The following is a 57,671-nucleotide window of genomic DNA, read 5'->3' as shown; positions in this document are numbered from 1 at the left end:
ACCATCTTAGAAATATGTCTGCCGATGGTATTGTAAGTCAGTGTCGGTGAATCTGCAGTCTGTCCTACGATCTCGCCATAAGGAACCAGTCCCAGTTTGATCAGAGCCTGGAATCCGTTACAGATACCAAGTGCCAGACCATCTCTCTCATTCAACAATTTTGTTACGGCTTCTTTGATCTTCGCATTCTGAAAAGCAGTTGCAAAGAATTTTGCAGAACCATCCGGTTCATCACCGGCGGAGAATCCGCCTGGGAACATGATGATCTGTGCCTGATTGATTGCTTCCTCGAAGATTGCTACAGAATCACGGATATCTTCCGCCGTCAGATTCTTGAATACTCTTGTGATCACGTCCGCACCGGCACGTTCAAATGCTTTCGCACTGTCGTACTCACAGTTGGTACCCGGGAATACCGGGATAAATACGGTCGGACGTGCTACTTTATGTTTGCACACATGGATGCTGTCTGCTTTGTAAAGCGGGCTTTCCACTTTCTCCATGTTATCGGTTCCTTTGGTCTTGAAGACTTTCTCCAGAGTTCCGGTCCATGCATCCAGTGCTTCTTTCATGGAGATTTCCATTCCATCTTTGTATGTGAATTTTGCATCGTCTGTCACTTCACCGATAACAGTATACGTTACAGACAGTTCTCCGACTTTGTCAGCCGGTACTTCGCAGATGATATCACCAAATCCCGGTGCAAACAGATCTCTCTCGTCCAGATTGTGTTCAATCTTCACACCCAGCTGATTACCGAATGCCATCTTGCTGACTGCTGCTGCGATACCATGACGATCCAGTGCGTAAGCGGAAAGCACTTTACCATCCAGGATATCCTGATGCAGTTTTCCGTACTGATCCATAGTTGCTGCATAATCCGGCAGATCATAGCTGTCTTTCGGCAGACGGATCCATACCAGTTTGCTTCCTGCCTTTTTCAGTTCCGGTGTGATAATATCCTGTTTCTTAGCCACATCTACCGCAAATGAAACCAGTGTCGGCGGAACATCAATATCGTTGAAGGTTCCGGACATACTGTCCTTTCCACCGATAGATGGAAGGCCAAATCCCATCTGTGCCGCATATGCACCGAGCAACGCTGCAAATGGCTGACTCCAACGTTCCGGATCCTCTGTCATTCGGCGGAAGTATTCCTGGAAGGTGAAACGGATCTTGGAGTAATCTCCGCCGTTCGCTACGATGCGTGCAATAGATTCTACAACTGCATAAACTGCACCGTGATATGGGCTCCAGCTGGATACATATGGATCAAATCCGTAGCTCATCATAGTCACAGTATCTGTTTTTCCGTTCATTACCGGAACCTTAGCGACCATAGCCTGAGTTTCTGTCAGCTGATATTTACCACCATATGGCATAAATACACTTCCTGCCCCGATGGATCCGTCGAACATCTCTACCAGCCCTTTCTGAGAACAGGTATTCAGATCAGCCAGCATAGATAACCATACCGCTTTGGTATCTGCAGGAGCTTTTTCTTCACGCTCCAGAACATTTCCCTCTTTATTCGGAATATCTACCAGAACTTCTGTCTCCTGATGCGCACCGTTGGTATCCAGGAAAGCACGGGAAATATTAACAACTTCTTTTCCTCTCCAGTTCAGTACCAGACGCGGTTCTTCGGTAACAACAGCTACTACAACAGCTTCCAGGTTTTCTTCGTTGGCATATTTCATGAATTCGTCAACGTCTTTCGGATCTACAACAACAGCCATACGTTCCTGCGACTCGGAAATAGCAATTTCTGTTCCATCCAGACCGGCATATTTTTTCGGTACCTTATCCAGATTGATCTGCAGTCCCGGTGCCAGTTCTCCGATTGCTACAGATACACCGCCTGCACCAAAGTCATTACATTTTTTGATCAGTTTGCTGACTTCTTCTCTACGGAACATACGCTGGATCTTACGTTCTGTCGGAGCGTTACCTTTCTGTACCTCGGCACCACAAACTTCGATAGAAGCTTCTGTATGTACTTTGGAAGAACCGGTTGCACCACCGATACCGTCACGGCCGGTACGTCCACCTAACAGGATGATGATATCGCCCGGATCAGAATTCTCTCTCTTGACAGCACGTCTCGGAGCCGCACCCATGACAGCACCGATCTCCATACGTTTTGCCACATAATTCGGATGATAGATTTCTTTTACATAACCGGTAGCCAGACCGATCTGGTTACCATAGGAGCTGTAGCCATGGGCTGCACCACGAACCAGTTTCTTCTGTGGCAGTTTTCCTTTCAGAGTCTCTTTTACAGAAACTGTAGGATCTGCAGCACCGGTCACACGCATTGCCTGATATACATAAGTACGTCCTGACAGCGGATCACGGATCGCACCACCCAGACAGGTAGCAGCACCACCGAAAGGTTCGATCTCGGTCGGATGGTTATGTGTTTCATTCTTAAAGTTGATAAGCCATTCTTCTTCTTTTCCGTCTACATCCACCGGAACCACGATGGAGCAGGCATTGATCTCATCGGATTCTTCCTGATCCTGCAGTTTTCCTTCGGATTTCAGCTTTTTCATAGCAAGAAGCGCCAGGTCCATCAGACAGATAAATTTGTCATCTCTTCCTTTGTAGAGAACTTCTCTGTCTGCCAGATACTGTTCATAAGTTTTCACGATCGGCTCTTTGTAATCGCCATCTTTGAATGTTACATTTTTCAGTTCTGTGGAGAAGGTAGTATGACGGCAGTGATCGGACCAGTAAGTATCCAGCACACGAATCTCTGTCATGGATGGATTTCTTTTCTCTTCGTTTTTAAAATAATTCTGGATATGCTGGAAATCCTTAAATGTCATAGCCAGATTCAAAGAAGCGTACAGTTCTTTCAGAGCTGCTTCTTCCATATCGATAAAACCATCAAAGATTTTAACATCTTCCGGTTCTTCAAATTTTGTTACCAGAGTCTCCGGTTTTACCATTCCTGTCTCGCGGGAATCCACCGGGTTGATACAGTGATTTTTGATTGCTTCGAATTCTTCGTCCGTGATATTTCCTTCAATCACATATGTGGTTGCTGATTTAATGATCGGCTGCTCATCTTCTTTCAGGAACTGTACACACTGCACTGCAGAATCTGCTCTCTGGTCAAACTGACCCGGCAGGTATTCCACGGAAAATACTCTTGCTCCTTCTGCCATCGGAATCTGCTCTTTATACAGTACATCTACCGGTGGCTCTGAGAATACACATGTACATGCTTTCTCAAACACTTCCTCTGAAATATTTTCCACATCGTAACGAATATATACATGAACTGCTGTCACAGTCTTAATCCCAAGGTAGCTGCTGATCTCATGCTTTAATTCTTTTGCCTGTACCGCAAAATCAGGTTTCTTTTCTACATAAACACGTCTTACACTGCTCATCCTTCACCCTGTCCTTTCTGTGCACTCCTGTTTATAACTTTTGCAGAAATGCTCTTCGCGATACCAGAATCAATATCTGGCATTTTCTTCGGTCTTATTTCCTTTTAAGGCCACTGGATCGCATCTCTCAGAGATCCAGTGTACTGTCATTATAAAAATACCACAGGATGCATTATTAGTAAAATTAATATATTTAATCTTTTTAATAAGTTTTGCTTATTATTTGTTTATTTTTGTGAAAATACTGGATGCACCCACAAGATTTTGTTATACTGAAAGCAGTTATAAGGAGGACTTATCAAAAATGATGGATATAAACTACGAATTGTATAAAGTATTTTACTATGTGGCAATCTCCCTGAGCTTTTCGGACGCTTCCAAACAACTGTTTATCTCCCAGTCAGCTGTCAGCCAGTCTGTCAAAGTACTGGAAAAAAAACTGGGAATCACTCTGTTTATCCGAAGCACCAAACGGGTACAGCTGACGCCTGAAGGAGAAACACTGCTTCGCCACATCGAACCGGCAATGAATCTGATCAAACGCGGAGAAGCGCAGATCATGGAAGCCAGTAACCTGGGGGGAGGTCAGCTTCGTATCGGCGCAAGCGATACCATCTGCCGGTATTATCTTGTTCCGTTCCTGAACAAATTTCATAAAACCTACCCGAATGTCCACATCAAAGTCACGAATCAGACTTCCACCAAATGTGTGGATCTTCTGGAAATGGGACAGGTAGACCTGATTGTCACCAACTATCCGAACTCCCGGTTAAGTCACGGGGATCATATCCGGACGATCCACTCCTTCAGGGACTGCTTCATTGCAAGCTCAACTCACTACACAGAACTGATGGATAAAAAACTGCACCTGAAAGATCTCCTGGACTACCCGATCATGATGCTCGACCGGAAAAGCACCACCAGCGAATTCCTGCACCACCTCTTCCAGCAACACCAGCTGGATCTGGTCCCGGAGATCGAACTGGGCAGTAACGACCTCCTGATTGATCTTGCCCGCATCGGCCTCGGCATCGCCTTTGTCCCGGACTACTGCATACCCGACGATGGTGAACTCTTCCCCCTGGATATCCAGGAAGAACTCCCCGGCCGAACCCTCGTCATCGCCCACAACCCACAGCTGCCGCTGACCAAAGCAGCGAAGGAATTCCTGAACATTCTCTAACTCAAAAAGGAGCATCCGTTTTCCAACCGATGCTCCCAACTTTTTTCTTTCTCCACAACAAACTTTACTTTTACCCCTCGTCCTCCACAATCAGAACACAGCCGCAGGCGCCTGTTCGTCCCCTTCATCCACCGCAGTCCCTGCCATTACCTCTCGTCCTGAACCCACTCCACCTCCCCTTTGCTAAAGCACAGCCGCGGGCGACAAAGCCTGGGCGGACAACACTTTGTGGGCGGTTAGAGCAAGCTTTAAGATCCGACGCTTACGTAGGCTTTCGCGAGGGTCAGCTGACCCTTGTGAATCATAGCCGAAGTTATCGGCTAGCTCAAAGTTGCTCTGCCCACGTTGTCCGCCCAGGCTTTGTTGCCCGCGGCGTCCCTTTCGCCACACTCTCCCCCCTATCTCCCCCAAAACTCTTCCAGAACCTTCCCAACTCCCCTCCGGTCACAAACCACATACTCCTCCCATTCCCGTGGAAAAAGCCCCGTATAATCCGGCAAACAAAACCTCTCATCCAGAAGTAAAATCACTCCCCGGTCTTCTTTCGTTCGAATCACCCTTCCTGCAGACTGCAGCACCTTATTCATTCCCGGAAATCGGTATGCATAATCAAACCCATTCTCCTTCTTTCTGTCATAAAACTGCTTCAGAATCTCTCTCTCATAACTCACCTGTGGAAGCCCAGTTCCCACGATCACTGCTCCAACAAGCCGCTCTCCAATGAGGTCGATTCCTTCCGCAAAAATTCCTCCCATCACGCAAAATCCAAGCAGCGTCTCTGTATTTTCACTCTCAAATCGTTCCAGAAAATCCTCCCGTTCTTTCTCCTGCATCGACGGACTTTGCTGTAGAATCTCCACCCCATCCGTCCCATACAGTTCCATGTACCGTTCCAGAATATCATCCAACATTCGATACGACGGGAAGAAAATCATATAGTTTCCGGTATGAGAACACACTACCGCATGAATATACTCTGCAATCTTCCCATACTCTTCAGGTCCCCTCCTTGTATACCGGCTGCTCACATCCCGGCCGAGGATCAGACACTTCTGTTCTTTGGCAAAGGGTGTCTGTGCATAGATCGCATAATCATCACTTCGTCCGCTTAAAAGCTCCCGGTAATACATCACCGGAAGTAATGTAGCCGAAAAGAAAACAGTGCTTCTCCCTTTATCCATACAGTTTTGCAGGTTCTGTGCCGGATTCACACAAAACAGTTTAACACGAAATCTTCCATCCTCATCATGTTGTGTATAAATTACATAATTTTCATCGATGAGATCACTGATATACAGGAAACTCCGCACCTCAAAATAAAAATCCAGAAGTTCTTTTCGAAGTTCTCCATCACCAAGTTCCTCCAGATAGTTTTCCGTTTCACCCATCACAGAAAGCAATGCCAGCGAAAAATTCCCAATGGACGGAAGAACCCGGCAGGTCTCACATTCCCGTTTCCACTCAAGCATCAGCCGGTTACACCGCTCCAGTGCTTTTTCCAGCTTTTTCCTGTATGGCTTCACCAGCTTTTTCATTCTCAGGATATCCTCCTTGTACAAAACCGCACTGTACATCTCCCGTCCTCGTTCCACCAGATTGTGAGCCTCATCGATCAAAAATACGTAATCTCCTTTAACACCTTCCGCAAAAAAACGGCGAAGATATACCTGTGGATCAAACGCATAATTATAATCACAGATCACTCCATCCACCCAGACGGCGAGATCCAGACTCATCTCATACGGGCAGACCTGATACCTTTCCGCATAAGAAAGCAACTTCTCCCGGTCATATATTTCCTCTTTCTCCAAAAGCTCAAACACCGCATCATTTACCCGGTCAAAATGTCCCTTTGCCCTTGCACAGGCTGCCGGATTACACTCCATGCTGTCACACACACACAATTTTTCTTTTGCAGTCAAAAGCAGAGACTTCCAGCGAAGTCCATGCTTTTTCAGGATTTCAAAAGCTTCCCCTGCAACCGTACGGGTAATCGTTTTTGCAGTCAGATAAAAGATTCTTTCTGAGATTCCTTCTCCAACGGAGCGCACAGCCGGATATAGACATGACATCGTTTTGCCCACACCGGTAGGTGCCTGGATAAACAGCTGCTTTTCCCGCAAAATGGTCCGGTAAACACCATGTACCAGTTCCCGCTGTCCCTCCCGGTAAGGAAAAGGAAATTCCAGTCCGATCATGGATGCATTCCTCACTTTTTTCCACTCCTGATGCCAGTGGGCCCAGATATAGTAGGTATCGGCAAGTTTCTGAAACCATGTTTTCAGTTCCTGCGCATCGAACATATAGGAGAACCTGCGAATCTCTTCCGTTTCCATGTTGCAGTATGTCATCTGTACTTCCATCTGTTCCAGCTGATTCTGTTCTGCATAGATCGCCGCATAACACCTGGCCTGTGCAAGATGTACCGGAACCGGTTCTTCCACAAACCTGAGTTCCCGGTGTACGCCTTTGATCTCATCAACCATCACATGATCTTCTTTTTCCTCTATTCCATCCGCCCGGCCTTCCACGAGCAAATCTAGATCTTCATAGCAGAAGCGGCAGTTGAGCGGCACCTCGGCCTGATAAGCAGCTCCCATCTGTCTCTGAACCTTTTTGTGGATTCTGGTTCCCTTTGCCAGCGACTCTTTATCTGCCCATCCGCCTCTCCTGTTGTCTATATCACCGGAACGCAGGATAAACTCCACCAGCTCCCTGACCGAAATCTTTACTTCTTCTTTTTCCATCCGCCCACCACCTTTCACTTTGCTTATTATAACTCATCCACCAGCCTTTGCCTATATTTCCGTAAATCAAAAGAAAAATCTTCCGCAGGAACCATTTGGCTTCACCACGGAAGATTTTTCTTTTTTCGCATATCAAATCATTTTCAGATACCTTTATGAAATTGCAAATTTTTGAATTGCTTTGTCGAATTCTTTGTCTTCTCCATAACACTGAACGGTAAGTTCCTGTGTCAGATCCATACTCATGATTCCGAGAATAGATTTTGCATCAATAATTACACGATTGTAGAAGATGTCAATATCAAAGTCACATTTTCCAGCCGCCTTCACAAATTCTTCCACTTCACTCGCCTCATTTAATTTGATTTTGCTTGTTTTCATATCCTGCATTATATCAATCCTTTCTGGAACTCGCGGTAACAAAATCTGTGTACCGGTGTAGAATATCGGTACTCCCTTTTCCAACTGGTAGTACCACATATTTCGAGAATTGATTATCGCATCTGATGCGAAATTTGTCAACTTTTTAATCTTCTCTGTTTTATGTTGGTGTTGCACTATTTTTAGTGCTTTCTTTTACATTTTTCACCTGTTTTTTTGCTATTTGCACAGCATTCTCTCCGCATTGAAATCGTTTACAATTCAAAGCGGGCAATATTCTCTTGAAAATCAGCTTCTCTTTTTCAAATTTCGTCAAAAACAACATAAAAATTAAGGTAACTGTTCAGTACCCTCACAGTTACGAGTCAAAATCCATGAAAAATCGCCTTCGGCGATGGGATTTTGACTTGCATGTCTCGGGATTTTGGCATATTCATGCCAAAACACCTCGCGGAATAACGGTGTGCTGAATAGTTACAAATTAAGGAACAGCATTTTCACACTGTTCCTCTGAAGGATTATCCAACGATTTTTTCTACTGCTTTATCCAGATATTCATTTTCTACCGCATGGAAAGCTCCCTTGTCGGCTGCTTCCGCATACAGTGGATTGATCGGCATCTTGCCGAGCACTTCTGTTCCCAGCTCTGCCACTATCTCATCAATATGACTCTCACCGAATACAGAAATATGTTTTCCGCAGTCCGGGCATACCAGATAGCTGTAGTTTTCCACAACACCCAGCACATTGATTTTCATCATCTGTGCCATCTTATAAGCTTTACGTACAATCATCTTTACCAGATCCTGCGGGGAAGATACGATCACGATACCTTCTACCGGCAGAGACTGGAAGACTGTCAGCGGTACATCACCGGTTCCAGGCGGCATATCTACGAACAGATAGTCCAGATCTCCCCAGATCACATCGGTCCAGAACTGTTTTACCATATTTGCCAGAATCGGTCCTCTCCAGATGACCGGTTCGTCTTCTCTCGGAAGCAGCAGGTTTACAGACATTACCTTAATGCCGTTTTTTGCCTCGATCGGATAGATACCGGCATCTACTGCCTGTGCCGGGCCCTTGACACCATACATCTTCGGGATGGAGGGTCCTGTGATATCCGCATCCAGGATACCTACTTTGTAACCTTTCTGTGCCATTCTATTTGCCAGAGATGCGGTAACGAAGGATTTACCAACGCCGCCTTTTCCGCTGACGATGCCAATCACATGTTTTACGTTGGACTGGCTGTTCATCTCTTCCAGCATACTCTTGGGCTGTTTGCTTGGACATCCTTCACAGCTTTCTTTGCTGCAGGATGTGTTGCTACATTCTTTTGCCATTGTCTTTCCTCTTTTCTCTTTTTATTTCATAAAGCGATCGATTGCTTTGTTCAGTTCTTCCAGTGCTTCCATATCCCCATCCTTAACTGCATCCACAATACAATGCTGTATGTGATCCTGTAAAATCACTTTTCCGGTATTATTAATTGCCGATTTGACTGCCGAAAGCTGGATCAGCACTTCCGAGCAGTCTCTGCCTTCTTCCACCATCCGACGGATCGATTCCAGATGACCGATAGCTCTTGACAACCGGTTAATTACCGCTTTTGTGTTTTCATGGGTATGGGTATGACTGTGCTTGACAACCGTTCCATCTTCCAGTACATGTACATGCTCTCCCATCTTTTTCCTCCCATTCATACATTCCCCGATCAGATCTCGGAAAATGTATATCGCTGATGCATCCCGGAAAAATAGACGTCAAATACTATACTGCCATCTTTCTGAATGCTTTTTTCGTAAGTTTCTTTCCGGCCTCCGCATCGTTCCCGGATATAGATTTCCGGATCTTCACACTGGATTTCCTCAAAAAACTGATCTCTGGAATGATTCAGCGGACACTGGTTTATAATTTCTCTGATGACTTCATATTGTTTCATCTATCGTCCCTCCCACACCGTTTTTATTATAACAATCTTTTGTAAAAAGGACAACACATCCGTAAGAAAAAGTGAGAAAACTGTTGCCTTTCCAACCGTAAGGTTGTATCATGGCATACAAGAAATTAAAATACATTTAAGGTGATTTTAAATGCATTTTGACTCGTAACTGTGAAGGTACTGAACATTTACGAAAGAAAAATAAATGAGTGATAAACAGCAGGAGGAGAAAGCACATGCAGCTTTTAGAAGAACGTATCTTAAAAGACGGAATTGTCAAACCGGGAAATGTTTTAAAAGTAGACAGTTTCTTAAATCACCAGATGGACATTGCATTCATCAATGAACTGGGAAAAGAATTCCAACGCCGGTTCGCCGATGCACCGATCACAAAGATTCTTACTATCGAAGCTTCCGGTATCGGTATTGCCTGTCTGGTAGCACAGTATTTCCATGTTCCGGTTGTTTTCGCAAAGAAAGCACAGAGCCTGAATCTGGACGGAGAGATGTTTACCTCCAAAGTAGAATCCTTTACACACAAGAAAGTATATGATGTCATCCTTTCCAAGAAGTTCCTCGGACCGGAAGATCATGTACTCTTGATTGACGATTTTCTGGCAAACGGCTGCGCACTGATGGGTCTGATCGACATTGTAAACAAATCAGGTGCCACTCTGGAAGGTGCTGGTATAGTTATCGAAAAGGGCTTCCAGGAAGGTGGAAAGAAAATCCGTGAGATGGGTGTTCGCCTGGAGTCTCTGGCTATCGTAGAGTCCATGACCGACGATTCACTCACTTTCCGTCCGAATAATTAATCAGTCCCGGATCCTCTGAATCACCCGGGCAACCATTATATCTTGCAGATTTTAAAAAAAGAACATTCCGTTTTATTTGGAATGTTCTTTTTATTTTCTGTGTCTTTTGATGAATCACCGGTATCAGTTCCCGATATCCTCCTCATCAAATTCCACCACCGTATAATATCCCCGGTCTGTTTCTTTAATATCTTTTACAATCCCTTTTCGTGACTGCAGTCTTTCATAACCGGGATAGTTTTTACTCATGGCAATCATTGGCTGTATCGTATAATAATATGACGTTGGCAGAGCACTTTCTGTCACATCCACTTCCTGTCCCACTGTCAGAAGTCCCTGACGTTCCATCTTAAACTCCATATTTCGCATGATAGGTCCTCCTTCCCTGTATGTCTGTTCCCATCTGTTTTTCTTCATAATCTTCCTTTCACTGTTTATCCGGTTCCGATACCTGTATTTTTCCGGTGTTATGTAACAGTGAAGGTACTGAACAGTTACGCTTTTATTATAGATTTCCCGTGAAAAAATACAAGACCATCTCTCCGGTTTTTCTTCCATTTTCAGTATTTTTTCAAAATACCGGAGGAAAATTGTGCAAAATTTTGTCTTGCGAAACAGGAATCACCATTATATAATGGGGTACGTGATTTGAAATGCGGTTTCCGGAAGCAGTTGTTTTCGGAAGCTACATCCAACCAAACATTCATAGAACAAAGGAGAACAAATATGGGTGGAATTTTTGGAGTTGCATCAAAAAGCAATTGTGTGTCTGATTTATTTTTTGGAACTGACTATCATTCCCATCTTGGTACACGCCGGGGTGGCATGGCAGTCTACGGCAAAGAAGGCGGATTCAACCGGGCGATCCACAATATCCAGAACGCTCCCTTCCGTACAAAATTTGAACGGGACGTGCAGGAATTAGAGGGTACTCTCGGTATCGGCTGTATCTCTGATACAGAACCGCAACCGCTTTTAGTTCAGTCTCATCTGGGAAGTTTTGCGATCACAACTGTTGGTAAGATTAATAATATGGACGAACTGGTAAAACGTTCTTTCGCCAACGGCTGCACACATTTTCTCGAAATGAGCGGTGGAGATATTAACGCTACAGAGATGGTGGCATCTCTCATCAATCAGAAATCTTCTCTGATCGAAGGCATTCGCTACGCGCAGGATGTTATTGAAGGATCTATGACCATGCTGGTTATGACTCCTGAAGGTATCTATGCGGCCAGAGACCGATTAGGCCGTACTCCACTGATCCTCGGAAAGAAAGAGGATGCGATCTGCGCTTCTTTTGAGAACTTTGCTTATTTTAATCTCGGTTACCATGACTACAAAGAACTGGGACCATCTGAGATTGTCTTCTTTACACCGGATGGTGTGGAAACTGTTTCTCCGGCAAAAAATGAAATGAAGATCTGCTCCTTCTTATGGGTTTACTATGGTTATCCTACCTCTTCCTACGAAGGAATCAACGTAGAACAGATGCGTTATAACTGCGGCGATATGCTTGCAAAGCGCGATAATGTATCTGCGGATATTGTTGCAGGTGTTCCGGACTCCGGTACCGCACATGCCATTGGTTATGCCAACCGTTCCGGTATTCCGTTTGCCCGCCCATTTATCAAATATACCCCAACCTGGCCGCGTTCCTTTATGCCGACACATCAGAGTCAGCGAGAGCAGATTGCTCACATGAAACTGATCCCGGTACGTGAACTGATCAAAGACAAGAGCATGGTGCTGATCGACGACTCTATCGTGCGTGGTACACAGCTTGGTCAGACAACCCAGTTCCTGTACGAGAGCGGAGCAAAAGAAGTACATATCCGTCCGGCATGTCCGCCACTATTATACGGCTGCAAATACCTGAACTTCTCCCGTTCCAAATCCGAAATGGATCTGATCACCCGCCGTGTGATCCAGAAACGGGAAGGAACCGTGACGGAAGCAGTCCTGGAAGACTACGCAAACCCGGATTCCCATAACTACCATGAGATGCTCGACGAGATCGGCAAACAGCTGAACTTTACTTCTCTGCGGTATCATCGTCTCGACGATATGGTGGCTTCCATCGGACTCGAACCATGCAAAGTTTGTACTTACTGCTTTGACGGAAAAGAATAAATAAAGCTTATACATAAAAATCCAGGCAGCCGGCTTTCACCGTTGCCTGGATTTTTGTTGCATTGTATATTCTCTTTATTTTTCCACCGGATATCCGCATTTTTTACAGTACTCTGCTCCGGGTTCAAGTTCTGCTCCACAGTTCGGGCAGGTACCTGCCGTTCTGACCGGCTGCTGATTCTGACTGCTGTTTGACGGATGATTCTCTCCAAAAAGCTCTTTTGCCTTATCTTTCAGATTATTTCCCACATCTTCCATTGTGGATTTGAAATCAAAACCGTTTGGATTCACCGATGTGCCATTCGGATTGGAACCGGAAGTCGGCCATACCGGCGGCGGTGTCTGGGCTGTGGTATTCCCGGTATAGTAGTAATAATCCCGCTGGCTTTCGGTCTGATGTGGTGCGGTCTTTTCATAGGCGTCTGCGAAATTGTTCATCACATCACAGGCATAAAAGTACGATAAAAACGGAATATGCATCACGATCGTAAAGATCACCGGTGATTCGATATGCACGTTATAGCGGTCACCTGCCTGATCCAGCCGGGATGCCAGCTGATACGTCCAGTACAGTCCGTAGATGCCACAGGTGATCCAGGAAAGGATCCATGCCACGATATAGTTCTGCGTCATTTTCCGGTCATCTCTGCAAACCCAGTTGGTATCTTCCCCATACTGATACCAGAAAAAGATATGATACAGACCGCAGGTCACGAGCCCTAGCAGTGCACTGACCAGACCATTTCTTCTTTTTATTCTCATATACGTTCGTCTCCTCTGTCATGTTCTGTTATTTGATACACTTATTATACCATCAATGAAAATCTCTCACAATGGCACAACCCCCTCAGAAAATGAAGCTTCTCTTAATTTTCTCTTGTCCGTTTCTTATTTTGCATCTATAATTACAGACAGGCTGATTTCAGTCGCAAAATCTGAACAATAAAGGATATTTTATCTATGCATCTGGAAATCATTTTCAAAGATCCCAACCGGAAAAAAATATTTTTATCCAAAACAAAAACGTTATGCGCGGTCATTCTTTCCTACCATCTGCTGACCTGGTTTACCGGCTGTCCGTTCCGCTTCTTTTTCGGCATCTCCTGCCCCGGCTGTGGAATGACCCGCGCGCTTCTCGCCGCTCTGCGCCTGGACTTTGCCGCCGCATTTTCCTACCATCCGTTGTTTTTCCTGCTGCCGTTTTTCCTGCTAGGATATTATCTCGATCCCTGGATTAACTGGAGCCGTCACTACCTTCTTCTCGGATCTGTAGCTGCCCTCTTTGTGCTCACCTACCTGGTTCGCCTGCTGTTCCTTCACGATCCGGTTGTAACCTGGCACCCGGCTTCCGGAACCCTCTTAAAACCATTCTTTCATCTTTTAAATATAAAACTTCCGGGATAGATTTCTCCGTTATTTTCACTGAAATCCATCCCGGAAGTTTTTAAAATCCAATCATCTGTACAAGAAAAACCGCCACCGCGGCTCCGACAGCCACAGTAAGCAATCCCCGTTTCATATACGCCAGCACAATCGCCACCACACAGCCGACAACTGCACTCACCTCAGATCCCGTACTGGAAAAAATCGCCGGAAAGGTCATCGCCGAAAGCACCGCATAGGGCACGTAATACAGAAACGACTGTACTCGTTTATCATTGATCTTTTTTCGGAAAATTGCCATTGGAAGCATACGGATCACATAAGTTGTCAATGCCATCACAAACATACTGGCAATAATATACTTTGTACTCACCCTGCATTCTCCTCCTCATTTCTCGGAAATAACCATGCCGCAATTCCACTGACCAGAATCGTGATCAAAATGATCGCCCAGCCACCGGACAGAAGCTTCAGCACAGGAAGACTGGAAAAGGCAACACTTGCTGCGATTGCCAAAATCACCGTAAACAGCACATTTTTTTGTTCTCTGGCCGGAGGAATGATAATGGCAATAAACATACCATACAAAGCAATTCCCATGGCACTGGATAATTTCTGCGGCATCAGCTGGGTGGCAGCACCACCCACAAAAGTCCCAAGCGTCCAGCCAACAACCGGCGTCAGGATCAGTCCTGCCATATAGGAAGCTGTTAATTTCCTGGGCTGCTGCATGGAAACTGCAAAAATCTCATCTGTAATTCCATAAGCGATCCCCAGTCTCTTCTTCATGGACATCTTACTTTCCACTTTCTGAGAAACAGACAGAGACATCAGGAAATAACGGATATTAATGATCAGCGTGGTCATGGCAATCTCAATCATAGAACCTCCGGCTACCATCAGATTCACCCCGGCAAACTGACCTGCACTGGTTACATTAGTCAGGGATATCAACACAGCTGTCCATAGCGGCAGGCCGGAACGAACCGCTGTAATTCCAAATGCCGCCGATACTGAAAAGTATCCCAAACAAATGGGAATTCCGTGACGAATTCCCTGTAAAAATTCACTCTTTTTCATTTTTCTCACCCTGTCCGCAACTGCTATCTGTCAGCCAAATTGCGAACACTTTCCCGTACAATTAATTCCGTGGGTAGTCTCATCCTGCCCACCGGCACCTCTTCTCCATAGATGCGCCGCATCAGAAGCCCAACTGCTTCTTTTCCCTTTTCTTCCGGCTTCTGCCGCACGGTCGTAAGCATCGGCCTGGAAAGTCTTGCATAAATATTATCATCGAAACCGGTTACCGACAGGTCTTCCGGCACAGAGATTCCTTGCGAATAAAAGATACTGATAGCTTCATTTGCCAGAAAATCCGAGGTAAAAAACGCCGCCGTGTAGCCGCTTTCCTTCACGTTTTGTGCAAACTGCCGCAGCACTTCGTGTCGGTAATTATCATGTTGGGGAAGATAAAAATAATCATCTTTGTCAAACTCCAGCTTATGTTCTTCCATCGCATCCTGCAGTCCGCGAAATCTACACAGATTACTTCCCATTGGATGTTGCTGATCCCCAAAAAAGGCAATCTTTCGATGTCCCTGACCGATCAGATAAGAGGTCATCTCATACCCACCCTCATAGTCTTCCAATCCGATATTGTCAAATCCTTCTCCATAGGAATCCACAAAGACAATGGGAATGGGGATCTGATGTACCAGAGCGGTACAAAACTCTGCTTTACATCCAAGCAGGATCGCACCTTCCAGATTGGAATTCTGCAGTACTTTTGCAAAACTCTCATTATCGTCTACCGTTCCGCAAACCATGGCGCGATCGTATTTTCGCAGTTCCCGGTCAATCCCCTCCAACAGACCCCCACAAAAGGGATCCGTCAGCACATGTTTTTTCTTTCCAAGACAAATATGGACCGCTACCAGATGATGCTGCGGTTCCCCTCTGTTGTTTTTCTTTTCTTTCACATAATGATTACGGAGCAATGCTTCTTCGACACGTTGTCTGGTCTCCTGTGACATTTTTCCGGCGCGTCCATTTAACACATTGGAAACAGTTGTGGCACTGACCCCCAGCTGATCTGCAATTTCCTTAATCGTGATCATTTCTCTCATCCTTCTTCTCGTAAGGTATATGGAAAATCTACTTTCATATCCCGGAAATAATATTCCCGGTCTCTTTCTGTAATCTCGCGTATCACACGGCATGGGTTGCCCACGGAAACCACATTGGCAGGAATATCTCTCGTAACAATACTTCCCGCACCGATCACCGAATTATCTCCGATCGTTACCCCAGGGAGCACAACAGAATTTGCTCCGATCCATACCTTATTGCCAATGTGGATAGGTAGCGAATAATGTGCACCCATCTCTCGATACAGCGGATAGACCGGATGACCGGTGGTACAGATGGTTACATTTGGACCGATCATGACCTGATTGCCAATATACACATCCATATCATCTATGATGACCAGATTAAAATTGGCATAAAACTGATCCCCCAGATGAACATGATTACCGTAAGACATATGTACCGGACTTTCAATAAACACACGGTCCGTACAATGCCCGAGAATCCCTTTCAGAATTTCTTTTTTCTTCACATCCTCGCTCGGACGGGTGTTGTTATAGTCAAACATCACTTCTTTGCAGTGACGTCTCTGCGCTTCCAGTTTCTTTTCCTGTTCGATATCGATCGGATCTGTATGTCCATGTTCATAAAAAGGCATCCCGTTTTTGATTCGCTCCTCTAAGTGCATCTTTTCTCCTCCTTTTAAAAGCTCCGAATCTTATCGTCCGCTTCGCTTTCTGTCTTATCAATCTTCCGGATCACCACATAATAAGAAAAATCATCACTGACTTTAATCTCTACCCGGTCACCCACTTTATGTCCAAGAATCGCTTTCCCGATCGGTGATTCGGTACTGATCAGCCCGCTCAGAGAATTGCCGCGGATCGAAGTTACCAGACGATAGGTTTCCTCCTCATCGTCATCTTCCATGTACAGTGTCACTGTATTGTTCAGTCCCACTTCATCTTCTTTGGACTCTTCTGAAATCACAACTGCCGTCTTTAACATTCTCTCCAGATACCGGATCCGGCTCTCATTCTGATTTTTTTCTTTTTTTGCCGCATAGTATTCAAAATTTTCGCTGAGATCGCCCTGGGCTCTTGCCTCTTTTACTGCTTCGATAGCATCCTTTCGAACTACCAGTTTCCGGTATTCAATCTCTTTTTCTATTTTCTCCACATCATGTTTCGTTAATCGTTCTCCCACAATCCGTCTCCTCTTTCTCAACTGATATTTTTAACCAATTACGTAACTTTTCAGTACTCTCACCATTACGAGCCGAAATGTATATAAATGCCTTTGGCGATGCTGAATAATTACTCGATCACCTTATGATCCAGCCATTTTCTTCCATGAAACCGCAGGGTATAAAAGATACCACGGAGTGTCCAGTCAGAGAACATACCGATCCAGACCGCAATCGGTCCGAAACCAAAAACACGACAAAGAACCACACATAATGTTACCCTGCAAAGCCACATGGTCGTACATGATAATATCATGGAGAATTTCACATCGCCTGCCGCCCGCATGGAATATGCCGGAATAAAAGCCGGTACCCATACGATTGGTTTGATGATGGTGATCCAGGTCACCATAAAGAAACACATCCTACCACTCTCTGCGCTCATACCTCCCAGATGGATGATTGGTTTTGTCAGAGCAAACACCAGCAGGCAACTGATGATGATAACTACCTCAGATACCAGGCACATCTTTTTTGTATAGTATATCGCCTCATCTTTTCTTCCGGCACCGATACACTCTCCTACTACATTCATCAGACCGATGCCGATACCGATGGCTGCAATACCGTTCAGATTTTCCAGAATATTTGTCATCGCCTGTGCTGCGATTGCCGCAGTACCAAGAGTCGATACCGTAGACTGAATCGCCAGCTTACCAAACTGAAACATCCCGTTTTCGATACCCGTCGGGATACCAAGCGCCAGGATCATCTTAATCTTATGCCTGTCCGGGCGGATCTTTGTGTAATCCCGCACACATATCTCTTCTTTTGGACTACGCAGAAAATACATGACAACGATCGCACAGAAAATTCTTGAAATCAGTGTGGACAGTGCCGCACCGGCCACTCCCATATGGAAACCGAAAATCAGAATCGCATTTCCCACAATATTCATAATATTAGAGATCACCGAGATGGTCATAGGCAGTCTCGTATTTTCCTGTGCCCGAAATACGGAAGATCCCGCATTAAAAACTGCAATAAACGGAAACGAAAGGGCTGTATACAGGAAGTATATCTCGGAATTGATCATTACTTCCGCTTCCACTTTTCCGAAGATCAGATGCAACAGTGGAATCTGAAATACCACACAGACTACAGTCAGTACTACAGCAATCGCCGTGATAATAAAAATCAGCTGTTTTGCCGCATCGGTGGCATTTTTTGTATTTTTCTGTCCCATGTACTGGGAACAGATGATGGTTCCTCCTGCTGCCAGCGCAGCAAACACCTGGATCACCAGCACATTGATCGAATCCACCAGCGATACCGCCGAGATAGCCGCCGATCCCACGTTGCTGACCATCATCGTATCTGCCGTTCCCATCAGAGAATTCAGAATCTGTTCCACAACCACCGGCACCAGCAATGCCCACAGTTGTTTGTTAGTAAATAGATGTTTCTTTTCTCCCGGTTCTGTTTCCATGTTTTTTCCCCACTCTTTTCGCTGCTCATTATTTTCAATCAGTATTATTTTAGCTTTCTCCTATCTATTATGCAACCCCGGAATTCCTCTCTTTTCCGGTATTTTTTCCGGATCGTATGTGTCCAGGAGATTTCTCATTCCATAAAGAAATGTTTCCAGATCTCCTGCCACTTTCATCTGTCGGTCCCAGATATTACTTTCCGGAAAAGACCAGCGCAGATAACTCCAGATTTCCTTTAATTTAAATAGTGCCTTCTCTTCATTGATCGAGATTCTTACATATTCATCCCTCAGCTGTCCGGCAAATGCTTCCCATACCGATTTTTCCGGTAAGTCTTTTCCATGCAGCTGTCCGGTCAGCCCCGGATGTCGAAGAACACCTCTTCCGATCATCACCGCTGTAATCTGTGGAAATTCTCTTTCTATCCTTTTCAGATCCTCCACCGTAAAAATATCGCCGTTATAACAAAGCGGGGCTTTCCGCACCTCGTATGCCCCGGAAAATGCATCCAGCCGTGGTGTTCCACTATAAAAATCTTCCCTTACCCGCGGATGAATAATCAGCTCTTCCAACGGATAACCGTTAAAAATCTCCATCAGCGGTCCAATCTCTTCAGGATCGTAACGTCCCAGTCTGGTCTTAATGGAAATTTTCATGTCCAGCTGTTCAAAAATCTTATCCAGAAATTTACGCAGTCCTTCTCTGTCCTGTAAAAAACCGGAACCTCTGCCCCCGTTCACCACCGTTTTCGAAGGGCACCCCAGGTTCAGATTGATTTCCTCATAGCCATATTCCTGCATCCCCCTTGCGGTGCGGATAAAAGCCTCACTGTTATTTGTCAGAATCTGCGGGATCAGTATTATTCCCCGGTTATTCTCCGGCAGGATATCATTTCGTTCTTTGTAATTAAAAAGTCGTCCCTTTTGTTCTTTTGCTGCGACAAACGGAGCAAAATATTTATCAAAAGGATAAAAATATGCATGATATGCATTGCGAAAAACATATCCCGTCACCTCTTCGAGGGGAGCCATATAGTATCTCAAACCTCTTCCTCCCCCAGACGGATCCGTTCCATACGTGCTGCTGTTTCTTCGTCCAGATGGTCAAACAGATAATTTTTCTCTGAAGAACTTTTTTGTCTTGCAGTCTCCCGAATCTGATGGCTGACCTCGATCACATCTTCCAGCAGTTCCCGTGCCGACATTCTCTGTCCACCCTGCCCCAGAATGATGACCTGTTCCAGCTGGTCGGAGGTGGCAACTGTCACACGGTATTTTCTCCCGATCTCATGCACCGTTTTTTCAATGTACTGGTCGGCGGTTTCCGCCTCTTTCGTATAAACCACATGAATATTATGGTATGTTTCCACGCTGCCCGGATTGCCTTTCACTTTGTAAGCATCAAATACAAGAATCAGCGTGGATTTTTTGAATCCCTGATAATTACACAGAATATCCATCAGTTTTTCCCGGGCACCGTCGATGTTGACTGCTGCCAGTTCTTTCAGATCCTCCCAGGCAAAAATGATGTTATAACCGTCCACCAGCAGATACTCTTTTTCTCCATCCGGCGTTTTTTTCTGTTTATAGTCACTGGTTGATTTGCCGTATCCTTCCAGCGGATCCCAGCGGCTCTTTTTCCAACCTTTTACACTCCTGCCGGCCGGCGGTTCTTCTCCAAGTTTCCGGATCGGACCGTAGGTACGCTCAAAGATTTCTTCCAGCTCTTTCTCGGTCGCCAGGTATTTTTCATTTTCTTCTTTCCAGTTTTTCGCCGTTACCGGCTTCTCCGGTTTCGTCTCCTGACCGGCGGGTGCATTCCAGCCGCTCTCCACATGCATATATTCTTCCACCTGATCCCAGTTGACCACAAACCCGGCACCGTGTGCACAAAAGACCGATCCGGTCGGATTCTCAAGATCAGCTTCCGGATCGTATCCAACCGCCTCCACGACTTCTTCCTGATTGTGGCACGGATAATATCCTTTTAAGGTACAGGAGAGTCTTCCCCTGCCACTGGTGTAGGAAATCACTTCTTTCTGATAATCTCGCATCGTGACAACCGGCGCGGATCCGGTCAGCACCGTCATCTCGCCTTCTGTCTTCGGCGGATCAAATTCTCCGAACATCTTCTGGATATCGGTCATGCTTCGTCCTACCTGCTCCGAAGGCACTTCCAACCGGAACTCATAATACGGTTCCAGTAACTGACTTTTCGCCTTGCGAAGTCCCTGTCTTACGGCACGATACGTCGCCTGACGGAAATCCCCGCCCTCGGTATGTTTGATATGTGCCCGTCCGGTCAGAAGTGTGATCTTCATATCCGTGATCGGAGCTCCGAGCAACACCCCCTTGTGTTCCCGCTCTTCCAGATGGGTCAGAATCAGCCGCTGCCAGTTCCGGTCCAGCACATCCTCGCTGCAATCTGTGGCAAAGGTAAGGCCACTTCCTGTTTCGCCCGGTTCTAAGAGGAGATGCACTTCCGCATAGTGACGCAGCGGTTCAAAATGACCTATTCCTTCCACTGGTTCAAGAATCGTTTCTTTATAGACAATATTTCCCTCATCGAAAGTCACAGTCATACCGAAACGTTCTTTGATCAGACTTTTTAAGATCTCGATCTGTACTTCTCCCATGACCTGTGCATAGATTTCTCCAAGCGTTCCGTTCCATACAATATGTAACAGTGGTTCCTCTTCCTCCAGCTGTCGAAGCTGCAGCAGTGCCTGGTGCACATTAACTTCTTCCGGAAGTCCGATACGATAAGACAGCACCGGTTCCAGCACTGGCATATCGGATGCCTGTTCGCTTCCCAGTCCCTGCCCGGGATATGTCGCAGTAAGCCCGGTCACCGCACAGACCGTTCCTGCTTTTACTTCCGAAACCATCGTATATTTTTCCCCGGAATAGATACGGATCTGATTGACTTTTTCCTGCCAGATGCCCTCGCCGCTCTCCCCCGGTTTTCCATTCGAAAGTACCGATTTCACCTTCAGTGCTCCGCCGGTGATCTTCATATGGGAAAGCCGTTCTCCCTGACTGTCTCTGGTAATTTTATAAATCTTTGCCCCAAAACTTTCCGGATACGATGACTCCCGGATACGAAGTTTCAGATCCTCCAGGAATCCTTTCACACCGGTCAGCTTCAGTGCCGACCCGAAATAACATGGAAAGAGTTTTCTCTCCCGGACCATTTTCTGAATCTGCACTCTGCTGATTTCTTCTCCTTCCAGATAGGCTTCCATCACCTGTTCATCACAGACGGCCACTTGCTCCTTCCAGTCTTCACTGGTCTGATCCGCGGAAAAATCCACACAATTTGTATCCAATTTTTCTTTTAATTCCACAAGCAAAGTCTCCCGGTCTGTTCCCGGCTGATCCATCTTGTTGATGAATAAAAAAACCGGAATCTGATATCGGGAAAGCAACCGCCACAGTGTCTCTGTATGTCCCTGCACACCGTCTGCCCCGCTGATAACCAGGATCCCATAGTCAAGAACCTGCAGCGTTCTCTCCATCTCAGCAGAAAAGTCCACATGTCCAGGCGTATCCAAAAGCGTGATCCCGAACTCCCCAAGGGTACACTCTGCCTGTTTTGAAAAAATCGTGATTCCCCGGTTTCTCTCTAAGGTATTCGTATCTAAAAATGCATCCTGGTGATCCACACGTCCCAGCTTCCGAATCGCTTTACAAGTATATAAAATACCTTCGGACAAAGTGGTCTTTCCCGCATCCACATGTGCCAGGATTCCCATCGTAATCTGTTTTTCCGGTTTATTTTCTGATGTAAATCCCATCGAAAATACCCCTTTCTGTCGTTATTTGTAACTGTTCAGTAACTTCGCAGATCCTGTCTACTGAATAGTTATCGCATTTATTACGATTTATCATAACACAGAAAGGGGCTTTCGTCCATTCGTCCATATAGGAAACTCTCGATATTCTTTTTTCATAACTGTTCCATACTCATCTATTGCCTGGCTTTAACACCAGCAGTATATCTTTTCCGGTCTCTGCTCCGTCTGCGGACATTCTCCCGGGAGATAACCTGCTTCTTTCATATAAGAGATCGGTACATCTGTACTCTCTTTTTTCATACTTACTTCATGTCCCTGGCGGTCGAACATCTTCATCTCCAGACTGCCATCGACCAGATATGGTCCGACCAGAATACCATCCAAATCCAAACCGAAGTTTCGGCTCCGGATCATATGCAGCAGTCCATCATTCATCTCTCCACCATTTTTTCTGATGTCATAGATCAGGAATCCGTTCTCTGTCCCCTGATATTTATGAAAAATAATCTGTCTGGCCATATCCTTTACTCCTTTTCGTTTTTCACCTCTTGATACTTTTATTATAACAGAAATTTTTTAAATAAATTTTCTTTTTCTGCTGTATATATTCAAAATAGTGCTGTATACTGACAGTAACAGATTTATGCATCCTAGAGCGTGTCTAAAAAAGGCTCTAGCACAAAGGAGGTTATCATGCCAGATATTTATCAGAAAAGCGGATATCTGAACAATCCGTTCCGGCTTTTTTATCTTGAAGATCTGCCCGGGCGGGAATATGCCTATCACTATCATGACTTTCACAAATTGTTGATTTTCCTGAACGGAACGGTAAGCTACCGGGTGGAGGGCCGGGAATACGATCTGAAACCGGGCGATCAGGTGCTGATTCCTGCCGGTGAGATCCACTGCCCGGTGGTGCATCCCAGTGCAACCTATACCCGGTTGATCGCGTATATCTCACCGAACTATTTTTCAACCCTTTCCGGGGAATGTGACCTCTCCGGCTGTTTTTCCCATGCACTGGAAGCTCATGAAAATCTGATCCGCATTCCCGATTATTTTTCCGGTTCATTATATCCGGTTTTGCAGGAGCTGATCCGAACATTTTCTTCGGAAGATTTTGGTACTTCTTTTTATCAGAAGTTAAAATTCGCAGAGTATCTTCTGCTGTTGAACCGTTATCTGTTGAAGCAGGAAAATCAGAAAATCTCTCTGATTCTTCCCACCGCCAATCCACAGATCTTACAGATTCTTGACTATATCAATGCTCATCTGACACAAGACCTGTCCATCGACAAAATCGCAGATGCTGCCTTCCTGAACCGCTCCTATCTGATGCATCTGTTTCGTGACGAAACCGGATATACGATTGGAAAATACATAACAGAAAAACGCCTCTATCTGGCAAATCATGCCATCGAACAGGGCGTTTCTGTCACCGATGCCTGCTATCAGAGCGGATTTCGCAACTATACAACCTTCTACAAGGCGTATCGAAACAAATATCACAAATCTCCAAAGCAGGCACGAAAATAATTTAATTTGCTGTCATCTTCACTTTACTCTGTTTTTCCCATTTCCGCATCGTATAGATATAATAGGGAATTAACGGAATCAGCGCAGAGATCCATGCAGCAGGATCTGCCAGACATACCCCGGCAAAACTGGTGTGTCCTGCTACCAGCATGATAATTCCGGTTCTTGCCACCAGTTCAAAGATTCCACCGACCATCGGCACCAGACCATAGCCCAGTCCCTGCAGGGCGTTTCGATATAGGAAGATGCTTCCAAGGAACGGATAGCACCAGAATACTGTGTGGAAATATGTCTCCGCCACATCCAGTACCTGCGTCTCCGATGCATCAATAAATAAAAGTGCCATATGTCTTCCGAGGAAATACAGGATCAGCATGGCAAAGATGCTGTATACAAAGATCATCAGCTGCGTACAGCGCACACCCTGTTTGACTCTGTCCATTTTCCCCGCTCCGCGGTTCTGTCCAACATAGGTAGCGATGGTCGCACCAAAAGCGACAAACACGGTACTGAAAATATTCTGCAGTTTTCCTGCTGCCGAAAACCCTGCCATATAATTTTCCCCGTATACATTGATCGCGCCCTGCACCACAATGACACCGATCGCGGTGATAGAAAACTGCAATGCCATCGGAATACCGAGTGCCAGAAGTTTTCCCAGCTCCTGAAAAGAAACTGTAAAGTTTTCTTTTTTCAGATGAAGAATCGGGAATTTTTTCACGATGTAGATCAGGCATAAAATCGCTGAAATTGCCTGTGCGATCACCGTTGCATACGCACAGCCTTCCACTCCCATGCCCACATAGATGATAAATACAATATCCAACAGTACGTTGATCGCCGCTGAAATAATCAGGAAATAGAGCGGTGATTTGGAATCCCCCAGTGCACGCAGGAATGCTGCCAGCGCGTTATAGGCTGCCGTTACGATCAGACCGGCATAGATGATTCCCATATAGGAAGTTACATCCGGCATAATCTCTTCTGAATAATTCATCAGATGCATGATCGGACGGTTGGCAATTTCAAAACCTATCGTCATGGTTACAGCAAATGCTAGCATCAAATAGATGGACATTGCCACATAGTGACGCATCCGGTCGTATTTTTTTGCACCGAACCACTGTGCTACGAGAATCGCAAATCCACTGCTGAGTCCGTTCAGCCAGCCGGTGACAAAAAACATCAGCGAACCGGTACTTCCGATCGCTGCCAGTGCCCGCACCCCGAGAAACTGTCCTGCTACGATAGAATCTGCAATGTTATAAAACTGCTGAAAGATGTTTCCGAGAAACATGGGAATCATAAACTGTATGATCAGTTTTACCGGACTCCCGGATGTCATATCCCGAATGGTACTGTTTCCCCCGTTTTTTTCCATTTCCTGTTTTCCTTTCTTTTATCCTCTTACTTATGATTTTTGTTACCTGGAGCGTGTCTGAAAAATCATTTCCACAAACTGAAACTCGCAGCTCACGAAAAGCCTTTTTTAGACACGCTCTAAGGTATTATAATCATTTCACAGGAAAATGTAATAATTTTTCTTTCGATTTTCCGCAGTCCCATATTTATTTTTACCAGTCTGCCTCCGGGTCAAAGGTGATATCTGCCTGATACTCTTCTCCTTCTCCCTGGTTTAAAAAGTTCTCCAGTGACTCTTTGATTTCTTCCTCTTTCCCCTGCAATTCATCCGGAATCATCAGATCAAAAACCACCTTGATCTTATCGTCACACGAATGTATCCGAAAATCGTGCATCGCAAGTCGGCTGTCTTTCTGTACCAGCCACTGTTTCACCAGCTTCTGCATCCGGTTAATCTCCACATCGTCTGTGATCACCGGATCGAGATGAATAACCAGATTTGTTCCGTATTCTTCCAGGCATTTCCGTTCGATCTGATCCACCACTTCATGACACGCCATCAGATTGTCATCTTTATCAAATTCCACATGGATACTCGCGTACCGTTTTCCCGGACCGTAATCATGTACCATCAGATCGTGACAGCCAAGTACCATGGGATAGGTCATAATTTCTTCTGTCAGTTCTTTCCGAAAATCAGATTTTACTCCTTCTCCGAGAAGTGGGGAAATCGTATCTCTCGCCAGTCCGATGCCGCTCCAGAGAATAAAGACAGACACCAGAATTCCCATGATACCATCTACCTTCCATCCGGTTGCATGCTCGATCAGAGCAGCGATCAGAACCGCCGTTGTCGTCAGCACATCATTTCTGCTGTCTGCTGCGGTAGCTATCAGCGTCGTGGAATCAATTCTTTTTCCCATCCTGGTATTAAAGATCATCATCCCTGCTTTTACCAGAATCGATGCAATCAGGACAATCATGGACAGAAGAGAAAATTCTACTGCCACCGGATGAAGCACCTTCTCCACCGAACTTTTTGCCAGCTCGAATCCGATAAACAAGATCATCACCGACACCGTAAGGCTTGCCAGATACTCGAACCTTGCATGTCCGTAAGGGTGTTCTTTATCTGCCGGTTTCTCTGCCAGTTTGAATCCGGTCAGCGTCACGATGGAACTTGCCGCATCGGACAGGTTGTTTAAGCCGTCTGCTGTAATCGACATGGAACCCGAAAGTTTTCCGACTGCCAGCTTACTTCCCGCCAGACCGACATTGCATACAATCCCTACCAGGCCGGACAGCTTTCCAAGAGCCGCACGTTTTGCAGAATCCTGTAAATCTTTTTGTTTCATAAGTTTTACCTCCGTTTTTGGCTTCATCATCACTCTTCTTTACAATAAAAAAACACCCATGGGACAATATAAGTAAACTACTGTCCCACAGATGTCACGTTCTCATCTGCTGCCCTTGTCGGGCCCGGCCCCATGGATCTCCATCGCCTGCTCAGTTTGTACTGTAGATTGATATGCAGTGCAAATTGTGTTTCAAGTATATTAACACATGTATTGGTGATTGGCAAGGGACTTTGCATCCGAACTTTTGTTAGTTTTGATATTTTTGTTGCTCACTCAGCACACCTGAACTGCCATGTTTCTTTCGTCCTTTTTTATATTGATACATATCCTGATCGGCTCTGTCTTTGACAACTGCAATATCTTCACCTGAAAATGGAGCTGATCCGTAAGAAACGGTTGGTAAAAATGTGAACTTTCTTCTTTTCTCTACCCACCGCCGCAAAAATTCCTGTCTGCATTCTTCTTCTTTCGCTCTGTTCTTCAATAATACACAAAACTCGTCACCACCTATACGATAACAATATCCAAAGTCTGCATATGCTTTTTTGATACATTCCGCAATACCCGCAAGGCAAAGATCACCTTTCACGTGACCATGGCAGTCATTGACCTGTTTGAAATCATCCACATCAAACACTACCAGCACTCCACTGTTGTATTTTATCTTTTGGGTCTGGTTCAAATAGCTGTTCTGATTCAAAAGTCCTGTGAGTGCATCCAACTGATTCCACATCTCATTACAATAGATAAAATATAATACAGAAAGCAACGTAACACATAGCCATGTAACATGAAGTTCAGGCAGTGCAACCTGAATGACTGTTTCAACCATCACAAAAAGAATCAATGGATAGATCAGCATCCTGCTGCGATTCTGAAATTCTCTGGCTGTGATGATCGTAGATATCGAAAGATACAAAATTGCCCCAAAATACATGATGACATATATGTAAAAATGCGGACCACGTGAATACATATTATCCACACTCACGGAGAATACCATTCCATATGGAACAGAGACCAGCAAAAACATAAGATATGCGATCTCACAACACACTGCAATTCTGATCTTGCGTCGGAGAGCTGTCTTTCTGTCCAATACATATACAAGACAGACAGACACCGCCGGCGACAGGCCAAACCCCAGATAATTAGACACAATATTCAGCCATCGGTATCCGGACGGTAAGCCATCCACAACCACTGTTATGACCTCCAGCACTGAAATTCCTGCGATCATAAGATAGGCCATAAAAAAACCTCGCTTTTGTTTTTTGCTAAGCGATTCACTCAGATGTGTAAGTATGCACATAAAGCATAAAACAAAAAGATCAATTGTAGTCAATACATAAAAATATCCATCCATTACAAAACTTTCCATTCTTTTTCACAAGTATTTACTCTGTTTAGCGACAGCAAAAGATTCTATCGAATTCATAAATCTCATATTATATTCTAACAAACTATACATGAAAAAGATATATTTTTCTTCTTCATGTTTTTATTCCTCCACCTGTATAGTTTTTTCCCCACCCTGCGAGGGTTGTTGATATACATACTATAGCAGACCGGAATATCCTTTCTGGATTTGCAAAAGTTACAACTGTTGGCTAATGAATAGCTGCCGGAAGTTTACAGCTGCTTCAAACTGATCAGCTGCTTCATATATCCCCGAAGATTATCCAAAGGGCTTTGCACATCATCCTCTGTTCTGGCAGAAGCAGCAAACAGAAAGATCCAGTCATAAGGATTTCCTTCATATAAAATCGGAAGTCCTACATCAGACAATTCGTCATTCATATAGCACAAAAAGCGTTCCTTATTATCTCCGATATCTTCGTATGGGAATTTCTCTCCATTTTCTGCGTTTTCCAGTGCGATTTCTATCCGGAATCTGTAAAACAGCAGAAGGATCAGGATTTTACGTACCCGTTCAAAGGATACCTTTTTTCCGTTCGGCACCTTCTCGATTCCGTCCCGATCGGGAAATACGCTCTCCGCAATCGGATGGATCCCTTCATTCCCTGCTAAAAAAGGTTTTAAAGAACGATCTTTTCCCCATCTGGACGTATAGGTGTCCGATAAACCGAGAATTTGCAGAAGGATTCCAAATGTAGAGCTGGCATCTGCTCTTCGCTCTTTTTTTCCGTCACCAACCCTTCGTTCTGCTTCTATCTTCTCTTCTTCGGTCAGGTACTGATCTATTCCATAGAGAATTCTTCTCTCTTTTTCACAGAGCCCGTTTTCTTCTGCCAGTTCCTTCCACAGTTCCTGAATTCTTACAGAACCGGAGGCGTTGTTGTAGCCAAACTGAGCAATATGTCGGTTGATATAATCTAGAAGTTCCTCTGTCTTCGTAAAGGATTCCACTTCGTTACGGATCCGCTGAGTATAAATAACATCCTCTATCTCACCAAGTGGGATATTTTTTGTTTCCGGAAGCCGTTCTATGATTTTTCTTGCATCCGAATAAGAAATTTCATTTTTCAAAGCAAAATAGTATACCAAAAGCAAAAAAATAGATGCATAAGATTTCTCTGTCCTTATGCATCTACTTGATATTTTCTAACTCTCTTCAGCTTTCACTAACGTAATCGTCCCATTATCCAGGCATTCCACAAATTTGTAGACCAGATCCGGGTCGAATTGCTTTCCGGCGTCCTGAAGAAGCTTCTCCCTTGCTACATTCAACGGAAAGGCCTTTTTATAACAACGTTTGGATGTCATGGCATCAAAGGAATCTGCCACACACAGGATCCGTGCTGTCAGAGGTATATCCTCTCCTGCGATCCGTCGTGGATATCCTTTGCCATCATACCGTTCATGATGACCGATAACAGCCGGAATAACATAATCCAGAGAAGGCAGATGACGGATAATATCGATAGATGATTCCACATGTCCCTTGATCGTTTCATACTCATCGTCTGTCAGTTTGTCGGCCTTATTTAATACATACTCCGGGATACCAATCTTACCAACATCGTGTAAAAGGGCTGCCTGGCGAATGATCTCCACCATATCTTCATTCATGCCAAGTGCTGTTGCAAGCGCTGTTGCATAATAGGCCACATTTGTGGAATGGCTGAATGTATAATGATCCTTTGCATCGATTGCTGCTGTCAGAGCATAGATGGTTGATTCATATTCCTGGTAAATATGTGCCCGGTTTGTTGACACTATATTCTTGTTGGCATTGCGGAACATGGTATCAAAGACCTGGATCCCGTTCTTTCCACTGTGTTTCACATGGTAAACTGCAAGATCCACATTCTCCATCAGTTCCTTCACATTTTTTGCCGCATAAGGTGCCGCGCTGATTCCCACACTGACCGTAATTGCTTTCAGCTTCATGTCCGTCCTGCAGTTATTCATAACAGAAATCTGCTTTTCAATGGATTCCACCAGATTTCTGGCAGAGAAAAGATCATATCCCGGCAACAAAACAGCATATTCTTTTCCACCGTAACGGGCAGCATATCCGTTTTCTCCCACACTGCTCTGGATGATTTTTGCAATATGCTGGAGACACAGATCACCTTCTTTCAGACCATACAGCTGATTATATAACTTAAAATCATCTACATTGATAAGTGCAAGTGCCAACGATCCATCTTTATTCTTTTCGAATTCTTCATGAAGCACTTCATGGAAATATTTCCGGTTCAACAAGCCGGTCATCTCATCCGTTCTTGCCTCAATGCAGGCTTTTTCATACATTCTTGCATTCTTAATCGCAATAGAAGCCACCGATGTGATGTTTGAGATCAGTTCCACTTCATCATAGACCAATCTCTTTTTCCCTGAATCTGCTGTAATCAATATCACCCCCGCCAAAGTATCACCGTCTTTTAATCCGGCACAATAGCGCGTGTGCTTCTTATCCAGATGATGTTTTTCTTCCTCCCACATGGACTTATACTCTACAGAATATCGAAAATCCCTGTAAACCAGCGGCTCTTCATGATCTTTCAACCATTGTATCATCGGATTTTCTTCTTCCAGAGAAAATGCCAGATCGTTAAGAGGCTGGTCACTTGCAACTCCACAGTAAGCCTCTCCGGGCGCTTTCTGCATACATATATAGATATTACCCACATCCATCAGTTCTTTCATCACCCGGATGGTTCGATCCAGAATTTCCTGAAGATCCAGGGTTTTTGAAATCGCTGAATTAAATTTCCTTAACTTCTCCGCCTGATGGTTCTCTTCCCTTACAAATACACTGCGGATCAAAAGCTTCCACAGATAAGTAAAGATTGCATAGGTAATCAGAAAAGCAATGGCAAATACAAGGGTGTACATGGTGATATTATTATCCGGCTGCATATGGAGAATCTTTTGCAGAAACGGCATGATATTTAAAAATACAAGAACAGAAAACAGGAATCCTACGCCATAGCACAAACTGGGAGATGCCAGCATCTGGAGGCGGAACAATCGTCTTCGAATCAGTGCATAAAACAGTAAAAATACATTTACCACACCACTTAAAATATCAATCGGAAAACCGCTGAAAAATGGAATTCCAAGAAATGCATTGCCAAAAAACAGTGCAAGTACCCCCATCATCACCGGCTCATACTGAACTTTCATGGTAGGGTTTTCTTTACAGATCCGTACAAGAATTACAAAAAGGTGGATCAGAAAAAGTCCTGCCGGAATGAAAAATACAATAATAGAAGGGTTGATCTCATATACAAAGGTTTGTCCCCCTCTTTTTTCTATCATCTTAGGAGATTCCAGAAAAACTCCAAATTGGGCATTCACCCAAAAGCAGATCAGCATGGTCACCAGGTATATTCTACCGACGGATCCGTTCCTGACTCCGCCAAAGGCAAGAATAAAACGATAATACGCATATGGCAGTAATAAAATTCCCAACAGGGAAACCTGATACCAGAATTCACATCCCGGCCAGAACTGTGCTCGCATGAAGGCAGAGCCTCCTGTCCAGAAAAGCAATCCCAGCAATACCACCAGAAAACTGTTTATGATTTTATTTTTCTTTGCTGTCAAAAACATCAACAGCAGAAAGCCATAGCACAGCATGGCTATAATTGATATATATCCGTAGGTTCCCATAAATTTCCCTTATCCCATTCTTTGTTTCACTCATAACTGTTCCATGCCTGCACAGTTATCTTACTTTATTTAGATATTCCTGTACATCCAGTAATTCCTTCATATCATAATGAGAAGGATTCATCTGATGTATCTTTTTGCCTGTCTTTTTCTCATAAGCTTCAAAGGTTCCGCAGGTGAAAATTGTAACCTGTAACGGATCCATACCCAGAATTTTCTTCAGATCCCGATAATCCTGATCAATATATTTGAAATATGTACTCAGTAAATCCTTTAAAATATTGGCACTCATGGCATTGCTAAGAAGTGCCTCCTGCTCCAGTTCCACATACATGTGAAGATACGGTCGGTTCTGCTCATTGTATTCCTTCGCTGCCACCCAGTTGGTGATAGGAAGTTTGGAAAGGCTGATCACACTTCGAATTCCATTTTCCGAAATTCTGGTGAAACCTGCAATATCAATGATCCAGGGTACCCGGTCCACATATTCAAAACGGGGGATCCTGGTCTCATCTTCCCGATTTTCCAATCCCACACAGCGATACGTATCTCCACAACGATAACGGGCAAACGCACCGCCTTTCAGAATCGTAAATACCAGCTCATACTTTTCACCGGGTCTCACCTCATCCATCAGATAGGTAGGCGGAATATATGACGGATCGTCATAATTTCTCATCATATCTTTCTCTGTAATAAACTCATAGAACGCAGTATCCGGGAAGAAATACATTCCCTTTCTTGTCCATGTCTCTGTACCCATAATAGAAGGCTCCGTACCGGCGAACAATTCCATGGGACGAATGCCCCAAAGTTCTTCCAGATCATCTTTATAGCACAGGTTATCCGTACCTGCCACCATAAATCCTTTCAGATGAAACAAATCCTTTGGAAGAAATGGTCTGTTTTCTTTCTTACACCGGTGCTTTGCCTGAATCATACGTAAGATCATATGAGGCTTGCATTTCATAAGACTTGACAGTTTGATACCGCCACCTCCGCCACTGGTCAGAGAAGAAAGGCTCAGACTCACTGCGTAAGCCACACTTCCAAGACCAAAGAAAAATCCAAGATCCTTTTGCATAGCCATCTTAAATCCCAGTTTATTTCTTTCGCTGAAGCTCATATTTACAGCTTCATCAACTGCCGGTAAAAATTCAATCCCGATCTCCTCACCCAATGCCAGCGGAAAAAGTCCGGTTGCAAAAGGCAACGGTGCCAGGGCATACAAAAATTTGTCTGTAGCTGCCACATCAAAAGAGCCCTTTTCTTTACTGGTAGAAAGAATCAGACATGCTGTCACGTTGTTGCGATAGGTATCCAGCATGCTTCTGGTATAGGGTGCCACCTTAATAGGATGCTTACCACCCTCCCAGGTCGTCTGGATCCAGATAACCGGATTGCCCGGAAGCATATCCGGCTGCTTGGTAAGCAATACATCTGCATAATCTTCATAGGTTGTCAATGGCACCATTTTCCGAAATTCATCCAGATTCGTCGGATGCTTTCCCTTCAAAATGGACTGTCCCAGACCACAGTTACTCCATAACCGGATCTGCTCCTCCATCAATCGCCGTTGAATCTTCATATATCCATCCATGGACAAATCAAGGAATCCACAGTACTGCTGCCAGATTTCTTTATACTGTTGTTTCTTTAATTTTTCTTCTAAATTCATAGTCTGTCCGCTCCAGATCGATCATTGTTTTCTGACACTATAGAAACATGCCTGTATGCTTTCTTTATTTGGTATTAAAAAGGGAGTGTTTTTCTGATATTCTCTATAATTAAAAAACGTCTGCGGAAAAGTCCACAGATCCTGAAAAATGATATACAGATAATTCCAAAAAATCATAAGTAAAAAATAGATTCCCTGTTTCCATCCGCCAAACATTCCCCACATACAAAGATATGCACCTGCAAACCACAAAACGCCGGGATGCCGACACAATCCATACACCCCTTCTGTGTATGCAGCCCGTAATCTGTTTTCTTCACAATAGGTTTGCTCAAAAGGAAGAGCGAAAAACAAGGTGTATATAAGAAGTGCCAAAAAGCACATTGCTCCAATTCCGAATCCAATCATTCTTCCGATCCTGTGACTGCACTGTCCCCATGCAAACCAAAGTTCCATGAACAGTGACAAAACAACCAGAATAGTGCCCGCTGCGAAAAATTTTTGTAACAACCTGTTCTGTTTTCTAACACTGTTTATATCGTAAATAAAGTACAGAAGAAACCCTGCACTCCCTAAAATAACCTGCTGCATTTCTATTCTCCGAATTTTGTACACAATACTATACAGACGCATAATCACGCACTTTTAATTATAATAAAAGTCACTATAAATAGCAAGGATAATTTGGTTTTGCTGTACAAAGGAGATTTTATTTTCCATATAAGTGTTATGCATAATGCATAATTACATTACTGTTTTCGTGGTTGGTTTGCAGTTGTTACCATTTGATTAATGTTATTTGTCTGTATTTACTATTTTATATGTAAATATATCAACTTGTAATCTTCCCATATATTTTACCAGGTAAAGATATATTGTTTAACTGAGTAATTTTGTAAAATACTTTCACCCTTCACAACTGTTCACCGGCTTCTTGCCTCTCCTGAGAGCCACTCTGGGCGGTTGTATTTCACCTTGACATAAATATCCATGGTGATCTTGCTGCTTTCATGACCGGCAACCATTCAAAGACGAATATTAGAGCCACGAAAGCGATTTTCTGCTTGTTGGGGAAACTCCCCAATCCCCATAGAACGCTGCCTGCAGCATCGGGCTGCGCATCCGTTCCGGATGCTTTAACGGCAGTTCTCGCCAAAGGAAAAGCCGGGGTGAATCATCACCCCGGCTTCAAATAACATTTACTTGTGCTTGCGGTCTCCATGCTTTTTGTAGTCCTCGTCTATACGCTTTTTCCAGTCTGCGCTCAGCGGGGCACTGCACCGTACAGAGCTGATTGCTTCGCTGACCACCTCATAATTCAACGCGGTTCCTTCGCTGTCGCACTGATAGTTGGCTGCACGATCTGCACCGATTCCGAACTGGCTTGCGGTCTCTACTGCGTCAATATTAGCACCAAGGAACAAAAACTCCCAACCGTATTTTGCTTTCTGCCACTCGATCATCTGCTTCACTTTTTCGCTGTTGTACCGGTGGCTGGCATTTTCCATTCCGTCCGTAGTGATTACAAACATGGTGTGTTCCGGCACATCCTCCTGTCTTGCGTACTTATGAACATTTCCAATGTGATGAATCGCACCACCGATGGCATCTAAGAGTGCCGTGCATCCGCGAACCGTGTAATCCCGGTCAGTCATCGGTCGGATGTCCCTTACATTTACACGGTCGTGCAGGACTTCGCTCACATTATCAAACAGCACCGTTGAGATCAGTGCTTCGCCCTCTGCTTTTTTCTGCTGCTCAATCATAGAATTGAATCCGCCGATGGTATCCCGTTCCAGTCCGCTCATGGAACCGCTGCGGTCTAAGATAAAAACGATCTCTGTTAAATTCTTTCTCATATGCTTGTCCTCCCAAAATCTCGCCCTTGCGGGCTCGCTGTCGCGGTATTCGCCAAGGTTTCGAGCAAGCTCGAACTTTGGCTCATTACACGCGCATATGGCTGCTCGGTTTCGTATCTTACAGCCATAGTATAGCGATTTTCTTTCGTGGAGTGGTCGCATGGAAAGCGACATTTCTTTGTCCTTATGCTCCGATCAGGCTCTGGTCAAAAGCAAACAGTGCTTCGTTGATTTCATACACGTTGTAGTTTCCCCGTTCGACAAAATATTCTACAATGATATCGAATTTGCTCGAACGGGAAAGGGTAAACCCTGCCTTGCCGAGCATCTCCTGCATCTGGGCAAGCGGCAACTCCAAAGCCAGAGCAAATGCCAGCACCGTAGGTTTGGATGGCTTATAGAATTTATCCGAACGGATCTTAGAGAAGAGTTTCCGGTCAATGTTTGCCTTCTTGTAACACTGGGCATCCGTCATGCCGCTTTCATCAATCTTCCGCAGCAGCATTTCCGAAAAGCTCTCATCCATCTGTCCCAGTGCCTCTTCCAGAGATTGACTGCTGCAAGATTTACAGATTGCTTCGGGCGGCAGCGGGGCAGGTGCAGCTTCAAAACAGGATTCCTCTGACAATACTTCGAGCCGCCGTCTCTGTTCTGACCGGCTGTCCGTATGTTCATCCACATACCGGTCATCTATGTACGCCGCGATATCGGCAAACAATTTTCCGCTAATCTGATATGCTTTTCGGTCAAAGACAACGATGTAGACCATTATCTCATTTTCCAGCAGGAACGTACTGATGGTATCGACTGCAACCTTCAGAGCCTGCTCTTTTGGATAGCCGTAAATACCGGAGGAAATCAGCGGAAAGGCCACCGACTGACAGCCATTTTCTTTCGCCAGGTTCAAAGATGTCCGATAGCAGGATTCCAGAAGCTCCTGCTCCCGATGCTTGCCATCCCGCCAGCGCGGGCCGACTGCATGGATCACATATTTGCAGGGTAAACGGTACCCCTTTGTAATTTTAGCACTTCCGGTCTCGCAGCCATGCAGCGTACTGCACTCTGCAAGCAGCTCCGGTCCGGCGGCACGATGAATGCAGCCGTCCACACCGCCACCGCCCAAAAGAGAAGTGTTGGCAGCATTGACGATTGCATCAACGCTCATTTTTGTAATATCGTTTCTGATAATCTGCAATGGCATGAAACATACCCCCATTCGTCAATTTAACTTTCTATCTGTAGTATAGCTTCTTTTGTGTTAAGATGCAAAATTCAAGTTAATACCGATAAGCCCCTGCTATCAAGACTAACTCTTTGTGCCTATCGTTGAAATAAACGCTCCTTATGGGTATAATATAAGGAAACCCAACAGCTGGTTAAAAAGTGTCAGTTCCTTTTCCAATGGAATCGGCGGAACTCTGTTTTTCGGGATCTCTGATGACCGGAAAACTATCGGCTTGTCCGATGTTCAAAAAGATTCATCATTTTAACATCAAACACATGTCGTTCATATATATGTGGAGTATAATCCAAATATGTGTGTTTGATGATATCGCAAATTATTTATATCTGGTCTGAAAAAAGCATTTTCAGGAATATACAAAGATTTATTATTATACTTTTTTAGATAATCACTCTCCACTTCTGGACGAACAACTACTTTAAGGTTATCATCAACATTGAACATTCCTTTATCCTATTTCAGTTTTCCATATTGCTCATCATCTAAAGCTTCCAGCCATTCATTGCTGCCATTCTCGCCGGGAACTTCAATGGCAAGATGGCTAAACCATGAATCCGGTGCTGCTCCATGCCAGTGCTTTACACCGGCAGGAATATTGATGCAGTCACCCGGCTTCATGAGAGTTGCATCCTTGCCCCATTCCTGATAATATCCCCGTCCGGCTACACAGACTAAAATCTGTCCGCCGCCATTGTCCGCATGATGGATATGCCAGTTGTTACGGCAGCCCGGCTCAAATGTTACATTATAGATTCCCACCTGATCGATTGAAACTGGTGCAAGATAGCTTTGTCCGACAAAATACTGAGCAAAAGCATCGTTTGGCTCACCAATTGGAAATATCATTTGCGCAGCATGGGCGGACCTCGCATCCTCAGCCGAAGTTCCCTTTGCAGATAATTCGTCCGTCCATACTTCCTTTGCCATATGAAACACAGCCCAGCCCTTTGGCCATCCTGCATAAAATGCCACATGGGTGATTACCGCAGCGATCTCTTTTCTTGTCACTCCGTGATTTTTTGCATTTTCCAGATGATATTTGAGTGAGGAATCCGTCACACCCGAAGACATCAGTGCAACCACTGTAATGATGCTCCTCGTCTTTAAATCAATATCCTCATTATTCCAATTCTCGCCAAAGAGCACATCATCATTAAAATGTGCAAATTCTGGTGCAAATCCGGAAAGTGCATCCCTGCCTGCTGTCTGTACTATTTTTCCCATAATCAAAAATCTCCTTTTCTACACTACATTTCCTGCTTTTTGTTTCCCATTCTGCGCCATGACACCAACCAGCGCATGTGGAACATACATCTCCTCCAGATAGGAAATTTCATCCGCTGTCAATTCCAAATCTACAGCTTTTGTCGCCCCGTCTGCATGAGAAAATTTTGTTGCTCCCACCACTGGAGAAGTAACCTTTGTCAATAGCCACGCCAACGAAATTTCCGTCATGGAAACATTCCTCTTATCCGCAAGCTCTGCTACTCTGGCAATGATTCGTGCGTCCGCTTCTGCTGTGGCATCATACTTAAATTTTGCATATGCGTCTTCTTCCAGACGCTTTGATGTCTCACCCGGACGCTTTGAGAGTCTGCCGCCTGCAAGTGAACTGTATGGCGTCATTGCAATATTTTCCGAATAACAGAACGGTGCCATTTCCCGTTCTTCTTCTCTTGCAATCAGATTATAATGCCCCTGAATCGAAATAAACTCTGTCATTCCGTTTTCTCTTGCATAGTAATTTGCCTTGGCAAGCTGCCATGCAAAGCAGTTGGATATACCGATATATCTGGCTTTGCCAGCCTTCACAACCCTATTAAGTCCATCCATGATTTCCTCCATAGGGGTATGATAATCCCACATATGATAGATATAAAGATCCACATAGTCCATACCGAGATTGCTAAGACTCTGATTCAGGTAATTTTCTATATGCTTCTGTCCGCTCATGCCGCCGTCAATTTCTTCCTGCGTTCTCGGTGTGAATTTCGTTGCAATCACATAATCATCACGCTTTGCAAAATCACGAAGTGCTTTTCCGACATACTGCTCGCTTGTACCATTCTGATATGCGATTGCCGTATCATAAAAATTGATACCAAGGTCAAGTCCATGCTTAATGATTTCTCTTGTCTGCGCCTCATCTAATGTCCAGCTGTGCTGTCCGATAGACGCATTTCCAAAACCCATGCATCCCATGCAGATGCGGGATACATTTAAATCCGACTTTCCAAGTTTTGCATACTTCATAAAGACACCTCCCGAATTAAAGACTTTCAAGCAGTTTCTTCATCTTATCAACATCACTACTGCTCCTAACAAGATAGCCCTCTTTGATTTCAGCCCCTGACGAAACAGACGCTTTCAATCCATCCACTGTTTTTCCAAACCCACTACCGCCAGATGTAGCAAACAGTACAATTTTCTTTCCGGTAAAATCATAACTTTCCAGAAAACTGTTGATGATTGTTGGCGCAACATACCACCAGATCGGGAAGCCTAACAGGATCACATCGTAATCCTCAATATGCGCATCCTTATTTGCCAATGCCGGACGAAAAGCCTTATCATTCATCTCCACGGAACTGCGGGAATTCTTATTCATCCAATCCAAATCATCGCTTGTGTAAGGTACTTCCGGTCTGATTTCATAAAGATCACTTCCGACTGCCTTTGCAATTTCTTTTGCCTTCTGAGCGGTTGTTCCGCTGGCACTAAAATAAGCAACTAATACTTTTTCCATTTTACTCATTACCTCCATTTACTTTTTCTATTTGATGCAGCATATAATCCAGTTCAAGCTGCTCCTTATTTCAAATATTCTTCAAAAAACGCTGCAACCTTCTCAAAAGGAATCACATTCGCATTATCGTATAAATCCGTTTGAACAGCATCCGGAATGATCATCAGTTCCTCTGTTTTCATCTTCATTTACACATTCTCCTGAATATTTTTGATAAATCTTGCAGGTACACCCCCATAGACGGTACATGCCGGTACATCCTTGGTTACGACAGCACCCGCAGCAATCACTGCACCATCTCCGATCGTGACACCTTTACAAATGGTTGCATTGGCACCTATCCAGACATTTTTTCCTATATGGATTGGTGCAGGAATCAGATTGCCCCGATGCTTTGGATTAAGACTGTGGTCTAGCGTAGCAATCACCACATTATGTCCAATCAATGCTCCGTCATCGATTGTGACGCCGCCCTGATCCTGAATCTTGACACCCGCATTGAAGAACACTTTTTTTCCCAATCTTCAAATTCTTTCCGCAATCTGTATAAAACGGCGGAAACAGGGAAAATGTTTCATCCACCCTTCTTCCCGTGATTTCACACATAATTTCAACAATTTCTTCGTTTGTATGGTAACTTCCATTTAACTCTGTGGTCAGCCGTATTGCCTCCTGCGATAACTTGTGCATACATAAATGTGCCTCTGAACCTGCCTCAATCTCAGCTCCACTCTCCATGTATTTCAAAAATTCGTTCAGTTCCATTTCATTTTCACCTCGCTGAATCAAGACTCGCTCACGAGTCTTGCACGCTAGATTCGGGGAAGCCTATGCTGATATATTTCCTTGTCGAATCTGTGCGCATCCTCGCGGAGCAAATTAACTTAAGCTGGAGTCCAGCTCTGACTGAGTTAATTATAATTTTCATCAAGGCAAATATCAAATTGCTATAATTTATATCTGGTTATTCTTGAAAGGAATATCCGTTTGATGTACAATCAGGATATCAAAGAAGGGAGACTTTCAAATTGGAATTACGAGTATTACGCTATTTTGCCACATCAGCCAGAGAAGGAAGCATGACAAAAGCGGCTGAAAAACTTCATGTTACACAGCCTACACTGTCAAAACAAATAAAAGAGTTGGAAGAGGAACTTGGTCAGAAACTGTTCATCCGGGGAAATTACAATATCCATCTGACTCCGGAAGGCGAAATTCTCTATAAACGAGCTTTAGATATTCTTGAGATGGCAGACCAGACAACTGCTGAATTTGCTTCTATGAACCAGTTTAACGGCGGAGACCTGTATCTTGGCTGTGCAGAATCCGACGGCATCTCTCTGCTTGCCAAAGCTGCCGGACAACTACTGAAAAAACATGCCAATCTTCATTTTCATTTATACAGTGGAAATGCTGAAACCGTATGCGAACGCTTGGATAAAGGTCTGCTTGACTTTGCGTTTGTCGTTCAAAATATTGATGTGTCCAAGTACTCGTATCTGGAGCTTCCTGTGAAAGATACTTGGGGCTTGCTTATGCGAAAAGACAACCCCCTTGTATCGAAACAATCCATAGCACTGGAAGATCTGCTGGGGCTTCCGCTTATTGTCTCCAGACAAGGTGCAACCAACGAAATGCCGCAGTGGCTTCAAAAAAATTATTCTCATCTAAATATTGTTGCCACCTATGATCTGATTTTTAATGCATCTATTCTCGTCCGTGAAGGTATCGGACTTGCGCTTGGATTTGACAAGCTGGTAAGCACCAGCGCAGACAGCATCCTTTGTTTCCGCCCAATCACACCTGCTATTGTCTCTCCCATGCGTCTGATATAGAGAAAAGACCAGCAGTTCTCCCGTGTGGCGACGCTGTTTTTAGAAGAACTGAAACCGTTGTGTTTCTAAATTTTCGTTACTCGTAAGAAGGTCCCGCCATTGCACAATAAGATTTTATGACCTGATTTTCTTCCGTAGGCACACTTTGGTTGTCCTTGTAGGACCACCTGCTGCTCGCTCTAACCTTTTTAGCGTTCTATTCAGCCTGATAGAGGCAAAAAAATACCCCGTTGGTTTCCCAACGAGGCATCAAAGACGATTCTATTCTGTTTTCTGTAAACTGTTATCCATCTTTCCTGGTGACCATTTGAGTCACAGCCAATGCATCAAAGTCCTTGTGCTGTGATGCAGAGCGTTTTCATGGTTTTCCTCATCTAAAAACAGTTTTTCCGTTTTTATTCTCTGATTGTTATTGGGTCAAATCAATCGAATCCTTGCTGACATGCCCTTGTCTGTTCAAATATCTATATTAAAGTGTCTCGTACATTGCTTTTAATTCTTTCAGAATCTTCTCCTTTGTTCTGCCAACCAGCCCCAACTGTTTAATATCCACGTTTTCATTTTTCATATGCTGGACAAACTCTTGAATATCGGCATAAACTCCTTGGGGAGCCACTACCTTGGCGGTGGGATCAATCAACTCAGTCAGACAGAAAACATCATTCTTATGTTTCTTGATATTTTTGCTATCAACGTGTTCTTCTGCGGCCTTGCGATCTGTCAAATCCATCCACTCTTTTGCCTTAAACGGAATCAAATATGCCGCATCCAAGACGGTCACTCCATCAACGGTGACTTTCCCCTGCTTCAAAAATTCATAGTAATCATCGTCCAAAAGAATAGCAGACAGACTCGAAATATCTTCGTCCATCGGTAACGGTGTTAGCACTGCATCTTCTGGAAGTTGGATGGCATCCAGCTTTCGCGTGAAAAGTTCAATCATTGCTGGATACTGATTTGTAATTGGGTGACTAAACCGATAAAACTGCGGCACACCCGAACTTTTGTTGCAATGCTCATATCCCGCCTGTTTTACATATTCCCAAAATTTCTTTCCGAAATTTGGGTCAACTGCTTCTATAATCCAAACAAGGTCAATATCCTTTGTCGCACGGAAGTCCAGTCCCTCCTCCGTCATCAGAATGTCACACGCAGTTCCACCAATGATAGCATATTGTTCTTCACTGCCCTTGAACCATTCCTTAAAGCTATCAATTTCTGTAACCATCTATCTTCCTCCACAGTTCATTCAACATTTCTTCTACTGCTTCTTCAACCCGTTCATCTGCATCTTCTCTCAATGCCAATGCCAGCGAAAGCTCATCTACAATGTTTCGCGTGGACAATTTTCGTGGATTGTATCTCCACATCTCTACGGCCACTTGCACCTGCGAATTCAGCAAGCTATTGGTCATAACATCTTTCCATTGAGAGATTCTTTCTGCCGCATAACATCTGACATTCGGTGTGTTCAGCATGGAATACTCTGCCAACGCCGAATATCCACTTTCCAACAGCTCTGTTCCCACCAATTCTTTCGGAATATAAACCGTTCGTTTTATTGGATTCAGCAACTTATCTCCTGCTTTTTGGAACAGTGTTTTCGGAGAATCCTCAGATTGCATGATCCTCTGCACACCGACTTTTCTGATATGCAGCAATCCCATTTCTTCAAGCTGTCTTGATGCCCTTGATATAGAAGTAGGTGTCAGTTCCAAGTCTTTCGCAGCTTGACTTGTAGATAGTTCCTGTGCGCCTCCATAAATGAAATGCAGTAGAAGCATCTGCGCCGATGGAAGTATTTTTTCCCTTGTCTTTTTTTCGGCGCTGCACCTTTCCTGCAAATACACTGCCATAAAGGGCAAATAAATTTGCTTTCCATCTACAATAAATGGAATCTTCTCACGAATCAAATATTCTTTCTGGCGAAAGCAAAGTTCTTTTAGCACCAGCACAACAGGCAAGTTCTCATTTTTCTGTATCCGAGCAATATGTTTTTTCAGTACTTCAATCTGCTCCAGTTCTGTCTTAGGATAAAGAAAAATCATCTTCTGTTCATTCATTGACACCATCTGTAAACGGTACCTTGTGGCTATAAAATTGGGCAAATGCTTAAACTCTACATCATCATAGATAACCTTGACTCCAAGAACTTTATCGAGATATTCCATGTCATCACCTGCAATCTTAACTCTTTTTCTGTATTATAACTCTTTTTGAGTTAAAATATAATATTTAAGTTAAGAACAGTTAAGAATCAACATTATTAAAAATTATTTTTCTGTCTATTTTCTTCTTCCTTCTGCACTTCCTGCTCATGCAGCTGCTCTTTTTTCTACTCGTCCCCTTTCGGGATTTCCTGCACAGTCTCCTGTGCTCCAGGCCAATCCTGCATTTCCGATTTGATTTTCTCTTAAAAATTCCCCGTACACCTTGTACTGATCAAAGAGCCATTCCCCAGAACATTGTTCATCACTTATTCTCCAAGGGTTACTCCATCTTCTTTCCATTCCCGCATACAAACCCATGATAACTTAGATAGTGACACCCACCAAGCTATCCACCAAGTTAACCACCAAGATTCTACGTCGTCAGCAGTTACATTGTACCTAATACCCCATTCCCAATTTGTCCAAAAACAGAAAAGACTATCTCTCTCCTCTTCGCAAACACGTTGCTGCATATAAAAGCAAATATCCAAATTTTTGAATGATGGGAATCTTTGTGCGATGATGCGGAGTATTTTCATGGGTTGTCCCATCTAAAAACGTATTTTCCGTTTTTATTTTTCTAATTGTTTTTGACGCTACAAAGTATCCGTTCAATGCGGCGAAAGCCTTGTGATTGCTGACCTGTTCCACCGTATGAAATACATGGAGCGCCGTGGAAGTGGCCTATGCAAAATCATCAGGGAAATCGAAAAGCTACCTGGATATATAACGGCATATAATCCTGAAATTTTCTCAACGCAACAGATTTCATGGTCATCTTGAAAAATGCAAATTACCAAACTTAGTCAATGACCAAGTAGTGAGCAAGATAAATCGCCGGACATCCATCAGATTGTTTTTGCGGCAGTAATATCGTTTTACTGCCGTAAAAATATTTCTTGTATATAATATTACCAATATATCTAATTTCTGTGCACATTCCAATCGCTTTGATTTTTTTGAGATGTTTTCCTAAAAGCGCATATACTGGCGTTGTTCTCTCAAGGAAGCCGCTCTGGTGGCCATGTGATGCTTGCAGATCAACAAAATACTTGTTTCAACACCTCTTGACCTTTCTTTCTCTCGTATAATAAGAAAGAACAAGAAAGGAGGCGTACCCACTTCGTCCTGGTCTACCCGTTCCAGTTTTCCATCCCGTTCGATATTGGAATAATCAGGACGGATGTCCATCAGATCACTGATGTTCCGGCGGCTCTTGCCCACGGCGTAGGACTGAAAACATTCGCCCACCTGGTAGAACAGCATGTGAAAGAATCCAAAACAGAGGCAGGAATCAGAGAAGTTCCCATTGCTGAAAAGATTGTACCGTTCTTTGAATACTGAATGAACCGGAAATGTGACCATCTGATTTGTACACCCGACGACGAACCTTTTCAGTACCGGAATTATTATGATTCATCAAGAAAATTGTCGGGCATAAAGGACAGGGTGTGACCGAAAACGTCTACACCCACATTGAACTCCCGACCAAACTTGATGCAATCAATTTGATTTGATGGAGGTGTACCGATGGATAGGAAAGAATATAAACAGGCTTTTGCTAGGGAACGCTATGAACGAATAGAGTTGAAAGTTCCTAAAGGAATGAAAAGTATTATCAAATCTCTTGCTAATGACAAGGGAATGTCTGTCAATGCGTATCTGCAAGACCTCATCAGAAAAGACCAGTGCGGAATGTTTGACACGATGCAGATTGCAGAGAGGAACAGAGAAATGATTTCCGGAATCACTAGAAACATGCACGACGGATATGACATCATATTCAAGGATGGTTATTCCTGCCACTGTCGCACGAAAAAGGATGTCCGGTCTTGCATCATAGACCATTGTACTGAAAAAGGCGGTTGATACCGTCTTTTTTCTGTCCTACGGAGGACACCTTTTTTCGTGTTAATTACCTGTTAGTTACCGGAAGATTTTTGTGTGTTTTGAGGGTGTCTGATAGATTTTCAGAATATAAAGAAATCCCCGAAAACTCGATGTTTTCGGGGAAATTTGCTCTTTTCTGATATTCGATTGAATTATCGCTTGCTGAACTGAGGAGCGCGACGAGCTGCTTTGAGACCGTATTTCTTACGTTCTTTCATTCTCGGGTCACGAGTCAGGTATCCAGCTTTTTTCAAAACTGGTCTGTAATCAGCGTCTGCCTGCAGCAGGGCACGAGCGATACCGTGACGGATAGCTCCAGCCTGTCCGGTAAATCCACCACCGTGAACGTTTACCAGAACGTCAAATTTTTCTGTATTGTCTGTTGCTGTCAGTGGCTGACGAACAACAACTTTCAGAGTCTCCAGTCCGAAGTACTCGTCGATATCTCTTTTATTGATTGTGATCTTACCAGTTCCTGGTACCAGGTATACTCTGGCGATAGATTTTTTTCTTCTTCCTGTTCCGTAGAATTTTGTAGTAGCCAATGTTACTTACCTCCTATTAAAATGTTAAAACTTCCGGTTTCTGAGCTTCATGTCCGTGCTCTGCACCAGCGTATACATGAAGTTTTTTAATCATCTGTCTTCCCAGAGGTCCTTTTGGAAGCATACCTTTTACAGCAAGTTCGATGACTTTTTCCGGTTTCTTGTTCATCATTTCTCTCAGAGTGGTTTCTTTCATACCACCAACATAATCAGAGTGGCTGTAGTAGATCTTCTGATCTAATTTTTTACCGGTCACTTTGATCTTTTCAGCGTTGATTACGATTACATAATCACCTGTATCTACGTGAGGAGTGAAAACTGGTTTGTTTTTTCCTCTTAATACGCTTGCCACTTCGGAAGCTAAACGTCCTAATGTGCAGCCTTCAGCATCTACTACATACCATTTTCTTTCAATCTTATCTGGATTAGCCATAAAACTGTTCATGGATTTCCCTCCTGTAATTCAATCTTTAAACTATAATTATCTCTATAATGAAAAATATCTTTCCGGGGCTTTGGTAAGATACTTTCGCACTACGTCATACTTGATTATTATAGTATACTGTTCCGTGTGTGTCAATCATTTTTTCGTGATTTTTCCAGGTTTTTTCAGCTTTCTTTGACTTTCACTCACCAAAAACACCTTGCGGGTCATTACCGGTGAACTCTGACGGTTTCCTGACACTTTTCAGGATCTCCTGACCTCAACCGTACCCTCCGGCATTTCAGCACTCTCAGATCCGGCACTCTTTCAGTCTCCTGCGACGTTCCCGGTAATCCGGAAGTTCTGCCTCCACGATTTTCCAGAAATTCTTCGAATGGTTCATCTCCCTGCGGTGTGCCAGTTCGTGTACCACCACATAATCCAGCAGCTCCGGTGCAAGCAGTACCAGTTTCCAGTTAAAGTTCAGATTGCCCTTGCTGCTACAGCTCCCCCAGCGTGTTTTCTGTTCCCGGATAGTGATCCTGCCATAATCCACACCCATTCTCAAAGCAAAATATGCTGTTCGTTCCGGAAAAATCCGTTTCGCCCGCTCGATTCCTTCCCGACGCTGTTCTTCACTGATCATAATCTGATCTGTTTTTCTGTTTTCCACCTGCCGGATGTTCTTCAGAATCCAGTCTTTCTTCTCATCCAGAAATTTTTCCGCCTGCCTCTTCGTAATCCCATAGGGTGTCCGCAGAATCACCTGTCCGTTCCGGTCAATCTGAATCGCAATCGTCTTTCTGCGGGAGCGGATCCACTGATACGAGATGTCCATCTTTTTTCGCCTCCCATTCCGGATACCGGATCTCTACCAGAGTCAGCCCTTCCGGCCGCGCAGTCTCTCCGGCAAGCTCTCTGTTTTTTCCTTCCAGAATCTCTTTGACATGTTCCGGCGGATAATAACCTCCACCTACACGGATCAGGGTTCCTGCTATGATCCGCACCATATTATACAAAAATCCATTTCCCCTGATCCGTATCGTGATCACATTATCTTCCGACCGGTGAATGTTAAGTTCATAGATCGTACGAACCGTATTCTCCACCTCCGGTTTATAGGTGGAAAAACTTTTAAAATCATGTTCTCCGATAAGATATCCAGCTCCCTGCCGCATCTTTTGCACATCCAGCGGATAATAATAAAAATACGTGTACAGCCGTTTCGTCGGATCCGGGAACTGCCGGTTGTAGATCTTATACTCATATGTCTTTATGGTTTCCTGAAACCGCGGATGAAAATCTTCCGGCACCTGGCAGGAATCCTGGATACGGATATCCTGTGGCAACCGTGTATTCAGCGCATAGGAAAACTTCTCTGCAGGCATCCGTGCCTCTGTGTCAAAAACTGCGATATTGCCCAGCGCATGCACACCGGCATCGGTACGGCTGGCTCCGATCACCTCTGTCTCAGTTCCGAGAAATTCTGAGAGACACCGGTTCAGAACTTCCTGCACCGCCAGACCGTTCGGCTGTACCTGCCAGCCACAGTAGTTGGTTCCATCGTAGGCAACCGTCAATTTTACTCTTTTCATTTTTCTTCCTTTCAAAGTTTCCACGTTTTCACAAATATAATTATTTGCTGTAAAGTAAAAATGCTGTTCTCCGGCCCATCATGAACCGGAAAACAGCTTGCTTCACCAATCAATTCTATTCATAACTGTTCAGCATCTCGCAGAATACTGTCAACCGGTTACTTTTTAAATACCGACTACCCGAAATACGATACTGAGTGCCAGATAACCTGCCACTACCAGATATGCCAGATAATCTCTTTTTTCATATGCCAGCGGTTTCATCTGTGTTCTTCCGTCACCGCCGTGGTAACATCTCGCTTCCATCGCCATTGCAAGATCGTTGGCTCTGCGAAAAGCAGAGATGAATAATGGCACCAGCAGCGGAACCATATTTTTTACTTTCTGGATCAGATTACCGGTCTCAAAGTCGGCTCCACGTGCCATCTGTGCTTTCATGATCTTGTCTGTTTCTTCCATCAAAATCGGAATAAACCGAAGGGCGATAGACATCATCATGGCAATCTCATGAACCGGCACATGAATCTTGTTCAGCGGCCGAAGCAGTCGTTCCAGACCATCGGTCAACTGGTTCGGTGTGGTAGTCAGTGTCATGATCGATGCACCGATGATCAGAAATACCAGACGGATACCCATCTTGATGGCGAGCCGGATACCTTCTTTGGTAATTTTCAGAATCCAGAATGACCATAATACTTCGCCCGGCGTAAAGACCAGATTAAAAAACATCGTAATCAGCAACAGTACCATGATCGGCTTTAATCCCTTTATCATAAATCCGAAAGGAACTTTGGACAAAACAATCATCGCCACCAGAAACAGTGCTGCCACCCCATATCCCAGCCAGGAAGAAAATACAAATAAAGATACAATATAGACCAGCGTACTCACGAATTTTACTCTGGGATCCAGACGGTGAAGAATGGAATCTGCCGGATAATACTGTCCGATTGTGATATCTCGCATCATTTGTGATCTTCCTCCTTTTTCCAGAGTGCCCGCAGGATCGATGTGGTTGCCTCATCTACATTGATGGCACTGGTATCCACATCCAGTCCTTTTTCTTTCAATGCATACATGATATAAGTAATCTGGGGTGCCGCAAGTCCGATGGCCTCCAGCTCTTTATAATGTGCAAATACTTTTTTCGGTGCATCATCAAAAGTTTTTACTCCGTGATTCATAACGATGATCCGCTCCACGTATTTCGCAATATCTTCCATGCTGTGGGATACCAGAATAATGGTAATTCCTCTTGTCTCATGGAGACTTGCAATCTGATCAAGGATCTCATCCCTCCCCATAGGATCCAGTCCTGCGGTCGGCTCATCCAGGATCAGTACCTTGGGATTCATCGCCAGAACACCGGCAATGGCTACTCTTCGCTTCTGTCCTCCGGACAGTTCAAACGGGGACTTCGCATAATAACTTTCGTCCAATCCCACATGTTCCAGGGCTTCTTTTGCCCGTTTTTCACATTCCTCCGGTGGCAGATTCTGATTTTTCGGTCCGAAACAGACGTCGGTCAGTACATCGGTCTCAAACAACTGATGTTCCGGATACTGGAAGACCAGTCCTACCTGACTTCTCAGTCCACGAAGAGGAAATTTGTCTGCCCAGATATCCTGTCCCTCAAAATAAATATGTCCTTCTGTCGGACGGATCAGTCCATTAAAATGCTGAATCAGGGTGGATTTTCCACTTCCGGTATGTCCGATGATTCCAACAAACTGTCCCTGCGGTATTTCCAGATTGACATCTTTTAACGCATGCATCTCATAAGCACTGCCCGGATTATAAGTATATCCTACATGTTCCAGTTTTATAGATTCTTTCCCCTGTGGCAGTTCTTTCTTTTCTTTTTTCTGGGTATGCTCCGGCAGTTTCCAGCCTTTCGGTATGCGAATCTCCGGTCTGCTCAGTGCATCCACAAGTTCCGGGATTGTCAGAATACCATCCGGGATTGCAAGACCTGCCTCTTTCAGATCATACGCCAGCAGCGTAACCTGAGGAACATCCAGACGGTACTTTTTCAGCTGATCTACTCTGGAAAAAATCTCTTTCGGAACACCGTGCATCACAATGTGTCCGCGATCCATCACATACACATCGTCAGCTAATACAACTTCTTCCATATAATGAGTAATCAGAATAACCGTTACCCCTTCTTTTTTGTTCAGTTCCCGTACTGCTTTCAGTACTTCTTTTCGTCCGTTGGGATCCAGCATGGCAGTTGGCTCATCCAGAACGATACATTTCGGATGCATCGCCATAACGCCTGCAATAGCTACACGCTGTTTTTGTCCGCCGGACAGTTTGTTTGGTGAATGATGGCGGTAAGCGGTCATTCCCACCGCTTTCAGACTCTCATCCACCCGCTTCCAGATATCTTCTGTGGGAACACCCAGATTTTCCGGGCCAAATCCCACATCTTCTTCTACAACTGTGCCGATGATCTGATTATCCGGATTCTGAAAAACCATGCCGGCCTTCTGACGGATATTCCAGATATCTGCATCCGAAGCGGTATTCATGTGATCCACCCACAGCGTTCCCTCTGTAGGCACCAGCAAACCATTGATATGTTTTGCCAGCGTGGACTTTCCGCTTCCGTTATGTCCTAAAATAGCGATAAACTTTCCTTCCTCTATATCCAGATCCACGTGGTCAATGGCTCTGTTAACTTCCGGTTCTTCACCCTCTTCTTCGTATCGCAGATAGTCGAAGGCCAGTTTTGCTGCTTTTATGATTCCCATTGCCTCTCCATTTCTTTCTTACGAAATTGTTATTCTTTGTTTTTTCTGCAGCGACTGCCACAGAAAAATAGGCCTGATTGCGTGTTTTTTCGCATATCAAGCCTAATTGTATCTGATTTTCTTTTATATTACAAGTTTTTCCTGTTGGAATTCGCAAATTTGTTACTGCTCACTCCGTTCTCAGCAGCACGCTTCGCGATGTAAAGGATTTATGCCTCTGGAGTCTTCTCCTGCTCTGCCATTCCTGTCAGTTCGTCGATCAGTTCCCAGATTTCTTCCCGTCCCTGTTTGGTCTGGGCAGAAAACGGAATAATCTTTGTTCCCGGTACTACCTGCAGTCCCTGTCGAACCAGTTTTATCTGTTTTTGCACCTGGCTTCTCTTGATCTTATCCAGTTTTGTCGCAATAATAACCGGTTCATAACCATGATCCAGAATCCATTTATACATGATCTTATCATTGTTTCCCGGCTCATGGCGGATATCCACCAGCAGAAATACACAGCGGATCTCTTTTGATTTGTGAAGATAATCTTCAATCATCTTGCCCCACTTTGCTTTAATTTCTTCCGAAGCCTTTGCATAACCGTATCCCGGAAGATCCACCAGATAAATCGCTTCATTCACATTAAAGAAGTTGATCGTCTGTGTCTTTCCCGGTGCGGCGCTGGTACGTGCAAGGGATTTCCGGTTCATCAGTCCGTTGATCAGGGAAGATTTGCCCACATTGGATTTTCCTGCGAATGCCACTTCCGGTCTTCCGGTCTCCGGCATCTTACTGGTGATACCGCACACGATATCCAGAGATACATTTTTTATAATCATAGGTTTCTCCTTCTATACCAGTGCTTCTTTCAGCACCTGCTCCATCTTTTCTACAAACACAATGGTAAGATCATCTTTTATCTCTCCATCAATTTCTTCCACATCCGGCCGGTTCTGATCCGGCACTAAAATCTTTGTGATACCGGCGTATTTTGCAGCCAGCATTTTTTCCTTCAGCCCGCCGATCGGAAGTACCCGTCCCCGCAGGGTGATCTCACCTGTCATGGCAAGATTTGCACGCACAGCCCGTCCGGTGATGGCGGAGAGCATCGCCGTCGCCATAGTGATACCTGCAGACGGTCCGTCTTTCGGAACAGCTCCTTCCGGTATGTGAATATGCAGATCATGCTCTTTGAAAAATTCCGGCTTGATACCATATCGGTCTGCCACAGAGCGAATATAGCTGATACCTGCCTGTGCAGACTCTTTCATCACATCTCCAAGCTGTCCGGTCAGAAGAAAATCTCCTTTCCCCGGCATCAGATTGACTTCAATCTGTAAGGTATCTCCGCCAACACTTGTCCATGCCAGCCCACGCACGATACCAACCTCATCTTTTTCATTGACTTTCTGGTAGGTATAACGGGATCTGCCCAGAAAATCTTCCAGATTGTCTTTTGTTATTACCACCTGTTTTTCTTTTTCCTGCAGGATCTTTCTTGCAGATTTTCTGCAGATCTCACCGAATTTTCTCTCCAGATTACGCACACCGGCTTCTTTGGTGTATCCTTCAATAATGTCTTTTAATACCTCATCCCCGATTACCAGCTGGCTTTCTTTCAGACCATTGGCCTTGATCTGTTTTGGAATCAGATGTTCTCTCGCAATGTGTTCTTTTTCATTTTCCGTATAACTGGAAATCTCGATGACTTCCATACGATCCATCAGAGGACGAGGAATGGATTGAGGATCATTTGCTGTCGCAATAAACAGTACCTCCGAAAGATCCAGTGGAAGATCTACATAATGATCGGCAAATTTACTGTTCTGCTCAGAGTCAAGAACCTCTAACAGAGCAGATGCCGTATCTCCCTTGTAATCACTGCTTACCTTATCAATCTCATCCAGAAGCATCAGCGGATTTTTTACACCTGCCTGAATCAGCCCGTTGGCGATCCGCCCCGGCATGGCTCCCACATACGTCCTTCTGTGTCCGCGTATCTCTGCTTCATCCCTGACACCGCCAAGACTGATTCGGACATATTTTTTATTCAATGATCGTGCTACTGAGCGCGCGATCGATGTCTTTCCGGTTCCGGGCGGTCCGACCAGACAGAGGATCGGGCTACTTCCCTTCTTTGTCAGTGTCCGCACAGCAAGGAACTCCAGAACTCTTTCTTTTACTTTTTCCAGACCGTAATGATCAGCCTCCAGAATCTGACTGGCTTTATCCAGATTCCTGTTATCTCTGGATGCTTTCTCCCAGGGCAGCTTTAACAGTGTCTCAATATAACCTCTCGACACGCTGCTCTCTGAATTGTTATAGCCAAGACTCTTAAACCGGCGGATTTCTTTGATCAGACGTTCTTTGATCTCTTTCGGTGCCTGCAGTTTTTCTGCTTCCTGCATAAAGTGATCTCCGTCAGATACGGTGTCATCTTCTCCCAGCTCTTCCCGGATCAGTTTCAGCTGTTCCCGGAGGATATAGTCTCTCTGATTCTTATCAATCCGCTGTTTTACTTTTTCCTGAATCTCCGTGCGAAGACGCATCACTTCGATCTCATTTGACAGAATCACACCCAGATTCTCATACCGTTCACTGAACGATGTCGATTCCAGAATCTGCTGTCTCTGTTTGAACGTCAGCGGGATATTCACAGCAATATGATCTACCAGATCCGTGATATCATCGATTTCCAGTGTCTGTCTCACCTGCTCCTGATTCATTTTCTGATTTTCTTTGCAGTATACGCTGAACAGCTCTCTCATACTGAGAAGCATCGCTTCTTTTACCGTATCCGGAAGATTCTCTTCTTCCTGCTCCATCACATCTACTTCGGCTTCCAGATAAGACGTACCGTCTTCCAGCTGCATCAGTTCTGCCCGTTCCATACCTTCTACAAGCACACGAAGCATATCTTTCGGCACTTTTGCTACCTGTTTGATCATGGCAACGGTACCGATCTTATACAGATCATCTTCTGAAGGCTCTTCCACTTTCGGATCTTTCTGGGTGATCAGAAAGATTCTCTGATCTTTGGTCATAGCCTCTTCGATTGCCCGGATGGATTTTTTCCGACTCACATCAAAATGAACGATCATATCGGGTAAAATCGTGATTCCACGCAGGGCAACTGCCGGCATTACCTGTGTTTCATTTGTCATCTGTTACCTCCCGTCAGGCGGTTTCCGGTCTTCCTGCTCTCTTGGTTCCCCGTCTTTTGGAGGAATGTGCCGGCTTTTTTTCCGGATTCTCTTCGATAGTCACAACTGGTTTTCCTTTGCCGGTTACCGCCTCTTTGGTGATTACGCATTTTTTCATGTTTTCATTGGACGGGGCTTCATACATCACATCCATCATAGTCTTTTCGATCACGGAACGCAGACCTCTTGCTCCGGTCTTTCTCTCCATAGCTGTTTTTGCCACTTCCCGAAGTGCATCCGGCTCAAATTCCAGATCCACACCGTCCATATCCATCAATGCTTTGTATTGTTTTACCAGAGAATTCTTCGGCTCCTGAAGGATTCGTACCAGTGCATCCTCATCCAGTGCATCCAGAGATACCACAACCGGTACACGTCCGATGAATTCCGGAATCAGCCCGAACTTGATAAAATCCTGAGGCATCACTTCTTTCAGGATCTCGCCCACGTTTTTTTCATGTTTCATACCGAGAGACCCATTAAATCCAATGGTCTTGGTATCCATACGACTTTCGATGATCTTTTCCAGACCTTCGAACGCACCACCACAGATAAACAAAATATTGGTAGTATCGATCTGGATAAATTCCTGCTGAGGATGTTTTCTTCCACCCTGTGGCGGAACAGATGCAACCGTGCCTTCCACGATTTTCAGAAGTGCCTGCTGCACACCTTCACCGGATACGTCCCTGGTAATGGAAGTATTTTCGGATTTTCTTGTAATTTTATCAATCTCATCGATGTAGATGATTCCCTGCTGTGCCCGCTCAATATCATAGTCAGCGGCCTGGATAATCTTCAGCAGAATGTTTTCCACGTCTTCTCCTACATAACCGGCTTCTGTCAACGTAGTGGCATCTGCGATCGCAAAGGGAACATTCAGCATTCTTGCCAGATTCTGCGCCAGGAAAGTTTTACCGGAACCGGTAGGACCAAGCATCAGAATATTACTTTTCTGCAATTCCACATCATTTTTTCTGCCTGAGAGGATTCTCTTGTAATGGTTGTATACAGAGACTGCCAGTACCTTTTTTGCCTCGTCCTGACCGACTACATATTCATCCAAAACTTCTTTCATCTCTATCGGCGTCATCAGATTAATATCACTTCCGGACATCCGATCTCTGGCAACTTCTTCTTCAATGATCTCTGAGCAGATTTCCACACACTCATCACAGATATAAGATCCGTCCGGACCTGCGATCAGTTTGCGTACCTGATCTTCTGTCTTTCCGCAAAAAGAGCAGCGAATTTTATAATCCCCGTTTTTTATTGCCATAGGTTTCCTATTTCCTTTCTGATACTTATAAGAGGGCGCCACCTGTACAGGCAGCCCCCTCTTATCTTTACTTTATTTTCATCTCTTTGTGATCACATCATCGATCAGACCATATGCTTTTGCTTCTTCTGCAGTCATATAGTTATCACGTTCGGTATCCAATGCGATCTTTTCCAGCGGCTGACCTGTGTTGGCTGCCAGAATCGTATTCAATCTGTGTCTTGTCTTCAGAATCTGATCTGCTACGATCTGAATCTCTGTAGCCTGTCCTCTGGCTCCACCTGAGGGCTGATGGATCATAATCTCGGCGTTTGGCAGGGCCAGACGTTTTCCCTTTGTTCCACCGGACAGCAGGAATGCTCCCATGCTTGCAGCAAGTCCCATACAGATAGTAGATACATCACACTTGATATACTGCATCGTATCATAAATCATCATACCGGCAGTTACAGATCCACCCGGGCTGTTAATATACAGCTGGATATCTTTTCCAGGATCTTCGGATTCCAGAAATAACATCTGTGCGGCGATCAGATTGGCACTCACATCCGTTACCTCTTCACCGAGGAAAATAATACGGTCTTTCAACAGACGGGAGTAGATGTCATAGCTTCTCTCTCCACGGCTTGTCTGTTCAACAACGTAAGGTACTAAACTCATATTCAGGCCTTCCTTCTATTCGTAGAATGGATGCGGGTTTTTACTTCTTACTCTTCTGTTTTTTCTACTTCTTTTGCAGCATCTGCCAGAATAGTAACTGCTTCCTGAACAGCCATATCTTTCTTCATCTGTTCTTTCTCAGCGTCGCCCAGCATCTCTTTCAGTTTGTCAGCTTCCATTTTGTACATTTCAGCCATTTTGTTGATCTCTTCATCGATCTTCTCGTCAGCAATCTCGATAGCTTCTGCTTCTGCGATTTTTTCCAGAACCAGTCTTGTCTGAATTCTCTTCAGAGCCTGTGGTTTCATCTGCTCCTGCAGAGAAGCCAGAGTAGTTCCTGTAAACTGCATATACTGATCCATAGTCAGTCCCTGAGACTGCATTCTTCTTGCGAAGTCATCAATCATCTGATTAACCTGAGTATCCAGCATAGCATCCGGAATCTCCATAGTAGCATTAGCTACTGCTGCATCTACTGCTGCATCTTCTTTTGCACGTTTAGCTGCATCTGCTTTTTTCTCTTCCAGGTTTTTCTTGATGTCTGCTTTGTACTCTTCCAGAGTATCGAACTCAGAAACATCTTTTGCAAACTCATCATCCAGTTCCGGCAGTTCTTTCACTTCGATTTTCTTAACAGTGCATTTGAATACTGCAGGTTTTCCAGCCAGTTCAGCTGCCTGATAGTCTTCCGGGAAAGTAACATTTACTTCTTTTTCTTCACCAATGTTTGCGCCTACCAGCTGCTCTTCAAATCCAGGAATAAAAGATCCGGATCCGATAGTCAGCGGATAATCTGTTCCTTTGCCGCCTTCAAAAGCTTCGCCATCGACAAAACCTTCAAAATCCAGTGTTACTTTATCACCGTCTGCAACGGCTCTGTCATCCACATCCAGTACTCTGGAATTTTCTTCCTGTTCTTTTCTCAGTTCGCCTGCGATCTCATCTTCTGTTACTTCCAGATCTGCCTTCGGAACTTCCAGTCCTTTGTACTCGCCCAGAGTTACTTCAGGTTTCAGCGCAACTTCTGCTGTGAAGATGAAAGGTTTTCCGCTTTCCAGCTGTACAACGTCAATAGATGGCTGAGATACGATGATTTCTTCGCATTCGTCCAGTGCTTTGGAGTATGCTTCCGGAATCAGAGCATTGGCTGCATCTTCATAAAACACACCGGTACCATACATTTTTTCAATCATCTTACGAGGAGCTTTTCCTTTACGGAATCCCGGGATGTTAATTCTGTTTTTCTGTTTCTGGTATGCACCCTGAATTGCTTTTTCCAGTTCTTCAGCGGAAACTTCAATTGTCAGTTTCGCCATGTTCTTTTCCAGTTTTTCTACTGCTACGCTCATGTTCTATAGTTCCTCCTTCAATTTCTTATGGAAATCATTTTCTAATTGTATTATTGCTAATTGCAGGCTCTTTTTCAGTTTCCTGCACCTTTGCATAGATTTTTCCATACTCATACATCTGAGTAGTATATCATAAGCCCTTTAAAAACGCCAGCTTTTTTTGCGGTTTTAAGGGCTTTTTCCTGATTTTTAAGACTCTTTGCACAATTTCTCTCGGAAACGTGCATGCTTCCATCACGTCATTACCGTCTGTAAATAATAGATGCCTTGATTTCCTCTGCTTTTTTTTCATCCTGCAGCCGTGCGATCAGTGCCGCTGCAAAGTCTATTGCCGTTCCCATACCGCGGCTTGTGATCACATGATCGGTAACCGCTACTGTTCCTTCTCCGATGGTTGCTCCGGTCAGTCTCTCTTCAAATCCTGGGTAACATACCGCTTCTTTTCCATTTAGGATACCCAGATCCCCGAAAACGCTTGGTGCCGCACAGATTGCTGCCAGTTGTTTTCCTTTTGTATCCCAGTCA

General features: G+C 44.4%; 53 protein-coding genes, 2 pseudogenes and 1 riboswitch (2 of these 56 cut by a window edge). Of the genes and pseudogenes, 9 read left to right on the top strand and 46 right to left on the bottom strand.

The features are described from left to right. On the bottom strand, positions 1–3,401 hold the 5' portion of the coding sequence (locus tag FYJ57_RS07540; protein ID WP_154432220.1) for a phosphoribosylformylglycinamidine synthase. Its footprint begins 361 nt before the window's first position; the window shows 3,401 of its 3,762 coding nt (coding positions 1–3,401); its start codon is at positions 3,399–3,401; the stop codon falls past the left edge of the window. A 307-nt stretch (positions 3,402–3,708) separates the two neighbouring features. On the opposite strand from FYJ57_RS07540, the gene FYJ57_RS07535 reads away from it, so the two are divergent. Then, entirely contained in the window at positions 3,709–4,584 is an 876-nt protein-coding gene (locus FYJ57_RS07535; protein ID WP_154432226.1) for a LysR family transcriptional regulator, read from the top strand. A gap of 398 nt (positions 4,585–4,982) precedes the next feature. Here FYJ57_RS07535 and FYJ57_RS07530 read toward each other — a convergent pair whose 3' ends face one another. The 5 genes from FYJ57_RS07530 to FYJ57_RS07510 form a co-directional block, all read right to left on the bottom strand. Continuing rightward, positions 4,983–7,331, bottom strand: coding sequence for an ATP-dependent DNA helicase (locus tag FYJ57_RS07530; protein ID WP_154432219.1), 2,349 nt, complete (start codon positions 7,329–7,331; stop codon positions 4,983–4,985). 153 nt (positions 7,332–7,484) lie between these two features. Continuing rightward, complete coding sequence (locus tag FYJ57_RS07525; RefSeq protein ID WP_154432225.1) at positions 7,485–7,712, bottom strand: HPr family phosphocarrier protein; 228 nt, start codon at positions 7,710–7,712, stop codon at positions 7,485–7,487. Between the two features lie 518 nt (positions 7,713–8,230). Next, entirely contained in the window at positions 8,231–9,058 is an 828-nt protein-coding gene (locus FYJ57_RS07520) for an Mrp/NBP35 family ATP-binding protein (RefSeq protein WP_022170846.1), read from the bottom strand. A 21-nt stretch (positions 9,059–9,079) separates the two neighbouring features. Next, positions 9,080–9,400, bottom strand: a complete 321-nt coding sequence (locus FYJ57_RS07515) for a metal-sensing transcriptional repressor (RefSeq protein WP_022170845.1) — start codon at positions 9,398–9,400, stop codon at positions 9,080–9,082. 29 nt (positions 9,401–9,429) lie between these two features. Continuing rightward, on the bottom strand, positions 9,430–9,657 hold the full coding sequence (locus FYJ57_RS07510) for a hypothetical protein (protein ID WP_154432217.1): 228 nt from the start codon (positions 9,655–9,657) through the stop codon (positions 9,430–9,432). Positions 9,658–9,893: 236 nt separating this feature from the next. On the opposite strand from FYJ57_RS07510, the gene FYJ57_RS07505 reads away from it, so the two are divergent. Then, positions 9,894–10,472 (top strand): xanthine phosphoribosyltransferase, encoded by a 579-nt coding sequence (locus FYJ57_RS07505; RefSeq protein ID WP_022170843.1) that lies wholly within the window; start codon positions 9,894–9,896, stop codon positions 10,470–10,472. Between the two features lie 123 nt (positions 10,473–10,595). Here the strand turns inward: FYJ57_RS07505 and FYJ57_RS07500 are convergent, their stop codons facing one another. After that, positions 10,596–10,889, bottom strand: coding sequence for a hypothetical protein (locus tag FYJ57_RS07500; protein ID WP_321070645.1), 294 nt, complete (start codon positions 10,887–10,889; stop codon positions 10,596–10,598). A gap of 309 nt (positions 10,890–11,198) precedes the next feature. Between FYJ57_RS07500 and FYJ57_RS07495 the strand changes: the two genes are divergently transcribed. After that, the gene (locus tag FYJ57_RS07495) at positions 11,199–12,605 is read left to right on the top strand and encodes an amidophosphoribosyltransferase (protein WP_022170841.1); all 1,407 of its coding nucleotides are present in this window, start codon (positions 11,199–11,201) and stop codon (positions 12,603–12,605) included. Positions 12,606–12,680: 75 nt separating this feature from the next. Here FYJ57_RS07495 and FYJ57_RS07490 read toward each other — a convergent pair whose 3' ends face one another. After that, entirely contained in the window at positions 12,681–13,367 is a 687-nt protein-coding gene (locus FYJ57_RS07490; RefSeq protein WP_154432216.1) for a DUF4234 domain-containing protein, read from the bottom strand. A gap of 198 nt (positions 13,368–13,565) precedes the next feature. Here FYJ57_RS07490 and FYJ57_RS07485 point away from each other — a divergent pair, with 198 nt between their 5' ends. Next, positions 13,566–14,009 carry a DUF2752 domain-containing protein gene (locus FYJ57_RS07485; RefSeq protein WP_106491944.1) on the top strand — a complete coding sequence of 148 codons (444 nt, stop codon included), beginning with the start codon at positions 13,566–13,568 and terminating at the stop codon, positions 14,007–14,009. A 40-nt stretch (positions 14,010–14,049) separates the two neighbouring features. Here the strand turns inward: FYJ57_RS07485 and FYJ57_RS07480 are convergent, their stop codons facing one another. The 9 genes from FYJ57_RS07480 to FYJ57_RS07440 form a co-directional block, all read right to left on the bottom strand. After that, positions 14,050–14,361 (bottom strand): AzlD domain-containing protein, encoded by a 312-nt coding sequence (locus FYJ57_RS07480; protein ID WP_227616513.1) that lies wholly within the window; start codon positions 14,359–14,361, stop codon positions 14,050–14,052. Next, positions 14,358–15,068 carry an AzlC family ABC transporter permease gene (locus tag FYJ57_RS07475; RefSeq protein WP_154432215.1) on the bottom strand — a complete coding sequence of 237 codons (711 nt, stop codon included), beginning with the start codon at positions 15,066–15,068 and terminating at the stop codon, positions 14,358–14,360. The genes FYJ57_RS07480 and FYJ57_RS07475 overlap by 4 nt, the downstream gene beginning before the upstream one ends. 23 nt (positions 15,069–15,091) lie before the next feature. After that, positions 15,092–16,105, bottom strand: coding sequence for a LacI family DNA-binding transcriptional regulator (locus FYJ57_RS07470; RefSeq protein WP_154432214.1), 1,014 nt, complete (start codon positions 16,103–16,105; stop codon positions 15,092–15,094). A 5-nt stretch (positions 16,106–16,110) separates the two neighbouring features. After that, a complete protein-coding gene (locus FYJ57_RS07465; RefSeq protein ID WP_154432213.1) occupies positions 16,111–16,764 on the bottom strand; it encodes a sugar O-acetyltransferase in 654 nt (217 codons plus the stop codon). Between the two features lie 14 nt (positions 16,765–16,778). Next, entirely contained in the window at positions 16,779–17,282 is a 504-nt protein-coding gene (gene greA, locus FYJ57_RS07460; RefSeq protein ID WP_022170834.1) for a transcription elongation factor GreA, read from the bottom strand. A 110-nt stretch (positions 17,283–17,392) separates the two neighbouring features. Continuing rightward, the gene (locus tag FYJ57_RS07455) at positions 17,393–18,751 is read right to left on the bottom strand and encodes an MATE family efflux transporter (RefSeq protein WP_154432211.1); all 1,359 of its coding nucleotides are present in this window, start codon (positions 18,749–18,751) and stop codon (positions 17,393–17,395) included. A gap of 60 nt (positions 18,752–18,811) precedes the next feature. Continuing rightward, entirely contained in the window at positions 18,812–19,795 is a 984-nt protein-coding gene (locus tag FYJ57_RS07450; protein WP_235904486.1) for a tRNA dihydrouridine synthase, read from the bottom strand. Next, a complete protein-coding gene (locus FYJ57_RS07445; RefSeq protein WP_154432210.1) occupies positions 19,792–22,548 on the bottom strand; it encodes a translation factor GTPase family protein in 2,757 nt (918 codons plus the stop codon). The genes FYJ57_RS07450 and FYJ57_RS07445 overlap by 4 nt, the downstream gene beginning before the upstream one ends. Positions 22,549–22,734: 186 nt before the next feature. Then, complete coding sequence (locus tag FYJ57_RS07440) at positions 22,735–23,067, bottom strand: diaminopimelate epimerase (RefSeq protein ID WP_022170830.1); 333 nt, start codon at positions 23,065–23,067, stop codon at positions 22,735–22,737. A 174-nt stretch (positions 23,068–23,241) separates the two neighbouring features. On the opposite strand from FYJ57_RS07440, the gene FYJ57_RS07435 reads away from it, so the two are divergent. After that, positions 23,242–24,084, top strand: a complete 843-nt coding sequence (locus FYJ57_RS07435) for an AraC family transcriptional regulator (RefSeq protein WP_154432209.1) — start codon at positions 23,242–23,244, stop codon at positions 24,082–24,084. 1 nt (position 24,085) lies between these two features. On the opposite strand, the gene FYJ57_RS07430 is transcribed toward FYJ57_RS07435, so the two are convergent. From FYJ57_RS07430 to FYJ57_RS07390, 9 genes are all read right to left on the bottom strand, one after another. Further along, positions 24,086–25,465: an MATE family efflux transporter gene (locus tag FYJ57_RS07430; protein ID WP_154432208.1), complete on the bottom strand. Its 1,380-nt coding sequence runs from the start codon at positions 25,463–25,465 to the stop codon at positions 24,086–24,088. 193 nt (positions 25,466–25,658) lie between these two features. Then, a complete protein-coding gene (locus FYJ57_RS07425; protein WP_154432207.1) occupies positions 25,659–26,801 on the bottom strand; it encodes a cation diffusion facilitator family transporter in 1,143 nt (380 codons plus the stop codon). Between the two features lie 78 nt (positions 26,802–26,879). Then, positions 26,880–26,966: riboswitch (NiCo riboswitch) on the bottom strand. 85 nt (positions 26,967–27,051) lie between these two features. Beyond that, complete coding sequence (locus tag FYJ57_RS07420) at positions 27,052–28,056, bottom strand: GGDEF domain-containing protein (RefSeq protein ID WP_235904484.1); 1,005 nt, start codon at positions 28,054–28,056, stop codon at positions 27,052–27,054. 380 nt (positions 28,057–28,436) lie between these two features. Next, positions 28,437–29,294, bottom strand: coding sequence for a hypothetical protein (locus FYJ57_RS07415; RefSeq protein WP_154432205.1), 858 nt, complete (start codon positions 29,292–29,294; stop codon positions 28,437–28,439). A 75-nt stretch (positions 29,295–29,369) separates the two neighbouring features. After that, positions 29,370–31,889 (bottom strand): HD domain-containing phosphohydrolase, encoded by a 2,520-nt coding sequence (locus FYJ57_RS07410; RefSeq protein ID WP_154432204.1) that lies wholly within the window; start codon positions 31,887–31,889, stop codon positions 29,370–29,372. A 55-nt stretch (positions 31,890–31,944) separates the two neighbouring features. After that, positions 31,945–33,567 (bottom strand): GH3 domain-containing protein, encoded by a 1,623-nt coding sequence (locus tag FYJ57_RS07405; RefSeq protein WP_154432203.1) that lies wholly within the window; start codon positions 33,565–33,567, stop codon positions 31,945–31,947. Between the two features lie 21 nt (positions 33,568–33,588). Next, entirely contained in the window at positions 33,589–33,975 is a 387-nt protein-coding gene (locus FYJ57_RS07400) for a hypothetical protein (RefSeq protein WP_235904482.1), read from the bottom strand. Positions 33,976–34,766: 791 nt separating this feature from the next. Further along, the gene (locus FYJ57_RS07395) at positions 34,767–35,426 is read right to left on the bottom strand and encodes a vWA domain-containing protein (protein ID WP_154432201.1); all 660 of its coding nucleotides are present in this window, start codon (positions 35,424–35,426) and stop codon (positions 34,767–34,769) included. 184 nt (positions 35,427–35,610) lie between these two features. Then, positions 35,611–36,627, bottom strand: coding sequence for an O-acetyl-ADP-ribose deacetylase (locus FYJ57_RS07390; protein ID WP_154432200.1), 1,017 nt, complete (start codon positions 36,625–36,627; stop codon positions 35,611–35,613). A 115-nt stretch (positions 36,628–36,742) separates the two neighbouring features. Here FYJ57_RS07390 and FYJ57_RS07385 point away from each other — a divergent pair. Further along, positions 36,743–36,907: pseudogene (locus tag FYJ57_RS07385) on the top strand (AlbA family DNA-binding domain-containing protein); the annotation flags it as partial. 215 nt (positions 36,908–37,122) lie between these two features. On the opposite strand, the gene FYJ57_RS07380 reads toward FYJ57_RS07385, so the two are convergent. The 5 genes from FYJ57_RS07380 to FYJ57_RS16040 form a co-directional block, all read right to left on the bottom strand. Next, positions 37,123–37,893, bottom strand: a complete 771-nt coding sequence (locus FYJ57_RS07380) for a carboxymuconolactone decarboxylase family protein (protein ID WP_117524119.1) — start codon at positions 37,891–37,893, stop codon at positions 37,123–37,125. A gap of 18 nt (positions 37,894–37,911) precedes the next feature. Continuing rightward, positions 37,912–38,922 carry an aldo/keto reductase gene (locus FYJ57_RS07375; RefSeq protein ID WP_154432199.1) on the bottom strand — a complete coding sequence of 337 codons (1,011 nt, stop codon included), beginning with the start codon at positions 38,920–38,922 and terminating at the stop codon, positions 37,912–37,914. Between the two features lie 16 nt (positions 38,923–38,938). Further along, on the bottom strand, positions 38,939–39,415 hold the full coding sequence (locus tag FYJ57_RS07370; RefSeq protein WP_154432198.1) for a flavodoxin: 477 nt from the start codon (positions 39,413–39,415) through the stop codon (positions 38,939–38,941). Positions 39,416–39,480: 65 nt separating this feature from the next. Next, positions 39,481–39,603, bottom strand: a complete 123-nt coding sequence (locus tag FYJ57_RS15400; protein ID WP_268878806.1) for a hypothetical protein — start codon at positions 39,601–39,603, stop codon at positions 39,481–39,483. Continuing rightward, positions 39,604–39,936, bottom strand: coding sequence for an acyltransferase (locus FYJ57_RS16040; RefSeq protein ID WP_154432197.1), 333 nt, complete (start codon positions 39,934–39,936; stop codon positions 39,604–39,606). A gap of 507 nt (positions 39,937–40,443) precedes the next feature. Here FYJ57_RS16040 and FYJ57_RS07360 point away from each other — a divergent pair. Continuing rightward, complete coding sequence (locus tag FYJ57_RS07360; RefSeq protein ID WP_154432196.1) at positions 40,444–41,250, top strand: LysR family transcriptional regulator; 807 nt, start codon at positions 40,444–40,446, stop codon at positions 41,248–41,250. 469 nt (positions 41,251–41,719) lie between these two features. On the opposite strand, the gene FYJ57_RS07355 is transcribed toward FYJ57_RS07360, so the two are convergent. Together FYJ57_RS07355 and FYJ57_RS07350 are read right to left on the bottom strand one after the other, a co-directional pair. Then, positions 41,720–42,478: a hypothetical protein gene (locus FYJ57_RS07355; RefSeq protein ID WP_154432195.1), complete on the bottom strand. Its 759-nt coding sequence runs from the start codon at positions 42,476–42,478 to the stop codon at positions 41,720–41,722. Next, positions 42,462–43,421, bottom strand: coding sequence for a helix-turn-helix domain-containing protein (locus FYJ57_RS07350; protein ID WP_154432194.1), 960 nt, complete (start codon positions 43,419–43,421; stop codon positions 42,462–42,464). Before FYJ57_RS07350 ends, FYJ57_RS07355 begins: the two co-directional genes overlap by 17 nt. 635 nt (positions 43,422–44,056) lie before the next feature. On the opposite strand from FYJ57_RS07350, the pseudogene FYJ57_RS16235 reads away from it, so the two are divergent. After that, positions 44,057–44,257 (top strand): annotated as a pseudogene (locus FYJ57_RS16235) (ATP-binding protein); the annotation flags it as partial. Positions 44,258–44,432: 175 nt separating this feature from the next. Here the strand turns inward: FYJ57_RS16235 and FYJ57_RS07335 are convergent. Next, the gene (locus FYJ57_RS07335) at positions 44,433–44,726 is read right to left on the bottom strand and encodes a hypothetical protein (RefSeq protein ID WP_154432192.1); all 294 of its coding nucleotides are present in this window, start codon (positions 44,724–44,726) and stop codon (positions 44,433–44,435) included. 264 nt (positions 44,727–44,990) lie between these two features. Here FYJ57_RS07335 and FYJ57_RS07325 point away from each other — a divergent pair, with 264 nt between their 5' ends. Then, on the top strand, positions 44,991–45,329 hold the full coding sequence (locus FYJ57_RS07325; RefSeq protein WP_154432191.1) for a hypothetical protein: 339 nt from the start codon (positions 44,991–44,993) through the stop codon (positions 45,327–45,329). A 173-nt stretch (positions 45,330–45,502) separates the two neighbouring features. On the opposite strand, the gene rpsI is transcribed toward FYJ57_RS07325, so the two are convergent. The 12 genes from rpsI to FYJ57_RS07265 all read right to left on the bottom strand — a co-directional run. Further along, positions 45,503–45,895, bottom strand: coding sequence for a 30S ribosomal protein S9 (gene rpsI / locus FYJ57_RS07320; protein WP_154432190.1), 393 nt, complete (start codon positions 45,893–45,895; stop codon positions 45,503–45,505). Positions 45,896–45,911: 16 nt separating this feature from the next. Continuing rightward, positions 45,912–46,340 (bottom strand): 50S ribosomal protein L13, encoded by a 429-nt coding sequence (rplM, locus tag FYJ57_RS07315; protein WP_022172252.1) that lies wholly within the window; start codon positions 46,338–46,340, stop codon positions 45,912–45,914. A gap of 289 nt (positions 46,341–46,629) precedes the next feature. Next, positions 46,630–47,157, bottom strand: coding sequence for a M48 family metallopeptidase (locus FYJ57_RS07310; protein ID WP_154432189.1), 528 nt, complete (start codon positions 47,155–47,157; stop codon positions 46,630–46,632). Beyond that, the gene (gene truA, locus FYJ57_RS07305; protein ID WP_154432188.1) at positions 47,099–47,914 is read right to left on the bottom strand and encodes a tRNA pseudouridine(38-40) synthase TruA; all 816 of its coding nucleotides are present in this window, start codon (positions 47,912–47,914) and stop codon (positions 47,099–47,101) included. The genes FYJ57_RS07310 and truA overlap by 59 nt, the downstream gene beginning before the upstream one ends. Positions 47,915–48,079: 165 nt before the next feature. Further along, positions 48,080–48,883, bottom strand: coding sequence for an energy-coupling factor transporter transmembrane component T family protein (locus FYJ57_RS07300; RefSeq protein ID WP_022172255.1), 804 nt, complete (start codon positions 48,881–48,883; stop codon positions 48,080–48,082). Then, the gene (locus FYJ57_RS07295; RefSeq protein ID WP_154432187.1) at positions 48,880–50,670 is read right to left on the bottom strand and encodes an energy-coupling factor transporter ATPase; all 1,791 of its coding nucleotides are present in this window, start codon (positions 50,668–50,670) and stop codon (positions 48,880–48,882) included. The genes FYJ57_RS07300 and FYJ57_RS07295 overlap by 4 nt, the downstream gene beginning before the upstream one ends. A 209-nt stretch (positions 50,671–50,879) precedes the next feature. Further along, entirely contained in the window at positions 50,880–51,494 is a 615-nt protein-coding gene (gene yihA / locus FYJ57_RS07290) for a ribosome biogenesis GTP-binding protein YihA/YsxC (protein WP_154432186.1), read from the bottom strand. Positions 51,495–51,506: 12 nt separating this feature from the next. Then, positions 51,507–53,819, bottom strand: a complete 2,313-nt coding sequence (gene lon / locus FYJ57_RS07285; protein WP_154432185.1) for an endopeptidase La — start codon at positions 53,817–53,819, stop codon at positions 51,507–51,509. 13 nt (positions 53,820–53,832) lie between these two features. Next, positions 53,833–55,137, bottom strand: coding sequence for an ATP-dependent Clp protease ATP-binding subunit ClpX (clpX, locus tag FYJ57_RS07280; protein ID WP_154432184.1), 1,305 nt, complete (start codon positions 55,135–55,137; stop codon positions 53,833–53,835). A 78-nt stretch (positions 55,138–55,215) separates the two neighbouring features. Beyond that, positions 55,216–55,797 carry an ATP-dependent Clp endopeptidase proteolytic subunit ClpP gene (gene clpP / locus FYJ57_RS07275; RefSeq protein ID WP_022172260.1) on the bottom strand — a complete coding sequence of 194 codons (582 nt, stop codon included), beginning with the start codon at positions 55,795–55,797 and terminating at the stop codon, positions 55,216–55,218. A gap of 47 nt (positions 55,798–55,844) precedes the next feature. Further along, positions 55,845–57,146 (bottom strand): trigger factor, encoded by a 1,302-nt coding sequence (tig, locus tag FYJ57_RS07270; RefSeq protein ID WP_154432183.1) that lies wholly within the window; start codon positions 57,144–57,146, stop codon positions 55,845–55,847. A 242-nt stretch (positions 57,147–57,388) separates the two neighbouring features. Further along, positions 57,389–57,671: the 3' portion of a DJ-1 family glyoxalase III gene (locus FYJ57_RS07265; RefSeq protein ID WP_154432182.1), read on the bottom strand. Its footprint extends 269 nt past the window's final position; 283 of the gene's 552 nt are visible here — the last part of the coding sequence; the start codon falls outside the window, past its right edge; its stop codon occupies positions 57,389–57,391.

This window comes from Oliverpabstia intestinalis, assembly GCF_009696065.1.
Classification (GTDB): domain Bacteria; phylum Bacillota; class Clostridia; order Lachnospirales; family Lachnospiraceae; genus Oliverpabstia; species Oliverpabstia intestinalis.
Note: the sequence above shows the minus strand (reverse complement) of the source record. Positions and strands in the feature narration are given on the sequence as shown.

Excerpts from the sequence above, each read along its gene's own strand:
- FYJ57_RS07535 (WP_154432226.1), top strand. The coding sequence starts at position 3,709 with ATGGATATAAACTACGAATTGTATAAAGTATTTTACTATGTGGCAATC.
- FYJ57_RS07530 (WP_154432219.1), bottom strand. The coding sequence starts at position 7,331 with ATGGAAAAAGAAGAAGTAAAGATTTCGGTCAGGGAGCTGGTGGAGTTT.
- FYJ57_RS07525 (WP_154432225.1), bottom strand. The coding sequence starts at position 7,712 with ATGAAAACAAGCAAAATCAAATTAAATGAGGCGAGTGAAGTGGAAGAA.
- FYJ57_RS07520 (WP_022170846.1), bottom strand. The coding sequence starts at position 9,058 with ATGGCAAAAGAATGTAGCAACACATCCTGCAGCAAAGAAAGCTGTGAA.
- FYJ57_RS07515 (WP_022170845.1), bottom strand. The coding sequence starts at position 9,400 with ATGGGAGAGCATGTACATGTACTGGAAGATGGAACGGTTGTCAAGCAC.
- FYJ57_RS07510 (WP_154432217.1), bottom strand. The coding sequence starts at position 9,657 with ATGAAACAATATGAAGTCATCAGAGAAATTATAAACCAGTGTCCGCTG.
- FYJ57_RS07505 (WP_022170843.1), top strand. The coding sequence starts at position 9,894 with ATGCAGCTTTTAGAAGAACGTATCTTAAAAGACGGAATTGTCAAACCG.
- FYJ57_RS07500 (WP_321070645.1), bottom strand. The coding sequence starts at position 10,889 with ATGAAGAAAAACAGATGGGAACAGACATACAGGGAAGGAGGACCTATC.
- FYJ57_RS07495 (WP_022170841.1), top strand. The coding sequence starts at position 11,199 with ATGGGTGGAATTTTTGGAGTTGCATCAAAAAGCAATTGTGTGTCTGAT.
- FYJ57_RS07490 (WP_154432216.1), bottom strand. The coding sequence starts at position 13,367 with ATGAGAATAAAAAGAAGAAATGGTCTGGTCAGTGCACTGCTAGGGCTC.
- FYJ57_RS07485 (WP_106491944.1), top strand. The coding sequence starts at position 13,566 with ATGCATCTGGAAATCATTTTCAAAGATCCCAACCGGAAAAAAATATTT.
- FYJ57_RS07475 (WP_154432215.1), bottom strand. The coding sequence starts at position 15,068 with ATGAAAAAGAGTGAATTTTTACAGGGAATTCGTCACGGAATTCCCATT.
- FYJ57_RS07470 (WP_154432214.1), bottom strand. The coding sequence starts at position 16,105 with ATGATCACGATTAAGGAAATTGCAGATCAGCTGGGGGTCAGTGCCACA.
- FYJ57_RS07465 (WP_154432213.1), bottom strand. The coding sequence starts at position 16,764 with ATGCACTTAGAGGAGCGAATCAAAAACGGGATGCCTTTTTATGAACAT.
- FYJ57_RS07455 (WP_154432211.1), bottom strand. The coding sequence starts at position 18,751 with ATGGAAACAGAACCGGGAGAAAAGAAACATCTATTTACTAACAAACAA.
- FYJ57_RS07445 (WP_154432210.1), bottom strand. The coding sequence starts at position 22,548 with ATGGGATTTACATCAGAAAATAAACCGGAAAAACAGATTACGATGGGA.
- FYJ57_RS07440 (WP_022170830.1), bottom strand. The coding sequence starts at position 23,067 with ATGGCCAGACAGATTATTTTTCATAAATATCAGGGGACAGAGAACGGA.
- FYJ57_RS07435 (WP_154432209.1), top strand. The coding sequence starts at position 23,242 with ATGCCAGATATTTATCAGAAAAGCGGATATCTGAACAATCCGTTCCGG.
- FYJ57_RS07430 (WP_154432208.1), bottom strand. The coding sequence starts at position 25,465 with ATGGAAAAAAACGGGGGAAACAGTACCATTCGGGATATGACATCCGGG.
- FYJ57_RS07425 (WP_154432207.1), bottom strand. The coding sequence starts at position 26,801 with ATGAAACAAAAAGATTTACAGGATTCTGCAAAACGTGCGGCTCTTGGA.
- FYJ57_RS07420 (WP_235904484.1), bottom strand. The coding sequence starts at position 28,056 with ATGGCCTATCTTATGATCGCAGGAATTTCAGTGCTGGAGGTCATAACA.
- FYJ57_RS07410 (WP_154432204.1), bottom strand. The coding sequence starts at position 31,889 with ATGGGAACCTACGGATATATATCAATTATAGCCATGCTGTGCTATGGC.
- FYJ57_RS07405 (WP_154432203.1), bottom strand. The coding sequence starts at position 33,567 with ATGAATTTAGAAGAAAAATTAAAGAAACAACAGTATAAAGAAATCTGG.
- FYJ57_RS07400 (WP_235904482.1), bottom strand. The coding sequence starts at position 33,975 with ATGATTGGATTCGGAATTGGAGCAATGTGCTTTTTGGCACTTCTTATA.
- FYJ57_RS07395 (WP_154432201.1), bottom strand. The coding sequence starts at position 35,426 with ATGAGAAAGAATTTAACAGAGATCGTTTTTATCTTAGACCGCAGCGGT.
- FYJ57_RS07390 (WP_154432200.1), bottom strand. The coding sequence starts at position 36,627 with ATGCCATTGCAGATTATCAGAAACGATATTACAAAAATGAGCGTTGAT.
- FYJ57_RS07380 (WP_117524119.1), bottom strand. The coding sequence starts at position 37,893 with ATGGGAAAAATAGTACAGACAGCAGGCAGGGATGCACTTTCCGGATTT.
- FYJ57_RS07375 (WP_154432199.1), bottom strand. The coding sequence starts at position 38,922 with ATGAAGTATGCAAAACTTGGAAAGTCGGATTTAAATGTATCCCGCATC.
- FYJ57_RS07370 (WP_154432198.1), bottom strand. The coding sequence starts at position 39,415 with ATGGAAAAAGTATTAGTTGCTTATTTTAGTGCCAGCGGAACAACCGCT.
- FYJ57_RS15400 (WP_268878806.1), bottom strand. The coding sequence starts at position 39,603 with ATGAAGATGAAAACAGAGGAACTGATGATCATTCCGGATGCTGTTCAA.
- FYJ57_RS07355 (WP_154432195.1), bottom strand. The coding sequence starts at position 42,478 with ATGGTTACAGAAATTGATAGCTTTAAGGAATGGTTCAAGGGCAGTGAA.
- FYJ57_RS07350 (WP_154432194.1), bottom strand. The coding sequence starts at position 43,421 with ATGGAATATCTCGATAAAGTTCTTGGAGTCAAGGTTATCTATGATGAT.
- FYJ57_RS07335 (WP_154432192.1), bottom strand. The coding sequence starts at position 44,726 with ATGCTGTTCTACCAGGTGGGCGAATGTTTTCAGTCCTACGCCGTGGGC.
- FYJ57_RS07325 (WP_154432191.1), top strand. The coding sequence starts at position 44,991 with ATGGATAGGAAAGAATATAAACAGGCTTTTGCTAGGGAACGCTATGAA.
- rplM (WP_022172252.1), bottom strand. The coding sequence starts at position 46,340 with ATGAACAGTTTTATGGCTAATCCAGATAAGATTGAAAGAAAATGGTAT.
- FYJ57_RS07310 (WP_154432189.1), bottom strand. The coding sequence starts at position 47,157 with ATGGACATCTCGTATCAGTGGATCCGCTCCCGCAGAAAGACGATTGCG.
- truA (WP_154432188.1), bottom strand. The coding sequence starts at position 47,914 with ATGAAAAGAGTAAAATTGACGGTTGCCTACGATGGAACCAACTACTGT.
- FYJ57_RS07300 (WP_022172255.1), bottom strand. The coding sequence starts at position 48,883 with ATGATGCGAGATATCACAATCGGACAGTATTATCCGGCAGATTCCATT.
- FYJ57_RS07295 (WP_154432187.1), bottom strand. The coding sequence starts at position 50,670 with ATGGGAATCATAAAAGCAGCAAAACTGGCCTTCGACTATCTGCGATAC.
- yihA (WP_154432186.1), bottom strand. The coding sequence starts at position 51,494 with ATGATTATAAAAAATGTATCTCTGGATATCGTGTGCGGTATCACCAGT.
- lon (WP_154432185.1), bottom strand. The coding sequence starts at position 53,819 with ATGACAAATGAAACACAGGTAATGCCGGCAGTTGCCCTGCGTGGAATC.
- clpX (WP_154432184.1), bottom strand. The coding sequence starts at position 55,137 with ATGGCAATAAAAAACGGGGATTATAAAATTCGCTGCTCTTTTTGCGGA.
- clpP (WP_022172260.1), bottom strand. The coding sequence starts at position 55,797 with ATGAGTTTAGTACCTTACGTTGTTGAACAGACAAGCCGTGGAGAGAGA.
- tig (WP_154432183.1), bottom strand. The coding sequence starts at position 57,146 with ATGAGCGTAGCAGTAGAAAAACTGGAAAAGAACATGGCGAAACTGACA.